The organism is Trinickia sp., from assembly GCF_036503415.1.
Lineage (GTDB): Bacteria > Pseudomonadota > Gammaproteobacteria > Burkholderiales > Burkholderiaceae > Trinickia.
The window spans coordinates 1-42,349 of the sequence record NZ_DASXWY010000085.1 but is presented as its reverse complement, the minus strand read 5'-3'; the positions used below and the strand labels follow the sequence as shown (position 1 = coordinate 42,349).

The following is a 42,349-nucleotide window of genomic DNA, read 5'->3' as shown; positions in this document are numbered from 1 at the left end:
ACGAAGACATGTTGCGCGAGCTGGCCGACGCCATCGCCGAGAGCGGCGGCACCGCCCACCTGCTGCGCGCGCCGAGCCTCGATGCGTCTCAGGAACAGGCGTTCCGCGCGTTGTTCGACCGCGAAAGCGACTACGACGCGTTCATCCGGTCGCTGGCGGAGGCGCGCAGAACCATCGAGGGTCAGTCGGCGACTGAATTGACGCGTTTGCTGCGACGCATGCGCAAAGATTACGAGACCATTCGGGCAATCGATTACTTCCCGGACGATGCCGCCACCCGCGCCGAAGTCGCGTGGCAGGACCTCGTCGCGCTCGTCGATACCGTGCTCTCGCCCGGTGAGCCACATCCTGCCGAACACCCCATCCGCCTCCTGTCACGCGATCAGTACCGGAGCCGTATCTGGGCCACGCGCCGACGAATGTGGGTGGATCGCGTGGCCAGTGCCTGGCTCATTCGGCGCTTCATCGATTCCGATGCGCGCTTCGTATGGCTGACATCGCCGGACGAATGCCCGGCCGATGCACTCGGTTTCGACTTCGACGGCGCGGCGTTCACGCATGTGGGCGAGCGGGTCACCTTCGAGGTCCTGCTCGCGAGTTTCGGCTTGGACCAGGATCCGGCCCTGCTGCGACTGGGCGAAATCGTGCATGCGCTCGACGTGGGCGGGCCGGCCGCCCCCGAAGCAGTCGGATTCGAGGCGGTGATGTCGGGCACCCGCCAGCGCGTGGACGACGACAATCAATTGCTCGAGCAGATGGGGGCGGTATTGGACGCGCTCTATACGCATTTCGCGGCGAGCGCCGAAAAAGACATTGGGAGAGGTTCGTGAGCACGGTGGCCACTGCAGCACCGACCTATACATTGGTCCAACTCGTCAGATACATGTTGCGGCTCGGCACGCTCGGCTTCGGCGGCCCGGTGGCGCTGGCCGGTTACATGCGCCGCGACCTCGTCGAACGGCTCGGCTGGATCACCGAATCGGACTACAAGGAGGGCCTGGCACTCGCGCAGCTCGCGCCTGGGCCGCTCGCCGCGCAACTGGCCATTTATCTCGGTTATGTGCATTACCGAATTCTCGGCGCAACGCTCGTGGGGTTTGCATTCGTCCTACCCTCGTTTTTGATGGTGGTGGCGCTGGGCTGGGCCTACGCGCACTTTGGCGGCCTATCGTGGATGCAGGCGGTGTTCTATGGCGTGGGTGCCGCCGTCGTCGGCATCATCGCCATGAGCGCCTATAAGCTCACGATCAAGACGGTCGGCAACGACAAGCTCCTGTGGGCGATCTTTCTGACGCTCGCCATCGTCACGTTCGTCACGGAATCCGAGATCGCGTGGCTGTTCATCGCCGGCGGACTGATTGGTTGGCTCTGGCGCGCTCCGCCGAAATGGTTGCATAAGGGCGGTATCCATGCGATCGCAGCGGCGAATCTCCCTGCGGGGGCCAGCGTCGTTTCCGGCTTCGATTGGCCACTGCTTGCGCAGCTCGGGGGCTTTTTCATGAAGGCCGGCGCGTTCGTGTTCGGATCGGGCCTTGCGATCGTGCCGTTCCTTTACGGTGGTGTCGTGACCGAGCACCATTGGCTCAACGACAAGCAGTTCGTCGATGCAGTCGCCGTCGCGATGATCACACCGGGGCCGGTCGTCATTACGGTCGGCTTTATCGGTTATCTCGTCGCCGGCCTGCCCGGCGCTTTCGTCGCGGCATTCGGCACGTTCCTGCCGTGCTATTTGTTCACGGTGATCCCGGCGCCGTACTTCAAGAAGTACGGCCACCTGCCAGGCGTGAAAGCGTTCGTGGACGGTATTACGGCAGCGGCGGTCGGCGCCATTACGGGCTCCGTGATCGTGATTGCCAAACGTTCGATCGTCGATGTGCCTACCCTCCTCATTGGCCTCGCGACGATCGCCCTGCTATGGCGCTTCAAGAAACTTCAGGAACCGGTCGTGGTCGGTGCGGCCGCCCTCGTGGGTCTTGTGGTTTATCCGCTCGTTCATTCCCACGCCTTCTGATGCCGCCCCTTGCGCGAACGAACAGGCTGGCTGGCTCGCGCCGGTGCCTCGTGCTGCTTTTTGGCCTATGCGTGACGCTGGTCGGCGCAGGCCTGCCGGCAGGGAGCGCCTCGGCCGCGGCAGACAAACCGCCGATGGGCGATCTGCCGCTCGAGCACGTCGTTGACATTCGACTACCCGGTCGGACGACCCGTCTCGATTATGAAAGTTACGATCCCACCCGCCGCCAGCTATTTATCGCGCACCTCGGCGATGGAGAGGTGATCGTCTTCGACGTCGCTTCATCGCGCGTACTCGGGCGCGTTGGCGACGTCTCGTCGGTACACGGTGTGCTTGTCGTTCCCGAGCAGTCTCGCGTGTACGCTTCGGCCACCGGAACGAACGAAATCGTCGCAATCGACGAAGCCACGCTAAAGATCGTCGCGCGTATACCGGGCGGTCGCTACCCCGACGGCATGGCCTATGCCACTGACGCGCACAAGCTTTACGTGTCGGACGAGACTGGCGAAACGGAGACGGCGATCGACACTCGGACCGAACGGCGTGTGGCGACGATCGCGCTCGGCGGCGAAGCCGGCAACAGCCAGTATGACCCGATATCGCGTCATGTCTTCGTCAATGTGCAGACACGCAATGAGCTCGTCGAAATCGATCCAGCGACGGATCGCGTGATCTCCCGCGTCCCTCTGACGGGCGCAAAAGGCAACCACGGATTATTGATCGACGCCCAGGATCGCATCGCGTTCATCGCGTGCGAGGGAAATGACAAGCTTTTGGTCTTCGACATGGGTTCGAAGCGCGTTCTCCGATCGTTCGACGTCGGCAGCGCCCCAGACGTGCTGGCGTTCGACACGGCATCGAGGACGTTGTACGTCGCGGGAGAGGCAGGCGTCGTCTCGATGTTCAGCGTGAAAGGCGCCGATGTGAGAAAAATCGGCGAAGGGCGGGTCGGACCGAATGCACATGTCGTCGCGGTGGATCCGGCGACCCACCGCGCCTATTTCCCGCTCAAGAATGTCGACGGACACCCCGTGTTGCGGGTCATGGAGGCGCGGTAAGCGACGGGGGCGGATCGTATCCGCCCGAGTCGAAATTCAACGCCCGTAAAAGGCTGAGCACTCCGGTCCGACGGCGCAAGCCCGCCGCGCGGTCATGCCGGCATCCGCTGGCGAGCCCGCTTCCGATTTCCCGGCAGCAACACCGCCCATGGATTCGCTGCTCTGATCAGACGTTGCCGCGTTTGTCGGCGTATCCCCGCTCATCGCTTTCATCGGAGCATCCGACTGCGCGAGGGTCGTATGCCGCTGATCGACGACGCGCTGCGCCGCCTGCAAATTGTCGGGATAGTGGTACCAGTCGCGCGGGTTGTAGCCCGCGCCGACAAGCTCCTCGAGCTGTGCTCTGACGCTCGCGCGGGTAATCTGCGCGTGCGACGCGTCGTTACTCTGGGCGACGGCAGGTAGTGCGAAGACGGCTGCACCGAGCGCGAACATAGGCGCGACGAGCGCAGAACGCAGCGACGCAGTGCGAAATGAAGGTTTCATGGTGGGACTCCGGTCGTCGTGGTAACGACGACATGATGTTTGGATCATCGCGGTCCTTCGATCGGACTGCGACCCGCAGCGTTCGGGCTCTGGGAGATGCACGCCAGCCACGATCGGCTGGCGTCATGGGCTTGACTGCGCTGCTTGCTTGTTAATTCGCCGGCCTATGCGCCGCGGTTACAGTCACGCCGTGAAATTCTCAAAGCGCAACCCGCGCTCGGCATTCGTGCCATCGCCGTAGTAGAGCCAAGTCGACATATCGCTGCGTTGCATCGGCCAGCGGCTCGGGCACGGGGTCGTCCGGTTCGCCGAGATGCGAAACCACCGCCAATGCGTCGACGAAACGATGCTGGCGCGTGTAGGTTGTCGGTGTGATCACCGTGGGTATGCCAGCCGCCGCGGCCGCTCGGGCACCGTTTTCGGAATCCTCGAACGCGATACAGCGGCCGCCATCCAATCCGAGCGCATCGAGCACCCCGAAATAAACATCGGGAGCAGGCTTTTTCACCGGCGTAGTCGACCCATCGCAAATGACAGCGAAGCGTTCGCGCCAATTCGCCCCGAACGGCGCGACGAGCAAGGCATCGATATTCGCAGGTGTGGTCGTCGTGGCAATGGCGACAGGCACACCTGCCGCATTCGCCTCGGCGATCAGCCGCGCGATACCCGGGCGCAGCGGCAATGCTCCCCGGCCGACGCGCTCGGCGTAGTGCTTCGTCTTGAGCGCATGCAAAGCTGCCACGGTTTCCGCGGCTTTGGCGCCGTTCGCCTCTTCAGGCTCGATGCAGCGCCAATAACGAAGGATGCGTTCCTTGCCGCCCGCCACATCGAGCAGCCGCGTGTACAGCGCGTCGTCCCAGTACCAATCGAGCCCAGCCTCGGCGAACGCCACGTTGAACGCATCGCGGTGAGCGCTCTCCGTGTCGGCAAGCGTCCCGTCGACATCGAAAATCAAGGCGTCCATGCGCGTCTCCTGTCGTGGCCCGGCCCGAGTAAACGCCACCAAGCATAGACAGCCACGCGCTCATAGGGAATTCACGATTTCTTTGGGCATCGTTAAGCAACCCTGAATGTATCGGCGGACGCGGGGCCGGATCGAGCGTACTAACGATCGATCTTCGCGAGCACGGCCTCGACGATACGGTCGCAGCGGGCGCCTCCGAACGAGAACACCTCCCCCTCGGCAAGATCGAGCGCTCTCGCCAGCGATTCGCGCAGCATGCTGCGCGCGCGGAAATGGCGCGAACGGACGGTCGCTTCCGGAATATCCAGGTACTGGGCGGTCTCCTCGACGCTGAGCTCCTCCACGCAGCGCAGCACGAAAACGACGCGATATGCCTGTGGCAAAGCGTCCAGCTTGCGTTCGAGCAGTGCGCGGATTTCACTGCGTTGCAATGCTTCGTCAGGGGCATCCGCGCCCTCCGTGTCGGCCATGTCATGCTCCGTTCCGTCGCTGTCCGTCATGCTGAACATCGGCGCCACGTTGTTCCGGCGCGCCTGGCGCCGTTGCCGCCCCATGCACTCGTTGAGCACGAGGCGCGACAGCCAGGTTGCAAGCGATGCCTGCGCACGATATCCGCCGATAGCCTTGTAGGCGGCCAGATAGGCTTCCTGCAGCGCATCCTCGGCCTCGGCGTCGTCGCGCAAGACGGCTCGCGCGAGACGGTAGAGCCGCCGGTTGTGGTGTCGCATCATCTGAACGAACGCTGTGCGATCGCCGGCGGCGATCAGCCGCGCGAGCGCGGCATCGTGCTGCCGCCCGAGCGCCGACATCAATACCGTTTCGGCGTCACTTCGTGTTGCGCCGTTCATGTCCTTTCTCCACGATGAGGGTCGCTTTCATTGTCGGATGAAGTGTGCACCTGTAAGAATAGGTGCCAGGAGCCCGCGCGACATAGCGCCACCGATGGCCCGGTTCGATCGTTCGGGAATCGAAACGGCCCGTGGCGGTGGCGGTATGCGCGACGAGATCCTTGTTGACCCATACGATTTCGTCGCCCGCCTCGGCGGTGACCGACGCAGGCGAAAATTGCATCCCCTCGATCGTCACGATATGTTCCGCTGCCAGGGCTGAGTGCGCGCCGAGCAACACCCACGCCGAAACAGCGGCACATATTGCGGCGCGAGCGAGCCGTGCATTCGAGGACATGTCATTCCCCGTTGTTCGCCAGCTCGGTCTGAAGCTGCCGCGCGTGCTCGAGATGAGCGACGAAGGCTGGCCGAACCTTGACGAGCAACGCCTTCAGGTCGGCATTTTGCGCGTCGGGAATCAGTGTCTTGTCGATCGCGTCGAGCACCGCCTCGTGATAGGCCACTTCGTGATCGACATAAGCTTTGTCGAATGCGGCGCCTTTGAGCTTCTTCAGCTTCGTGAGGTTTTCGTCGCCGCCTTGCTTCAACGCGCGGCTGGTGGAATTGTCCTCCGGCGTCACGTTGAGCCGGTGGACGAGATCGACCGCCGATTTATTGACGCTGCTGTGGTCGGTCACCATCAGATGCGCAAAGCTTTTGACGTCCTTGTTATGGCTTCGCGCGCCGGCGAGCTTTCCGGCATCGATATCGACCTGGTTTGCCGTCACGACGATCGCGGCGATTTGCGGATCCGTCGGAGCGGCGGCGGCTTGCTGGGCGTGCGCGTCGATCGCCAGCAGCGAGAAAACAGCGAGTGCCACGGCGCATGGGATGTGCTTCATCTTGGGTCTCCGGGTGAGCGGACAGCGACATTGGGCTCGATGAGCCGATTCGCCGTCCATGCGCCGATAGATGTCCTATCCGATCGGCGCGTTCCCATTTTTTTTGAGGACGACCCGTCCCGCGCGCCAGCGGCACGCGCGCGTCAGGGTTTGGCGATATGCCAGACGCCTTTGACGCCGTCGCCGTTCTTGTCGCCGGGCTTGGCGTCTTTCGTGAAGCGATACAGCCGGTGCCCGTTGTAGGCCCATTGTTGCTTGCCGTCCGCGGTCTTTACAAGCGTCCAGTTGCCGCTCGCTTTGTCGTAGTCGTCCGCTTTCGCTGCGGGCCAGATGGTCGCGCATTGGTCTTTGCATGCGCTCGCACCGTCCGCCGCCTTCGCGTCCGCGTCGAAGGTATAAAGGGTCATGCCGTCTTCGTCCACGAGCATGCCGTTGGCTGTTTTCGGTTGTTCGGCAAGTGCTGCAACAGGAATGGCGCATGCCACGGCGGCAACGCAGGCGAGGGATTTGATCATGTTGTTCTCCGTTCGATTGCAAAGCTCATGAGTGGAATCGGCGAATGCCGGCTGCATATCATCTGCATCCGATGTTCGCAATCCATGCGATAAACGGATTCGATAGCGCCGCTATTCCATGCGCCGTCAATTTATCTGGTCATTGCCACGATTCGGGCTTGCCGCCGAGCGCGCTGCAAACTTCGATCGCGATCGCGCGCAGCTTCGCCTCGGATATCGGGCCGGACAATGCGTACCCGAGGTGATCGCTGACCCAATAGAACGTGCGGCGATCGCCGTCGCGCAACAGCCTGAACGCCGTTTCATCAGTGGGAATGCGCGTGACATAAAGCGTGAGGCGCGCACCCGAGGCACTCTCGTACATGAACTGTGCGGCCGGCCCCGCTTCGCCCGGCAACAGACGTCCGCCGACGAGCGAGTAGCCATACTCCCGGAGCGACGGCACGGACAACTGCTTGCCGAGCCGTTTCGACAGCCAGCTCATCAGATGCGCCTCGTCGCCCGCCCCGACTTCGACCGGATGACGGACTTCCGGCGCATAGACGGCATACGCGATATCGGCACGACGCGCGAACGTCGCCGGCTCCTGATGCCGTCGCAGCTCGGGCATCAATGTACTGGCCATGACACCGATGGCGATCCCAGCGGCCAGCCAGCCCGCGGCAAGTGCCATACGCCGCGGCCACGCGGTGCGCGCGCGCAGCACGATTACCGGAGCGGCGCCCTCTTCCGGCGCGTTGCACAGGGCGCGGAGCGCCGCTTTTTGGGCTCGCCATGCGGCCACGCGTGCCTTTGCTTCGGGATCGCGCTCGAGTGCCGACAGCACCGCTGCACGATGCGTTTCGTTCAGCTCCCCGTCGACGAACGCGCCGAGCATCTGCGAATCGATGCCCGCTTCACCTGCTTTGTCCGCTTTGCCCGCTTCCGGCCCGGAGTCGCGATGGTCGTCGTTCATGGCTTGTTTCTCACAACTTTGAGGGGCGCCGGCTTATGCGCCGGCCCCACGTCGAGCAGCATCCGCATGTGCTCCCGCGCACGCGAAAGCCGGGACATGACGGTGCCGATCGGTATATCCAATACGTTCGACGCTTCCTGATACGTCAGTTCTTCGACACCGACGAGCAGGATCACTTCTCTTTGCTCCATCGACAGGTGATAGAGCGCCTGCTGGACATCGCGCAGGACCAGACCGTCGACCTCGCCGCGCGGCGCCTCGAGGTTGCGCCAGGGCGCGCTTTCGTCGTCCACCGCGATCTCGCGCCGCGCACGCAACTGGTCGATGTACAGGTTTCGAAGGATCGTGAAGAGCCACGCGCGCAAGTTGCTCCCCGGCTCGAACGCCTTGCGGCGAAGGAGCGCGCGTTCGGCCGCGTCTTGCACCAGATCGTCGGCCCATGCGGCATCGCCCGTCAACGCGCGCGCGTAGCGGCGCAGTTGCGGCAGCTTGCCGATGACGTCGGCTTCGAAGCTCACGCGTGCGTCACCGCGTGTCGCGCGGTCTTCATGGCGTACACCGGCGATCAATAACCGCCGCTACCGCTGCCGCCCGAGCTCGACGCGCCGGTCGAGCCCATCGAACCGTCGGTGGTCGAGCACGCGGTGGCCGACAAGGATGCCAGCGCCAGAACGAGCATCGTGAAGACTGCGGGGAGAAATTGACGGATTTTCATCTTCGGCTCCAGTTGAGGTAGTAATGGCCGCGCCTGGCTGACACCGGCGCCCCGGCCATCGAACGGCAAGCGACCGAGACGGCGTTCACCGCACCCATGCGACTCGATCACCTTTCCTTAACGGGCTGGGGTACCCGATTATTCCCTGATGGCGTCATTATTTCGATAATTCGTGCGTTGGCCCATGCTATGCTGCGAACACCCTCCGCGGCTACGCAGCCCGCGTGAGTTCGCTTCGCGCGGTCAGCGCACCGCATTGAACAGACCATGGACTATCGGCATCTCAAGAATCGCAAGAGCATGCACGCTCGGATCGTGCAGGAACTCGGCATCGAGATCGTCAGCGGCAAATTTGCGCCCGGCGAACGCCTGCCCCCCGAGCCGAGCCTTTGCGAAGCCTACGGCGTGAGCCGGCCGGTTCTGCGCGAAGCCACCCGTGTGCTGGTCGCCAAGGGGCTCGTGGTATCGAAGCCGCGCGTGGGGAGCGTCGTGCGCCCACGGGAAGAATGGCACATGCTCGATCCCGACGTGCTGTTCTGGACCATCAGCAGTACGCCCGAGGGCGATTTCTTTCGCTCGCTGCTCACGGTGCGCCGCATCATCGAGCCGGCCGCGGCCGCGCTGGCGGCCTCCGAAAGCACAGAAGCCGATCTGACGCGCATTCGCCGGGCCTTCGAACAAATGGCGAACGCGGAAACGGCGTCGGCATTGCTCGATCCCGATCTGGAGTTCCATCGCGCGATCATGGCGGCTACGCACAACGACATGCTTGCCTTCATCGGCAACATGATGTCGCTGGCGCTCTCCGAATCGATCAAGCTGACGAGCCGCCACCCGGACACGCATGCGCTGTCGCTGCCGCGTCACAAGGCCATTTTGACGGCAATAGAAAACCGCGATCCGCTCGGCGCACGTCAGGCAAGCCTCGTGCAACTCGAGAACGCTCGCGCTGACGCCGAGACGATTCTCGAAGTGGCGGCTCGCAACTCGCGGTGAGGGTAAAAGCCGCCCGCGGCTACTCGAACGAATCCGTCGTGCGCCGAGCGTGGAGATCTTCCAGCGCCCCGGCAAGGCAGGTGGCAAATGCCTCGCAGGTTCCGCTGATCGGATAGGCCTCGAGGGAGGCGATCCCCGTCTCGAAGCTGATCGCCGGTACGAACGGCCTCATCACGAACTGCTCCGTGTCGCAACATTGCGCGATCAACCGGTTGACGATCGCCGCGCCGGCCCCGCGGGCTGCCATCGCGCACGCCACGCTCACCGAATGCACCTCGGCGATGACGTTAGGCGTCACCCTCGCGCTGCGGAACGCCGCGTCGATTTCCTGACGAAGCGCGCTCTGGCGCCATAGCAGCACGAGCGGCACGCCATCCAGATCGCGCGCAGAGACGGTCCTGTTCCGGACCAGCGGATGCGAGCGCGGCATCACGCACACCGATTCACTGTTGAACCGCCATTTGACCGAAAAACCGGACAGGCGCGTCGGTAGTCGCACGAATGCAAGATCGACCTCCCGGCTCAACAATGCGCGTTCCGAAGCGTCATAGGTACCCGAAAACACCTCCAAGACCGCATCACGGTGCGTTTCATAGAAATGCTGCATCACAGCAGGCAGCAGAAACTGAGCGAATGTATTCGGAACCATGATGCGCACCAGTTTGCGCTGCGTGCCGGCCAGTCGCAGTTGCTGGGCATGCCGTTCAAGGCACCGCGCCGCCTCGACGATCGTCTCCACCTCCTGCACTAGCGCATCTCCCTCGCGCGTGGGCGTAAGCCGCCCCTGTTCGCGCACGAACAGGCTCAAGCCAAGATCCTCCTCCAACTGGCTCAGCAGACGACTCACCGCGGACTGCGAGCATCCCATCCGCTGCGCAGCCGCCGTGGTCGTATGCAGCGTCGAAATCGCCACAAAAGCTTCGAGTTGCTTCAGGTTCATTTCGGGATTCGCATACGGCTATGTTGATTCGACATAAGGTTGCGGACGGTTTTTTGCCGTCGAATGATCGGGGCGTTGCACGAGTCGGTGCCTTTTGCTGTACCGGCAGCCCCCGCATTTTCATCATTTGAGGTTCCGCACGCAATGATCGCCTTCATCATCCGGCGGCTAACGCAGAGCATCGGTGTGTTGCTGCTTACGTCAGTGCTCGTTTTCTGCGGCGTGTTCGCCATCGGCGATCCGATCGCGATTCTGGTTCCAGCCGACGCGACACCGGCCGAAATCGCGCAGGCCGTGCAATCGCTCGGGCTGAATCAACCGCTCTGGCAACAGTATCTGCATTTCGTCGGGCGAGCATTGCATGGCGATCTCGGCCGCTCCTTCGTATTCAATCAACCGTCGATCCAGCTGATTCTCGAACGTCTGCCTGCAACGCTGGAACTGGCGGTCGTAGCGCTGCTGCTCGCACTGATGGTCGGTCTGCCGCTGGGTCTCATCGCCGGCCTGAGGGCGGGGTCCGTGCTCGATCGCACGGTCATGACGGGCTCGATCCTCGGCTTTAGCCTGCCGAACTTCTGGCAAGGCATCATGCTCGTGCTGATCTTTTCGGTGACGCTCGGCTGGCTACCGTCGGCCGGCCGTGGCCAACCCGGGACGCTGTTCGGTATCCACACCAGCCTCGCGACGTGGGACGGCCTGCGGCACCTGCTGCTGCCGGCACTCAATCTGTCGCTCTTCAAGATGTCGCTCGTCACGCGCCTCACGCGCGCCGGCGTGCGCGAAACGCTGCCGCTCGACTACGTGAAGTTCGCCCGGGCCAAAGGCTTGCGCGAGCGGCGAGTGATCTTCGTCCATGTCCTGAAGAACATCCTCATTCCCATCGTCACCGTCGTGGGCATGGAGTTCGGTTCGTTGATCGCATTCGCTACGGTGACGGAAACGATCTTCGCATGGCCGGGGGTCGGCAAACTGATCATCGACAGCATCACGAAGCTCGATCGTCCGGTCATCGTTGCCTATTTGCTGATCGTGGTCGCAATGTTCACGGTACTGAACCTCGTCGTCGACATCATCTATTCGCTGCTCGATCCCCGCGCGCGGCTGGAGGCGGTATGAGAGGCAGCGCGACTCTTCCTTCGTGGCGTATCGATCGCAATACGACGCTCGGCATCGTGCTGCGCAGTCTGTTCGGCAAGCCGGCCGTCGCTGTCGCGACCTGCATTTGTCTTGCGCTCGTTGCCATCGCTGTACTTGCTCCTTGGATCGCGCCGCAGAATCCGTACGATCTTGCCTCGCTCGATATCGTCGATGGCCGCCTCGCGCCCGGTACGCGTGGCGCGAGTGGCCATCTGTACCTGCTCGGCAGCGATGCGCTTGGGCGCGACATGTTCGCCGCAATGATGTATGGGCTACGCATCAGCCTTGGAGTCGGTCTGCTGAGCGGCGTTTTCGCGATGACGCTCGGCACGACGCTGGGCCTCGTCGCCGCGTACTTCGGCCGTCACGTCGATACCCTCGTGATGCGAGCCGTCGATCTCACGCTCGGTTTTCCGACGATTCTCGTCGCGCTGATGATGCTTGCCATTCTCGGCCAGGGTGTCGACAAGGTGATCCTCGCGCTAGTCGCCGTGCAATGGGCCTATTTCGCCCGCACCGTGCGAGCAGTCGCCGCCGTCGAACGCCGCAAGGAATATATGGAGGCCGCGCTGTGCCTCGGTTTGAGCCACAGGCGCGCATTGTTCAGCCAGTTGCTGCCGAACTGCCTTCCGCCCGTCATCGTCATTGCCCTCGTACAGATTGCCGCCGCCATTTCGGCTGAAGCCACATTGAGCTTTCTCGGCATCGGCCTGCCCGTCACGCAGCCCTCGCTAGGTCTGCTGATCGCGAACGGCTATCAGCAATTGATCGCCGGGTTCTACTGGATCAGCGTTTTCCCCGGCCTGCTGCTGCTCGTGCTCGTTTTCAGCATGAACATCGTCGGCGACAGCCTGCGCGAAGCATTGAACCCGCGTCTTCAGAAATAGGATTTCGCATGTCACCCCCCACCCTGTCCGTTCAGAATCTGCGCACCTATTTCTTCACGGGGGCCGGTATCGCGAAAGCCGTCGACGACGCGAGTTTCGACGTCGCGCCGGGCGAGATCGTCGGGCTCGTCGGCGAATCCGGTTCCGGCAAATCGATTACGGGCTTTTCCGTACTCGGCTTGATCGACGCACCTGGGCGAATTGTCGACGGGCGCGTGCTGTTCAAAGGCGAAGATCTGACCACGCTCACGCCTGCCGCGCTTCGCCATTTGCGTGGCAATCGCATAGCGATGATCTTTCAGGATCCGATGATGACCCTGAACCCGGTTCTGCGCATCGACACACAGATGATCGAGGCGGTGCAGGCCCACACGCGCCTATCGAAGCATGCAGCGCGGCAACGTGCCCAGGACGCGCTCGCGTCGGTCGGCATACCGTCGCCGGGCGAGCGACTGCGTGCGTATCCGCATCAATTGTCAGGCGGCATGCGACAACGTGTGGCGATCGCCATCGCGCTGCTGCACGACCCGGAGCTGATCATTGCCGATGAGCCCACCACGGCGCTCGACGTCACCATCCAGGCGCAGATTCTGGCCGAAATGCAGAAGCTGTGCGCCCGCTCGCACACGGCGATGGTATGGATAAGCCACGATCTCGCGGTGGTCGCCGGACTCGCCGATCGCATTTGCGTGATGTACGCCGGCCGCGTCGTCGAGACCGGCAGCGTCGACGAGATTCTCGAACGACCGCGCCATCCGTACACGATCGGGCTGATCGATTCGCTACCCGAAAAAGCGCGCCGCGGCGAGATGCTGAGACAAATTCCGGGTATCGCACCCAGTGCGCTCCATCTGCCGGTGGGCTGCGCGTTCGCACCGCGTTGCGCCCATGCCACCGCGCTGTGCCGCAGCGCGGTGCCCCCGGTCAGCGGGGAAGCCGTTCATCGATACCGTTGTTTCCATCCACGTTCCGGAGCGCGCGCATGAACGCACCCCACGTCATGGTGCCGATGGTCGAGGCCGACCACGTGTCGCGCCGCTTCGTTCGTCGTCTGAATTACGCGGAGCGAATCGCCGGCTGGCTCGGCGCGCGCGCCGCGGAACACGTCGTCCACGCAGTCGACGACGTCAGCCTGACGATCCATCGCGGCGAAGTGCTCGGCCTCGTCGGCGAGTCCGGCTGTGGAAAATCGACGCTAGGCCGGCTGCTGGCCGGAATCGGTGCACCGTCGAGCGGCTCGATCCGCACAATCGAGAAAACTGCCGAGCCGTCCGCGCTCAGCAGTGCGCCCGACGGCGTTCGCGCTGGCCGCCCCACTGGCCGCCCCACTGCGCGGCACCGGCTGGCCACGCAGATGATTTTCCAGGACCCGCTGTCATCGCTGAATCCCCGTAAGCGCGTACGCGACATCATTGGCGAGGCGCCACTCGTACACGGATTCGTGGAGCGAAAACACCTCGATGCCTATGTCGTGGACGTGATGGAACGCGTCGGACTGAATCCCGAGTTCCGCGATCGTTTCCCGCATCAGTTTTCCGGAGGCCAGCGTCAGCGCATCGGTATCGGCCGGGCCTTGGCGGTGAAGCCCGATTTTCTGATCTGCGATGAGTCGATTGCGGCACTCGACGTGTCGATCCAGGCGCAGATCATCAATCTCTTCGTGCAACTGCGCCGCGATCTCGGCCTCACGTATCTGTTCATCAGCCATGACCTGGGCGTGGTCGAGCACATCAGCGATCGCGTTGCGATCATGTATCTCGGCCGCATCGTCGAAACCGCGCCGACCGTCGAACTGTTTGCCCATCCGCAACATCCGTACACGATCGCGCTGCTGGCGCAAGTGCCGCGTCTGTCGAATCGCAAGCGGCAATTCGAGTCGATTCAAGGCGAAGTTCCATCGCCGCTCGCCCCGCCCGACGGCTGTCATTTCCACCCACGCTGTCCCCATGCAACGCAGCGTTGCCGCACCGAGCGTCCGCTGCTGCGTTCGAGCGGCCGCGCTCATGAGGTCGCATGTCATCTGGTGGAGGTGCAATGAACGCAGTGATTTCATTCATGCGCCGACGCGAAGTGAGGCGATCGGCCACGATCGCATTGGTGTGGGCGCTGATGTTTTCCGGTTCGTCCGCCATTGCACAGGCTCGTTCGCTGACGATGGCCCTCGCTTCCGAGCCGTCGTCGCTCGACCCGCTGTTCTCGCGCACGCAGAACAATATGCAGACCGCCGAAAACATGTTCGAGAGGCTGATCGAGCAGGACGAGAATCTGCGGATCCGGCCGGGACTTGCGGTGTCGTGGCGCGCCGTCGATCCGCTTACGTGGGAATTCCATCTGCGCCCGAACGTACGATTCTCCGACGGTTCGCCGATGACTGCGGACGACGTCGCGTATTCGCTGCGCCGCGCGCGATCGGTGCCCAATAGTCCCGCGCCTTTTTCCGGGGCCGTGGCCAACATACAGCGCATCGAGATCGTCGACCCGCTGACGCTGCGCATCCTGACGAAGACGCCGTCACCCGCGTTCGTGGAGCAGATAGGGCTCGTGTATATCGTGTCGCGGCATGCAACCGCGGGGCACGCGAGCGAAGACTACCGCCTGCCCGCGGTCGCGGTCGGCACCGGTCCCTATCGACTCGCCCGCTGGATTCCGGGCGATCGTCTGGAGCTCGTACGTAACGATTATTACTGGGGCAAGCGGCCGGATTTCGATACCTGCACGATCCGTTTCATGTCGAACGACGCGGCCCGACTGTCGGCTTTGCTCTCCGGCTCCGTCAGCCTGATCGACAACGTCCCCCCGGTCACGATCGATCGCCTGCGCCGGGAACGAAACGTGACGCTCTTTTCCGGTCCATCCGCGCGGCTCATCTATCTCGCGCTCGATTCGTCGCGCGATGCCTCGCCGTTCGTCACTGCCGCCAACGGGGCAAGCGTCGCTCGCAATCCTCTGCGCGACGTCCGCGTGCGCCAGGCGATCTCGAAGATGATCGATCGCGACGCGATCACTCAGCATCTGCTCAACGGCGCGGGGCTGCCGGCCGCGCAAATAGTGCCGCCGGGCATGGGCGGTCATGACCCGCAACTCAGGCCGGACCGATACGACCCCGCGGGCGCGCGGCGCCTGCTTGCCGAGGCCGGCTATCCCGAGGGTTTCGGGCTGACGATCCATTCGTCGAACGATCGGTTCGCAAGCGATGGCGATCTTGGGCAAGCACTGGGACAAATGCTCGCACGCGGCGGTATCACGGTGAACGATGTGGTCACACGGCCCTACAACGTGTATGCCGGCGCTGCCGCGCGACGTAGCTATAGCGCATTCATCTTTAGTTTCGGCAATACGACGAGCGATTCCGCGATCGGGCTGACCAATGTGCTGGCGAGCTACTCGCGCGAAGCGGGCACCGGTGCCTTCAACCGCACTCGCTATTCGAATCCGACGCTCGACAGGCTGCTGCGCGAAGCCGCCGCGACCTTCGATCCCGCGAGGCGCGAGCAACTGCTGCAAAACGCCGCGCAGGCGGGCTTCGGGGACTACGGCATCGTGCCGCTTTATTTTCCCGCGGACTATTGGGCGGCACGCGACGGCGTCATTTTTCATCCAAACAAAGCTGAACGCACTTCGCTGCTCTTCATCGAGACTCGACATGACTGATGCTTCATTGCGTAACGGAGCGCTTCCCGCCGATTCGACGCTCGCCACCCTTCGCGACATCATGGTGCCCATGCGCGATGGCGTGCGGCTTGCCACCGATGTGTACTTCCCCCTGGGTTACCGCCTCGGCAAGGATGCGCCATTGCCCACGATTCTCGAACGCACGCCCTATGGGAAATCCGAAATCTCCCGCTCGGAAGTCCATCACGGTCGGCCGCCCGCGAATCGCGCCGATGTAGCACGCTACTTCGCCGCGCGCGGCTACGTTGTCGTCCTGCAGGATTGTCGAGGGCGCTACCGCTCCGAGGGCACATTCACGAAGTATGTTGCCGAAGGGCCGGACGGCTTCGACACGATCGAATGGATCGCGCGACAGCCCTGGTCGGACGGCAAGGTCGGCACGATGGGACTGTCGTACGCGGCGCATACGCAACTCGCCGCGGCCTGCCTGAATCCGCCGGGGCTCGCGTGCATGGTGCTGGACTCGGGCGGCTTCGCGAACGGCTATCGGTGCGGTATCCGCCAGGGCGGCGCCTTCGAGTTGAAGCAGGCGACGTGGGCGTTCAACCGGGCGAAGAACAGCGTGGCCGCTGAGAATCCGCTCGTCGCGGCGGCGCTGAACGCGAGCGATCTGCGTGAATGGTTTGGGCGGATTCCTTGGCGGCCGGGGCACTCGCCGCTGGCGGTGGTGCCGGAATACGAGCGCTATCTGTTCGAGCAGTGGACGCGCGACGTTTTCGACGACTACTGGAAACAGCCGGGCATTTATGCCGAAGGCTATTACGGGACGATGACGCGCGTGCCAACGGTGCTGATGTCGAGCTGGTACGACGCCTATGTGCGCAGCACGCTCGAGAACTTCGCCGCGCTTTCCGGGACCGCCGGCGCCCCGACCTATCTGATCATGGGGCCATGGCTGCACGGCGACCGCAACGTTTCGTACAGCGGCGACGTCGAATTCGGGCCCGAGGCGGTTGTCGAAGGCCAGATCGCGGAAGACTGGCTGAGGTTTCGCGCCGACTGGTTCGACCGCTGGCTGAAGCCGCAGGATACGCCGCATGAATCCTCCGATGCTGTCGCGCGTATTTTCGTGATGGGCGGCGGTAGCGGCACGCGCAATCCGCAGGGCCGCATGGAGCACGGCGGGCGGTGGATCGGCTCGCCGCAGTGGCCGCTCCCGGGCACGCGTTTCACGCCGTTTTACCTGACGCCCGACGGTTCGCTTTGCGAGTCGAACGACGCATTGCATGCTCAGCCGTCCGAGACCTCGTACGCCTTCGACCCGTCCAATCCGGTGCCCACGATCGGCGGTGCCTTGACGTCGGGCGCGCCGGTGTTCGAGGGCGGCGCGTTCGATCAGCGCGAGGACCCGCGCTTTTTCGGCACGCGGCACCCGGGCATGCCGCTCTCGGCACGCTCCGACGTGCTCGTCTTTCAGACCGGGCCGCTCGAAGAAGACGTCGCGGTGGTCGGACCCATCGTCGTCAAGCTATGGATTTCCTCCGATGCGCCCGATACCGACTTCACTGCCAAGTTGATCGACGTCTATCCGCCCAATGCGGATTACCCGCACGGCTACGCGATGAACCTGACCGATGGAATTTTCCGTTGCCGCTTTCACGCGTCATGGGAAGCGCCGCGCCCCCTCGAAAAAGGGCGCATCTACGCGATCGAAATCGAACCGTTCTCCACGGCGAATCTGTTCAGACGCGGGCATCGGATCCGGCTCGACGTTTCAAGCAGCAATTTCCCGCACTTCGACGTCAACCCGAATAGCGGCGAACCGCCCGCGCTGGCGCGTACGCCACGCGTCGCGGTGAATAGCGTGCATTTCGGCGCGGGCCAGGCGTCGCACGTCGTGCTGCCGCTCGTTCCGGTTGCATCGCTCCAAGCAATGCCGCCGCACCGGCGGACGAGCCGCAATACCACCTAGCAAACCCCCGGCACCGCTTCCTTTCAGGCATCGAGGCGCCGCGTTCAGCGCGGCGTCGGAGGGCGCTTTTTGCCCGCGTTTTCCGCGATGGTCAGCGCATCCGGGCCGATACGACGATTCGCGGCTCGCCGCACCCCGATTTTCAACAGCAAGTCCAATACCAAGAGGAAAAGCACCATGCGCAAACAGACAGTTCCGGCGGCACTGCTCGCCATCGTCGGTTTCGGCCTGGCGGCCGGCGGGGCACATGCCCAGTCGAGCGTCACGCTGTACGGCATCGTCGACGGCGGTTTCACCTACACCAGCAATCAGGGCGGCAAGCGGAACTATCAGGCCACGGCCGGCAACGAACAAGGCTCGCGTTGGGGCCTGCTTGGCACGGAAGATCTCGGTGGCGGCAACCGCGCGGTGTTCCGCCTGGAGAACGGCTTCAATTTAATGAACGGCACGGCCAGCGCCAACGGGCGCATTTTCGGACGCCAGGCGTGGGTGGGCCTGGCGAGCGATCGCTACGGCACATTGACGCTCGGCCGACAGTACAACGCGGCGCAAGACTCCCTGGAGCCCCTGCAAGTTGCCGGCGATACCGTTCAATACGCAACGCATCCCTTCGACGTCGACGATATCAACAACACGTTTCGCACCGACAACTCGATCAAATACGTGACGCCGAACTTCCGCGGTTTGCAGATCAACGCGATGTATGCGCTGTCGGGCAATGCGGGCAACTTCGCGACGAATCGCTCCTACAGCGTCGGCGCAACTTATGCGAATGGACCGTGGCATTTGGGTGCGGCCTACGTGATGCTCGATCATCCGGCCACCGATACGACGGGCGCCATTCCGTCCGATAACTACTTTACGTTTCTCAAAGGGATCAGCCGGCAGCGCATTTACGGCGCGGGAGGTTTGTACGACATCGGCGACGCAAGCGTCGGTTTGATGTACACGAACACACGCTTCGTGCTGACGCCCGCGAACCAGTACCGGACCTACCAGAACGCTGAAGCGAGCCTGCGCTACCGGATCACTCCCGCGTTGCACGCGGCGCTCGGCGAAACGTACACGAATGTATCGACGAACGGAAAGGTGGATTCTTGGCACTACTGGCAGACGACGGCCGGTCTGCAATACTTCCTCTCGAAATCGACGGACGTCTACGCCGACTTGCTGTATCAGCGCGCCACGAACGCCGTCGCGCAGATCGAGGGAGCCTCGGGCCCCTCGAGCAGCCATACGCAATGGATGGCGGTGACGGGCATCCGTCACAAGTTCTGACCCCTGGATGCCCGTAGATCGTCGATGCTTTCGATGCCGCCGTGAATTTCAATGCGAATGCGGCGGCACTTCAGCACCCCGGCAGCCAACCAGGAAATCGAAGTCGCATCCTTCATCCGCCTGCAATACGTGGTCGACATAGAGGTTGCGATAACCGCTCGCATCGGCAGGCGCCGCGCGAAGCGTTTCGCTCCATTCGGCGAGACGCGCCGTCATCTCCGCCGCCGAGATATCGAGGTGCAGTCGGCCGGCCTCGCAATCGAGTTCGATCCAGTCGCCGTTGCGTACGATGGCGAGCGGGCCGCCCGCGCGTGCCTCGGGCGCCACGTGCAAAACTACGGTGCCATAGGCGGTGCCGCTCATGCGCGCATCGGATATCCGCACCATATCGGTCACACCCTGCGCGAGGATCTTCGGCGGCAGCCCCATATTGCCGACTTCGGCCATACCGGGATAACCCTTCGGTCCGCAGTTCTTCATCACCAGAATCGAATCGGCCGTGACATCGAGATCGGGGTCGGCGATGCGCGCCTTGTAATCGTCGAAGTTCTCGAAGACGACGGCGCGGCCGCGATGGTTCAACAGTGAAGGCGTGGCGGCGGACGGCTTGAGTACCGCGCCGCGCGGAGCGAGGTTGCCGCGCAACACACAGAGACCGCCGTCCGCGACGAGCGGATTGTCGAGCGGCCGGATCACCTCGGCGTTGTAGAGCGGCGCTTCCTGACAGTTCTCCCAGATCGAGCGGCCATTGGCCGTCAGCGCATCCGGGTGCGGCAGCAGGCCCGCATCGCCGAGCCGGCGCAGCACGGCAGGCAAGCCGCCCGCGTAATAGAACTCCTCCATCAGAAAGCGCCCCGACGGTTGCAGATCGACGATCGTCGGCGTGCCACGCCCGATGCGCGTCCAGTCATCGAGCTCGAACGGCACGCCGATGCGCCCCGCAATGGCCTTCAGATGGATGGCGGCATTGGTCGAGCCCCCGATCGCGGCGTTCGCGCGCACGGCGTTTTCGAATGCCTCGCGTGTGAGCAGCTTGGACAGGCGCAGATCTTCGAGCGCCATTTCGACGATCCGCATGCCCGATAGATGGGCCAGGACATAGCGGCGCGAGTCGACAGCCGGGATCGCTGCGTTGTGCGGCAACGTCACTCCGAGCGCTTCGGCCATACAGGCCATCGTCGAGGCGGTACCCATCGTGTTGCAGGTACCGGCCGAACGCGACATGCCGGCCTCGGCCGACATGAATTCGTGAAGCGATATCTTTCCGGCCTTGACCTGCTCGCTCAATTGCCAAACGACCGTACCGGAACCGATGTCCCGCCCTTCGTGCTTGCCGTTGAGCATCGGGCCGCCGCTCACGAGAATGGCGGGCACATCGCAGCTCGCCGCCCCCATCAACAGCGCCGGTGTAGTCTTGTCGCAGCCGGCCAGCAATACCACGGCGTCGATCGGATTACCGCGGATCGATTCCTCGACATCCATGCTCGCAAGGTTGCGCGTGAACATCGCCGTGGGGCGAAGGTTGGACTCGCCGTTCGAGAAGACGGGAAATTCCACCGGAAATCCGCCCGCCTCGAAGACGCCGCGCTTCACATGCTCCGCCAGCTTGCGAAAGTGCGCGTTGCAGGGCGTCAGCTCCGACCACGTGTTGCAGATGCCGATGATCGGCTTGCCCTGGAATTCATGATCGGGAATGCCCTGGTTCTTCATCCAGCTGCGGTACATGAAGCCGTTCTTGTCGGCCGTGCCGAACCACTGGGCGGAACGGAGCTTAGCGCGTTTGTCGGTCATAGCTTGTTCGATAAAATTCGGTAAGTAGTAATACTATATCGGGACTGCCGAGCGCTGACCACTATTTGAGAAACCCAAACTTTTGGTCGAGCCGTCAATGCCCCTCGGTCTGCGATTTACGCGAGAATGCACCGTTTGGCGCGCCAACTTCTCGCAACGACCACACAGAAATAGCATGACTATTGGGTTTCGTGATCTGGGGAAAACGCTAATCGCGCCCGCATGACTCGATGCCTATAGTTTGGCTATTTCCGGGTCGGCGCAAGCGAGCCGGGGATAGGCGCAAGCAACAAAGACAAACGAAGAGAAACCGGAGACACAGATGAGACGCACCGTACGCCAGACGCTTAAGGCCTTGTTTACCGTCACGCTTCTCACGGCCGCCGTTGCGGGCCATGCCGAAGACAAGAAAATCACGCTGGGCTTCGCGCAGGTCGGCGCGGAAAGCGCCTGGCGCACAGCGAACACCGTCTCGGTCAAGCAGGCCGCGAAGGATGCCGGCATCAATCTGAAGTTCTCCGATGCGCAGCAAAAGCAGGAGAACCAGATCAAGGCGATCCGTTCCTATATTGCGCAGAAAGTCGATGTGATCGCGTTTTCGCCGGTCGTCGAATCGGGCTGGGAGCCCGTGCTGCAAGAAGCGAAGCGCGCCCATATCCCGGTCGTGCTGACGGACCGCAACATCGACGTGAAGGACAAGGATCTGTACGTGACGATGATCGGTTCGGACTTCCTCGAAGAAGGCCGTCGCGCAGGCCGTTGGCTCGAGGAAACGTACAAGGACAACCCGGGCCCGATCAACATCGCCGAGCTGCAAGGCACGGTGGGCTCCGCCCCCGCGAACGATCGCCACGCCGGCCTGATGGAAATCATCCAGAAGGATCCGAAGTTCAAGATCATCGCGTCGCAAAGCGGCGACTTCACGCTCGCGGGCGGCAAGCAGGTCATGGAAGCGTTCGCCAAGACCTATGGCAAGAAGATCAACGTCGTCTATGCGCACAACGACGATATGGCGCTCGGCGCGATCCAGGCCATGGAGGAAGCCGGCATCAAACCCGGCAGCGACGTGAAGGTCGTGTCGTTCGATGCCACCAAGGGCGGCTTCCAGGCGATGATCGCCGGCAAGATCAATGTCGACGTGGAGTGCAGCCCGCTGCTCGGACCGCAGTTGATGTCGGCCGTCAAAGACATTGTTGCGGGCAAGCAACTGCCCAAGCGCATCGTGACGAACGAAACGGTGTTCCCGATGAACGTCGCGGCGCAGGTCCTGCCGCAGCGTAAATACTGATCCGGCGCGCCGCAAGGCCCTGAGAACCCAAGCTTGAGCGAATGCCCATGACCGGCCCTCTCGTGCTCGAAACCGTCGGCCTTTCCAAGTCGTTTCCTGGCGTACAGGCGTTGCGCAATGTCGATCTGCATCTGTACGCAGGCGAGATTCATACGCTGATGGGCCAGAACGGCGCCGGCAAATCGACGCTGATCAACGTGCTCACGGGCGTGCATCCGCACGATGCCGGCGAAATTCGCATCGAGGGGCGTCCCGTGGACTTCGCGGCGCCGCTCGAAGCGGAGGCCGCCGGCATCCGGACGCTCTACCAGGAGGTCAATCTCTGTCCGAATCTGTCGGTCGCGGAGAACATCTTCGCGGGCCGCCAGCCGATGCGCCGCGGCGCCATCGACTGGAAAGCGATTCGCAAAGGAGCCGAAGCGGCGCTGGCACAGCTGAACGTGTCGCTCGACGTCACCAAGTCGCTCGACACGTACCCGATCGCCGTGCAACAGATGGTGGCGATCGCACGCGCAGTATCGGTCGATGCGCGCGTGCTGATTCTCGACGAGCCGACGTCGAGCCTCGACGACAGCGAAGTCGCACGGCTGTTCGACGTGCTACGCAAGCTCAAGCGTTCCGGCATGGCCATTCTGTTCGTCACGCATTTTCTCGAACAGACCTACGCTGTGTCGGACCGTATCACCGTCATGCGCAACGGCGAGCGCGAAGGGGAATATCTGGCGAAGGATCTGCCCGTCGATACGCTCGTCGAAAAGATGGTCGGCGACACGCGCATGGCTGAGCGGCAGGCCAACGCCGCCGCCCGCCAGGCAACGCAGGCGCCCGCCGACAGCGCCGACGTGGCGCGCTTTCAGATGAAGGGCGTAGGACGCCGCGGACTGTTGCATCCCGTCGATCTGTCGATCGAGCCGGGACGGATCGTCGGTCTCGCGGGCCTGCTCGGCTCGGGCCGCACCGAAACGGCGCAATTGCTGTTCGGCGCCGAGCGCGCCGATACGGGCACCGTGACTGTCGACGGCAAACCCGTCAAGCTGGGCTCGCCGCGGCATGCGGTGCGCCACGGCATCGGCTACTGCCCCGAGGATCGCAAGAAGGAAGGCATCGTCGCCGCGCTCTCGATCCGCGAAAACATCGTGCTGGCGCTGCAGGCGCGGCGCGGCTGGTGGCGCCCGCTCGGGCGCGCGAAAGAGCGGCGCATCGCCAATGAATACATCGCGTCGCTCGGGATCCGCGCGCGCGATGCCGAACAACCGATCGAACTGCTCTCGGGCGGCAACCAGCAAAAAGCGCTGCTGGCCCGGTGGCTCGCCATCGAGCCGCGCATGCTGATTCTCGACGAACCCACGCGCGGCATCGACGTCGCCGCCAAATTCGACATCATGGACCGTGTTCTTGCCCTGTGCGCGAAAGGCCTCGGCATCCTGCTGATCTCATCCGAACTCAGCGAGGTGTTGCGCGTAAGCCATAGCGTCGCTGTGCTGCGCGACCGGCGCAAGGTCGCCGAGCTCGCGGGCGAAAAGCTCGACGAAGACGAAGTCTATCGGCTCATCGCCGGAGGCAACGCGTCATGACAGCACGCATCGGTACTGCCCTTCGGGCCGCTTTGCGGCACCCCCTACTGTGGCCCGTGCTCACGCTCGTGCTGCTGTTCGCGCTCGACGTCGCGCATCGCGCCGATTTCCTCGCGATCACGATGCTCGACGGACATCTGTTCGGCGCACCCATCGACATTCTCAACCGTGCGGCCCCGTTGGCCATCGTGTCGCTCGGGATGACACTCGTCATCGCCACACGCGGCGTCGACATTTCCGTCGGGACCGTCGTCGCCATCGCCGGCGCCACAGCGGCCATGTTGCTGGCCGACGATCCGACGCATGTCGGCCGTGCCGTGGCGGCCGCGCTGGGCGTCGGGCTCGTGGCCGGCGCATGGAACGGCTTGCTCGTCGCGTTCGTCGGCATGCAGCCGATCATCGCGACGCTGATCCTGATGGTCGCCGGCCGCGGCATCGCCCAGTTGTTGACGGGCGGGCAGATCATTCCGATCTCGGCGCACAGCTATCTGACGCTCGGCGGCGGCTATCTCGCCGCGGTGCCCTGCTCCGTCTGGATCGCGGCCGGCGCGACGGCGGCCACCGCACTGCTCATCAATCGCACGGCGTTGGGGCTCTTCATTCGTGCGATCGGCATCAATCCGGTGGCAACGCGCCTCGTCGGATTGCGCGCGAGCGCGATCGTCTTCGGCGTCTATGTGTTTTGCGGACTGGCCGCCGCGCTCGCCGGCGTCATCACGAGTTCGAACGTGCGCAGCGCCGACGGCAACAACGCGGGCCTGTTGCTCGAACTCGATGCGATCCTCGCCGTCACGCTGGGCGGAACCTCGCTGCTCGGCGGCCGGTTCTCGCTTGCCGGCACCGTGCTCGGCGCGCTCATCATTCAAACGCTCACCTACACGACCTATTCCATCGGCGTGCCGCCCGAAGCGACGCTCGTCGTCAAAGCGATCGTCGTGCTGCTCGTGAGCATCATTCAATCGGCAAGCGCGCGCGAAACGATCGTCCGGCTCATCGGACGTGCGGTCGTGCTGGCGCGCGTCAAACCTGTCAACGAGGCGGCCAAATGAGAGCCGTATTGCAGCGACTCATCGATCCGCGCACGCTGCCGATCGCCGTTACCGTCATCCTCTTTGCCGCGCTGTTCGGCTTTGGCTCGGCGATGTACACCGGCTTCGGTTCGCTACAGGTCCTCGTCGGACTGCTCGTCGACAACGCGTTCCTGCTGATCGTGGCGATCGGCACGACGTTCGTCATCGTCTCGGGCGGCATAGACTTGTCCGTCGGGGCCGTGGTGGCCTTCACGACGATTCTTTGCGCGATCCTCTCCGAACGGCTGCATTGGCCGGTCTGGGCCATTGCGCCGCTCGTGCTCGTGCTCGGTGCCGCATACGGTGCCGCGATGGGCGCGTTGATCCATTTTTTCAAGCTGCAAGCGTTCATCGTCACGCTGGCGGGCATGTTCCTCGCCCGCGGCGCGTGCTTTCTGATCACCACACAGTCGATCGAAATCCATGAAGCATCGTTTCATGCGTTGGCGAGCTTTCATGTACCGGTCGGCAGCGGCGATCTCAACGCGGGTGCGTTGATCGCGCTCGCCATGCTGGCAGTGGCGATCTACGTGGCGCACTTTACGCGCTTCGGCCGCAACGTCTATGCGATCGGCGGCAACGAAAAGTCGGCACTGCTGATGGGTTTGCCCGTCGCGCGCACGAAGATCGGCGTCTATGCTTTCGGCGGACTGTGTTCCGCGCTCGGCGGTCTCGTCTTCACGCTTTACGTGCTGTCGGGCTATGGCCTGCAGGCGCAAGGCATGGAACTCGACGCCATTGCCGCGGCCGTCATCGGCGGCACGCTGCTTACCGGCGGCGTCGGCTATGTCATCGGTTCGGTGTTCGGTGTCGGCGTGCTCGGCACCATTCAAACGCTGATCACGTTCGACGGTACGCTCAGTTCGTGGTGGACCCGCATCGTCATCGGCGCGCTGCTCTGCGTGTTCTGCCTGCTGCAGCGCGTAATCGAGCGGCAGGCCGCGCGCCGCAAGGCAAACGGCTCGGGATTGGGCGGCCATGCGGCCGCCGTCGACGAAACCCGCCCCTCGGACGAAGGCGCCCTGCCCTTGAGTCTGAACGAGCGCGCGCTACCCGCTCAGGCGAACATCCGATAGCTTTCAACCAGGAGTCGAATTGTGGTGACCTTTTCCCGACCGTTCTCGGGTCTCTTTCCTGTCGCACCGACGCCGTTCACCGAATCGGGCGACCTCGATCTCGACGGCCAGCGCCGTGTGATCGACTGCATGGTCGACCAGCGTGTCGACGGCATCTGCATTCTGGCCAACTACTCCGAGCAATATGCGCTGACCGACGCCGAGCGCGATACGCTGATCGACGTTTGTCTCGAGCAGACGGCTGACCGCGTGCCCGTGATGGTCACCTGCAGCCACTTCACGACGCGCATCGCGGCCGACCGTGCGCGGCGTGCCGCAGCGGCGGGCGCGAGCCTCATCATGGTCATGCCGCCCTACCATGGCGCGACGATGCGCGTGGACGAAGCGGCGATGTTCGAGCATTTCGCGCGTGTCGCCGAAGCGGCAGGCGTGCCGGTCATGATTCAGGACGCGCCGCTCTCGGGCGTGGCGCTCAGCGTGCCGTTCCTCGCGCGTATCGCGCGCGAGCTGCCGCTCGTGCGCTACTTCAAGATCGAAGTGCCGCAAGCGGCGGCCAAGCTGCGCGCATTGATCGCCGCGGGCGGCGACGTCATCGAAGGGCCGTTCGACGGCGAAGAGGCCATCACGCTGATGCCCGACCTCGATGCCGGCGCAACCGGCACGATGTCGAGCGCGTTGCTGCCCGACCTGATCCGGGAAGTCTTCGACGATTTCCGGGCCGGGCGACGCGAAGAAGCGCGCCAAGGCTACGCGCGCATCCTGCCGCTCATCAACTACGAAAACCGCCAGTGCGGCTTGCGCGCCACCAAAACCGTGATGATGGAAGGCGGCGTGATCAAGAGCGACGCCGTGCGCCATCCGCTCGAAGCGTTGGCGGGCGCGACACGCGCCGAGCTGCTCGAGCTGGCGCGCGAAGCGAACCCGCTTGCACTGCGCTGGGGCCGGTAAGAAGCAAACAGGCGAGACGATTCATGAGTCACACACTGAAGTTGGGCCTCGTCGGCATCGGAAAGATCGCGCGCGACCAGCATCTGCCGGCGATTGCCGCGGATGCCGGCTTCGAGCTCGTGGCCTGCGCGAGCCGCCATGCCGAAGTCGAAGGCGTACACAACTATTCGACCATCGAGGAGATGCTGGCCCACGAGCCGCATCTCGATGCGGTTTCACTGTGCGCGCCGCCGCAGGTGCGCTTTGCGCAGGCACGCGCGGCGCTCGAAGCCGGCAAGCACGTCATGCTCGAAAAACCGCCCGGCGCGAGCCTGCACGAGATCGAGGTGCTGCGCCAGCTGGCGCGCAAGGCCCGCCGCACGCTGTTCGCGAGCTGGCATTCGCGCCACGCGCCGGCCGTGGAGCCTGCGCGCGCGTGGCTCGCCTCGCGCGAGATCCAGGCTGTCGTTGTGAACTGGAAAGAGGACGTACGCAAATGGCACCCTGGACAAAAATGGATCTGGCAACCCGGCGGCCTCGGCGTATTCGACCCGGGCATCAACGCGTTGTCGATCGTAACGCGCATCTTGCCGCGCGAAATCGTGCTCAACGCCGCGACGCTGCACTTTCCGTCAAACACACAAACGCCCATCGCGGCGAGCCTTGTCTTCGCCGACGAGCACGGTGCGCCCGTGCGTGCTGAGTTCGACTGGCGCTATGGCGCGACCGAGCAATGGCAGATTGCGGTGACCACGAACGTCAGCCGATTGCGCATCGACGCGGGCGGCAAAACGCTCGAGATCGACGGCAAGCCTGTCGATGTCGGCCCTGAACGCGAATACCCGTCGCTTTACGCACATTGGCGGCAATTGATCGAGCGTGGCGAAGAGGATGTCGATGTGCGTCCGCTACGCCATGTCGCCGACGCGTTCTTGCTCGGCACGCGGCGCGAGGTCGAACCGTTCGTCGACTGAATAAACGAACGCCAACCCGAATCCCAAACCAACGAACCGAGTTGAGGAAAGCCGCAACAAGCGGCGTTGATCGACGTATTACCACACCACCGGTCTATCGAGACCGACACCCAGGAGACAAGTATGACCAGCAAGCTTCGCCGCTTCACGTTGTGCGCCGCCGTGGCGATGACGTTCGCCGCACCGTTCGCCATGCAAAGCGCAGTCAAGGCGGAAGAGCCGCTCAAGATCGGTTTTCTCGTGAAGATGCCCGAGCAGGCATGGTTCATCAACGAACAAAAGGCTGCCACGGCGCTCGGCAAGCAAGACGGCTTTTCGGTGGTGAACATCGGCACGCCCGATGGTGAAAAAGTACTGGCCGCCATCGACAACCTCGGCGCACAAGGCGCGAAGGGTTTCGTGATCTGCGCGCCCGACGTTCGCCTCGGCACGGCCATCAAGGCCCGCGCCAAGAAGTACGGCATGAAGTTCGTGACCGTCGACGATCAGCTCGTCGACTCGGCCGGCAAGCCGCTCGCGGATGTGCCCCACCTCGGCATGTCGGCGTTCAAGATCGGCAATCAGGTCGGCCAGGCAATTTCGGACGAGATGAAAAAGCGCGGCTGGAAGCCCGAGGAAGTCGGCGCGATCCGCATCACCGACTATGAACTGCCGACGGCCAAGCTGCGCACGGATGGCGCAACGAAGACGCTGCTCGACAACGGCTTCAAGAAGGAAAACATCTTCGACGCCCCGCAAAAGACGACCGACGACGAAGGCGGCTTCAACGCGGCATCGCCGGTGCTGTCCAAGCATCCGAACATCAAGAAGTGGGTCATCTACGCGCTGAACGAAGAGACGGTGCTGGGCGGCGTGCGCGCCACCGAGCAGGTGCACATTCCGTCGAAGGACGTGATCGGCGTGGGCATCAACGGTGCGGGCGAAGCGTTCGCCGAGTTCCAGAAGAAGGAACCGACGGGCTTTTACGGCACGATTGCCGTCAGCTCGACGAACCACGGCAAGGACAGCACCGAAAACCTCGTGAACTGGATCAAGAACGGCAAGCAGCCGCCGGCCGACACCCAGACGACGGGCAAGCTGATGACGCGCGACAACTGGCAAGACGTGCGCAAGGAACTCGGGATCTAAAGGCATGCATAACGCGAACGACATCGCCGAAGCCGCGGCGCCCGCACGGGCGCCCGGCGACGCCGCCTCCCCTTATCTGGAGCTCGACGGCATCACGGTCAGCTTCCCTGGCGTACTCGCGCTCGACCGCGTTTCGTTGAACGTGCGCTCGGGCGAAGTTCACGGGCTCATGGGGGAAAACGGCGCGGGCAAATCGACTCTGCTCAAGGTTCTTTCGGGTGTGAACGATCCGCAGGCCGGGACGTTACGCTTGGGCGGTGTCGAGCAGCGTTTCTCGGGCACGAAGGCGGCCATCGATGCCGGCATCGCCATCATCTACCAGGAACTGCATCTGGTGCCCGAACTGACGGTGGCGGAAAACCTGATGCTCGGGCAGTTGCCGAGCCGGCTGGGCGTGCTCGACGAGCGTGCGCTCATGGCACGCGCCACCGACACGCTCGCGCGGCTCGGCGAACGGATCGATCCGAACACGCAGGTCAAGCATTTGTCGATCGGTCAGCGTCAGATGATCGAGATCGGCAAGGCACTGATGCGCGACGCGCGCGTGATCGCGTTCGACGAACCGACGAGCTCGCTTTCCTCGCGCGAAACCAAACAGCTCTTTCAGATCATCGACGGGCTGCGCGCGGAGGGTCGCGCCATCATCTATGTGACGCATCGCATGGACGAAGTCTACGAGCTGTGCGATCGCGTCACCGTTTTCCGCGACGGCCATTCGATCGAGACGTTCGATGCCGTCGAAGGCCTCGATCGCGACCGGCTGATCAGCTGCATGATCGGCCGCTCGATTCGCGACGTCTACGGCTACCGGCCGCGCCCGAGCGGCGACGTGATGATCGAAGCCAAGGGGTTGATGGGGCCGGGTCTTTCCGAGCCCGCTTCGTTCTCGGCGCGCCGCGGCGAGATCGTCGGCTTTTTCGGTCTCGTCGGCGCCGGGCGCTCCGAACTCATGAAGCTCGTGTGCGGGGCCGTCAAGCCGAGCGGCGGTCATGTCGAATTGAATGGCAAGGCCGTTTCGTTTTCGACGCCGCGCGATGCGGTGCGCGCGGGCATTGCGCTGTGCCCCGAGGATCGCAAGCAGGAAGGGATCGTGGCGATCGCCTCCGTGGCGGACAACCTGAACATCAGCGCGCGCCGGCACTTCAACATCGCCCGGTTCATGCTGAACGAGCGGCGCGAGCGCGAGCTCACCGACGATTACATCGCCAAGCTGTCGATCAAGACACGTGACGGCGATACCCCGATCGGCAAGCTCTCGGGCGGCAATCAGCAAAAGGTCATCCTGTCGCGCTGGCTGGCCGAGAAGATCGACGTGTTCGTCATGGACGAGCCGACGCGCGGTATCGACGTCGGTGCCCGCGCGCAGATCTACGAGTTGCTCTATGAACTGGCCGAGACCGGCCGCACGGTGCTCATGGTTTCGAGCGACCTGGCCGAGGTCATCGGTGTAGCCGATCGCGTGATCGTAATGAAGGAAGGCCGCGTGGTCGGCGATCTGCCGAAGGCGGACGCTACCCCCGATCAGCTGATCAAGCTCGCTTTGCCGCAATAACCCGCAATAACCGTACAGCAATCGCTTCGAACCGGCGTGCGCCCGAGCATCCAGCCCGGGCGGCACCCACGAATGAGAGACATCATGCAACAACCACCGAGCATCCGCCCCGCCGCCGAGCCGGCCCTGTCGTCGCAAGCCGCCCCGCACGAGTCGCCTTCTTTCGGGACGAGAGCCTGGCGTCTGGCCAACAAGTCCGGCATCGTCATGGTCTTCGTCATCCTGTTCGCGGTGCTGGCGTTGGCGGTACCGGACTTCCTGACGAGCCGCAACATGCAGGGGCTGCTGCTTTCGGTCACCCTCATCGGCTCCATCGCAGTCACGATGATGTTCGTACTGGCGCTCGGCGAAGTGGACCTCTCGGTCGCCTCGATCGTCGCGTTCTCCGGGGTCGTCGCCTCGATGCTGATCACGGCCACGCATAGTGTCGTATTCGGCGTCACGGCCGGCGTGCTGGCGGGCGGCGCGGTCGGTCTCGTCAACGGCGTGCTCGTGGCGCGCTACAAGATCAATTCGCTCATCGTCACGCTGGCCATGATGGAAGTCGTGCGCGGGTTGGCTTATATCGTTTCGAACGGCGATGCGGTCATGATTTCCGAAGAAAGCTTCTTCAATCTTGGCGGCGGCTCGTTTCTGGGCATTTCCTATCCGATCTGGAGCAATATCGTCGGCTTCATCGTGTTCGGCTTTTTGCTGAGAAAGACGGTATTCGGCAAGAACGTGCTGGCCGTGGGCGGCAACTCAGAGGCGGCGGCGCTCGCGGGCCTGCCCGTCACGCGCATCAAGGTCGCGGTGTTCGTGCTGCAAGGACTCGTCACGGGCTTTGCCGGTGTCATGCTGGCCTCCCGGATGAGTCTTGGCGATCCGAAGACTTCGGTGGGTCTCGAACTCGGTGTCATCTCCGCTTGCGTGCTCGGCGGCGTTTCGCTGACGGGCGGCGTGGCGACGATCTCCGGTGTGCTGGTCGGCGTGTTGATCATGGGCTCGGTGCAAAACGCGATGAGCCTCATGAACGTGCCGACGTTCTACCAGTATCTGATTCGCGGCGGTATCCTGCTGCTCGCCGTGCTGTTCGACCACTACCGCCGTACGCGGCGCGTGCGTTAAGCGCACGGTGCGGCGCGCGGAGAGTCGTCAGCTCTCGCGCGCCCGAATCGCCCGCTCCATGCGTCGGTCGGGAATGAACCACATGAGCGCGACCGCGACGTAGAGAAGCGCCCCCACGCGCGGAAAATCGGCCGCCGCCAACGCGATTCCGAACGCGTAGAGCACAACCGACGCCTTGCCCTTCATGTCCCGCCCGATCACCTGCGCCAATCGGCTCTCGGCGCCGTGGTGCCGCACGAGCCGCGTTTGCAGGATGTGATAGGCCGACGCGCAGGCAAAAAGGTCGACTCCGTAGCAGACGGTCGGCCAACGGGCGAAGTGGTTCTCTCCCATCCAGCCGGTTGCGAAAGGCAGCAGCGACAGCCAGAACAGCAGATGCAGATTCGACCAGAGCACGCTGGCATCGACGCTGCGGCTGGCCTGAAACATATGGTGGTGGTTGTTCCAGTAAATGCCGACATAGATGAAGCTGAGGACGTAGCTTGCCACCGTCGGCCATAGCGGAGCCAGCGCGGCAAGCTCGGCGCTATGCGGTACCTTGAGCTCGAGCACCATGATCGTGATGATGATGGCGAGCACGCCATCGCTGAATGCTTCGAGCCGGTTCTTTTCCATAGATTCGACGATATCTTTGTCCTGACGGGCCTTTCAGGCCGATGCGATATTACGCGAATACGGCGCGGGCCTGAAATGCCCTCCTCCGTCGCGCAAACCCCTACCGCGGGCGATTCCCGCTTTGGCAGTGCCCGAGCCAAGCAGGCAGAATCGCGTAACATTGCACATTGAGCTCGATGAAGCCCTATTCTCGATCCGATATCGGCCAACTCGCCATGCAGCCGATACCGCCGCCGTAAGGAACGAATTCGCCATGACCGAAGTACCGGCCTTTTTCAACCTCTATCGCCACAACTTCGCGCGGCTCGCGGTCGCGGTCCCGCCCGTGCGCGTCGCGGACCCCGCCGTCAACGCGCGCGAGACGATCGCACTGATGCAAGAGGCCGATGCCCGCCATGCGCTCGTCACGCTGTTCCCCGAACTCGGCTTGTCCGGTTACGCCTGCGACGACCTGTTCCACCAACAGGCGCTGCTCGAAGCCTGCCTGAGCGCGCTGAGCGATATCGTCGCCGCGTCGCGTCAATTATCGACGACGGCGATCGTCGGTCTGCCGCTCGTGATCGATGGCCTTCTGTTCAACTGCGGCGCCGTCGTGCATCGGGGCCGTCTGCTCGGCATCGTACCGAAAAACTACCTGCCGAATTACCGCGAATTCTACGAAGGACGGCAGTTCGCCGAGGCCTCCTGCCTGCACCGCGAGTCGATCGATCTCATCGGACAAACCGGGATTCCTTGCTCGCCCGATCTGCTCTTCCGGATCGAAGGGCAGCCGCTTTTCACGTTTCACATCGAAATCTGCGAGGACCTCTGGGTACCGATCCCGCCCTCCTCGTTCGCCGCGCTGGCAGGTGCAACGGTACTGCTCAATCTTTCGGCGTCGAACGTGACGGTCGGCAAGGCCGATTACCGGCGCTTGCTCGCGAGCGGGCAATCGGCTCGCTGCCTGGCAGCGTACGCCTATAGCGCCGCGGGCGTCGGCGAATCCACGACGGATCTGGCGTGGGACGGCCACGGAATGATCTACGAAAACGGCAACGCACTGGCCGAAACCGAGCGCTTCGCCGACAAGGCACAACTGATCTGCGCCGATATCGACCTCGATCGACTCGTCGAGGAACGGATGCGGCAAACGACGTTCGGCGATTCGGTCCGTCTGCATCGCGACACCACAGCGCGATTCCGCACCGTCGACGTGCCGGCTGCCGTGCCGACCGGCATCCATCTGCCGCTCGCTCGCCGCTACGAACGTTTCCCGTATGTGCCGGCCGATCCGGCACGGCGCGGCGAACGGTGCCGCGAGATCTACGATATCCAGGTACAAGGTCTCGTCACGCGCATGCGTGCCGCTAAAACGAAGACCCTCGTCATCGGCATATCGGGCGGCCTCGATTCGACACTCGCTTTGCTCGTGTGCGTGCGCGCCGTCGATCGGCTGCAGTTGCCGCGCAGCGCGATCATCGCCTGTATTCTTCCCGGCTTCGGCACCGGCGAACGTACGCTCGGCCAGGCTCGTCGCCTCGTCGCCGCGTTCGGCTGCCGAACGAACGAAATCGATATTCGCCCGAGCTGCATGCAGATGCTTCAAGACCTCGGGCACCCGTTCGCTCTCGGCGAAGCGGTTCATGACATTACGTTCGAGAACGTGCAGGCGGGCGAGCGAACGAGTCACCTCTTTCGCATCGCCAACATGCATGGCGGTCTCGTAGTTGGCACCGGCGATCTCAGCGAACTCGCGCTGGGCTGGTGCACCTACGGTGTCGGCGATCACATGTCGCACTATGGCGTCAACGCGAGCGTGCCGAAAACGCTGATCCAATATCTGATTCGGTGGACCGCCGATGAAAGCGGACTCGATGCGCCCGCCGCCGCGGTCTTGCGCGATGTGCTCGAGACCGATATCAGCCCCGAGCTGATTCCGCCGGGCGAGGACGGGACGATTCAGCTCACCGAAGCAGCGGTCGGCCCGTACGAGTTGCAGGACTTCAACCTCTACTATCTGCTGCGTTTCGGCTACCGCCCCTCGAAAGTGGCGTTTCTCGCCTGGACCGCCTGGCGCGACCGTACGCAAGGGGCATGGCCGGACCTGCCGGACGAAAAGCGGCACGAGTACGACATCGCGGACATCAAACGCTGGCTCGCCGTATTCCTGCGGCGCTTTTTCGAGCAACAGCAGTTCAAGCGCAGTTGCCTGCCGAACGGACCGAAGGTCGGCTCGGGCGGTTCGCTTTCGCCGCGCGGCGACTACCGCGCGCCGAGCGACGCGAGTGCAAACGCATGGCTGACCGACCTCGATACCGTACCGGACACCGAGGACGGCAAGCGCGCCTGACGCAAGCTCGTCAAACCTCTCCCGTGTACTCGCCGCGCGCCGGATATGCATGCTCGATCGTGAAATCGACGGCTTTCAGCAATTCGGCGAAGCTTGGCCGGACGAACGGCATCGATTGAACCGACACGTAGTAAATCGTCCTGTCGGGCTTGATCAGAAACACGCCCGGCTCGGAAAAGAGCGCGGGCTCTTCGATGCCGATCGACGTCTTTCCGCGCGATGAGGAAATGTAGAGGCCCCATTCGCGCGCTTTTTCGAGCGGCAAGCCATATCCCACCGTCAATCGATCGGCGCCGATCTTCGTCGCCATCTCTCGGGCCCGCGCTTCGTCGTCCGAGCTGATGGCGATAGTCGTCACCCCGCGCTGAGCGAATTCGGGTGTCAGCCGCTCGAGCTCCCGGAGATACATCGCGCAAATCGGGCAATGCAAGCCCCGATAAAAGCAAATCAAGGTCAGATAATCGGGCGTTTGGTGCGCGAGATCGAATCTGCCGCCGCCGAGCGTGGCGACACTGAGTTCCGGTGCGGCCTGTCTGGGTATCAACATCTGTCTTTCCTCCTTGGTCATCGATGTGCCGGGCAATCCGTGATTGACGGCATGCATGAAGATTTCCATACTCTCGATCATGAGGAGTCCGAATTGCATGATTAAAAATCCGATATCCCCGAAGCCCGACCGACTTTCCGCGTTTTTTCGCGCGTTCGACTTCACCGCGAGGGCGTTCTCGCCCGACGACCGCGCAAGCGACGCGACGCTGACGGTCAAAGGATCCGCGAATGCGGCGCGCAGCCTCGTTCTGACGATCGGTCCACCCGTCGCCGCGGCCGATAGCGAGGGGCTCGCCGCTGTTTCGTTATGCTTCGGCGGTCCGCTGAACCCGCTTTTGAGCGCGCTGCCCGAGCATATCGAGATCGGGCTCGAAGACGCGCCCGATCTGCGCGCGCTCGCTAGCGTACTCACCGCCGAGGCGCTCGATGTGCGGTGCGGAAAGCAGACGGCGCTGGAGCGGCTTGCCGAAGTCATCGTCCTGATGGTGCTGCGGCGCACGATCGACGCCGGTGCAACGCGGCCGGGGCTGCTCGCCGGCCTGTCCCACCCCGCCCTGCATCGCGCGCTCGCTGCGATGCACGACCAGCCGTCGCGGGCATGGCGAATCGAGGATCTCGCCGCGATTGCCGGCGTTTCGCGCAGTCGGTTCATGGAGCTGTTCCGCGAAGTCGTGGGAACCACACCGAGCAGTTACTTGACGGAATGGCGCCTTGCGCTCGCGCGCCGGGCGCTCGTCCGTGGCGACCGTGTCAAATCGATTGCCGCGCATGTGGGTTTCGGCAGCGCAGCCGCGTTTTCGCGCGCGTACACGCGCCGATTCGGACACCCGCCTGTCCAGGCACGCCTGAACTGAGGAGAGAAGTTACCGTTTGTTGCAAAGAGAGAAAGAGTTTGCACCGACTCATGCATATGCTTCGCGCACCAGTAACGAAGAAGAGGTGGTGACCATGAGCCCTAATCTACAAAAACTGCTCTCAGGTGCGGCGCTCGCCTGCACGGCGATCCTACTTGGCGCCTGCGGCGGCGGAGGCGGCGGCGGCACGCCAACGGGCACGTTGGCCGTTCACATGACCGATGCACCGGCATGCGGCTTCGATCATGTCTATGTGACCGTGAATCAGGTCCGCGTCAATATGAGTTCGGCGGCGGGCGATAACGACGGAGGCTGGAGCGACATCACGCTTGCGACGCCGCAGAAGATCGATCTGCTGACGCTCACGAACGGCGTGTTGACGACGCTTGGCCAAACCACGTTGCCGGCTGGCCGATATCAGCAAGTGCGCCTCGTGCTCGCTTCGAATCAGGGCAACGCATTGGCCAACTCGGTTGTCGTTTCGGGCACGACGACCGAAATCGCGCTCGCCACGCCGAGCGCGACGCAAAGCGGGTTGAAGATCATTCGCCCGTTTACCGTTGACCCCGACAGCACGGTGGACCTCGTGCTCGACTTCAACGCGTGCAAGTCCGTGGTCCAGCAGGGCAACGGTGGCTATGCGCTCAAGCCGGTCATTACGGCCACCCCCACGACGGTAAGCGGTACGATCGACGGCTTTGTCGCACCGGCCGAAGCCGGCGCGACGGTCTATGCGGAGCAAAACGGCAAAGTCATCAGCGGCACCGTTGCCGACAGCACCGGGCATTTCACTTTCGCCCCGCTCGTCGCGAGCGCAAGCAACGGCAGCTACGACGTCGTGATCGCGCAAAGCGGCGTGTCGAGCGGCGTCATTACGTCGGTGCCGGTCGTCGTTGGCGCGACGACGCACGTATCGACTGCCGCTCAGCCCATCTCCTTGCCGGCGTCCACGATGAACACGGTCAGCGGCACGGTCACCGCGTCTGCGGACGCGAGCCTGCGCGCGCTGCAAACGACGACCTCCGGCACTTACGAAATCGCCTCGGCCAACGCCAATCTGACGACGGGTGCGTACACCATGACGTTGCCGGTCAATCCGCCGTTGGTCGGCGCTTACAGCAACGCGTTGCCGATCTCCCTGACTGCCGCGACCACGTCGGCCGGTCAATATACGATCGAGGCGGATGCTGCCTCGGGTGCGACGCAGTCGAGCGCCGTCAATGTCTCGAGCGGCAGCCAGACCGTCAATTTCAGCTTCTGACACATTGCATTCAAACACCGGAGGGGCGAATGCCCCTCCCTATGCTCATAGCGGGGATTCTCGGATGAAAAAAATGATGGTGGTCCTGACTATTGCTGCCGGCGTACTCAGCGGATGCGCTGTCTATGTACCCGATCAGCCCGGCGTCGTAGTGCGCCCGCAAGGCGGCCCCGGCAATGGTTTCTGCCCACCGGGCCAGGCGAAGAAAGGCAATTGTTGATCGGCAACGATCGGACGAAAACGGGCGCGGCAAACGCCCGTTTTTTTTACCGCGCGATCTGAAACTCCGCCGCTTTGTAATGATCTGTAATTCCTGTTTCCGCCCCGGATAGGCTCGGCGCCCTGGCCGAACGAAGCTGGCGCTCCGGCCGGCTGGCCGAGCATCACATCATCCGTCGCAATACGTTGTCCTTGAACACGAAGCGATGCAAGAGCGCGGCGCCGACGTGCATGCCGATAAGCACGAGCAACACCCAGGCGAGCGCGCTGTGGATGTCACCCATCGCATGCCCCACGGTCGAACCTGAAGCTGCGAGCGCCGGCAATGGCAGCGCCCCGACGACCTTCACGGACCAGCCTCGCGACGACGCGTTGGCCCAGCCAAGCACGGGAACTGCGATCAGCGCAGCGTAAAGCACGAAGTGTGTGACCCGCGAAACGGTACTGAGCAGCGGTGGCAGGTCGCTCGGGGGCGGCCGGTGCGTAAGCCGCCAGAGAATGCGCACCGCCATGGCCGCGATCAATGCCGCACCGAGCGCGAGATGCCACGCAATGAGGCCGACCGGTTGCGTATCCCGGTGCACTTCGGGCATCGTCCAGCCCAGAACGAATTGCGCAGCGACCAGAGCGACCACCAGCCAGTGAAGAAGGCGCGCGACGAGCCCGTAAGTCTCGTCGCCATGTTGCTCGATGGCGGACATCGTTACCCCTTGAAAGGCCTGGAACGAATGCATCTTGCCAAGCGGACCTTAGCCGGGGCTTAGAGGTGCGCATCGCCAGTTGGATCGCATCTTGCGAAACAATCGTGATACGTTATATCATCTCACTCCACGATGATACGTTATATCGTTTCACCGATTAACGATGGGCGCTGGCAGCTTACGAGGAACGCCGTCAATTCGCCGCTGTTCCGTGCTGATCCGTGTGAAGACGCTTCCGGCAAGCGGATTCCGCTTTCGAACGAGAAAAATGACGAAACACAGAAACCTGATCAGGCGTGCGGGCTGTCTGCACATTGCCTTGAGCATTCCGCTCTCCGCACTTGCCGTCCCCGATGCTCCGGCTTTGCGCGGCGTCGTCACGGACCGGCACGGCCACGCGCTGGAACATGCCGACGTGCTTGTTCAGGACGCCGGCGGCAATACCATCGCTCACGCGCAAACAGGTCCTGACGGGCGGTTCGAAGTGGGTGGCCTCGCGTCCGGTACCTACGCGCTGAACATCGATGCGAAAAATTTCAGCAGCAACACGCGCATCGAAACGATCGAAGCGGGCAAGCCGCTCGAGATCGATGTCGCGCTCGAAAAGGGCAGCGCGCTCGACGTGAATATCGATGCGCAGCGCCTCGATCGCGCGCGCAACGGCTTTCAGCCCGATATCGGCGCGAGCGTCTACCGCGTGACGCAGGCAGACATCGACGCCATGCCGCAAGGCCAGAACACGCCACTCAATGAGGTTCTGCTGCAAATGCCCGGTGTCGCCAACGATTCCTACGGGCAGCTTCACGTGCGCGGCGATCACGCGGATCTGCAGTACCGTATCAACGGCATCCTCATTCCGGAGCCGATCAGCGGCTTCGGCCAGTCGTTCGATTCGCGCATCGTCGGCCAGCTCAATCTGGTGACGGGCGCGTTGCCCGCGGAGTACGGCTATCGAACGGCGGGTATCGTCGACATCAAGACGAAGGCGGGCGACCTCGGGCAAGGCGGATCGATCGACGTCTATGGCGGCAGCCACCAGACGCTCCAGCAAAGCGCCGACGTGTTCGGCTCGCAGGGACCGCTCACCTACTACTTTTCCGGCTCCCACGGCGTGAATAACCTCGGCATCGAGTCGCCGACCGCGAGCGGCAGTCCGCCACACGATCACACGCAACGAAGCAACGGTTTCGGGTACATGTCGTACATCGTCAATCCGCTCACACGCGTGAGCGTGATGTTCGGCACGTCGACCAACTGGTTCCAACTGCCGAACACGGCTGGCCTGCCGATTCAGTACTCGCTGCAAGGTGTCTCGTCGTTTGACTCCACGAACCTGAACGAGACGCAGTCGGAGCTCAACAACTTCGCGGTAATAGCGTTGCAGGGCACGAATGGCGGCAAGCTCGACTATCAGATCGCGCTTTCCACGCGCTATTCGCGCACGCAGTTCAACCCCGATCCGATCGGCGATCTGTCGTTCAACGGCGTAGCGTCATCGGACTTCCATAGCGATCAGACGAACGGCCTGCAGACCGATTTCGTCTATCGGCTCAACGACAAACATACTGTGCGCGCGGGCGTGATGGTCCAGCAGGAGCATGCGGACTTCAACCACAGCGTATCGGTCTTTCCGGTCGACGCGAACGGCAACCAGACCTCGGATGTACCGTTCGGCATCAACGATTCGAGCAGCAAAAGCGGATACCTGTATAGCGCCTATCTGCAAGACGAGTGGAAGCTCACCGACAAGCTGACGCTGAATTACGGCATGCGCTACGACAAGCTGAACCAGTACGTTGACGCGAGCCAATTGAGCCCGCGCATCGGCCTGGTCTATCAACCCACCAACGCGACGACGCTGCACGCCGGCTACGCACGCTACTTCACGCCGCCGTCGTTCGAGCTGGTATCTCCATCGACGATCGACCTCTTCAACGGCACGACCAATCAGAGCGCCGGGACGCAAAACGATCCGGTGAAACCCGAGCGCGCTCATTATTTCGACGCCGGTATCGAGCAGAAGCTCACCCAAAATCTGACGATCGGTCTCGATGCGTACTACAAGATCGCACACAACTTGCTCGACGAGGGTCAGTTCGGTACCGCACTGATCTTCACGCCGTTCAATTATCGGTACGGCCGCGTGTACGGTGCCGAAGTCACGGCGAGCTACAAGAAGGACAACGTCTCGGCCTATCTGAACATCGCCTACAGCCGCGCGCAGGGCAAGAATGTTCAATCGGCGCAGTTCAATTTCGGACCCGACGAACTCGGTTATATCGCCGGCAACTGGGTGTTTCTCGACCACGATCAGCGCTTGACGGCCTCGTTCGGCGGCGCTTACACGTTCGGCAACACAACGCTGAGCGCCGACGGGATCGTCGGCAGCGGCTTGCGCAGCGGCTTCGCGAACACGGACAAAGAGCCGTTTTACGCACAGCTCGATCTCGGCGCGATCAAGCGCTTCAACGAGCCGTACATCGGCAAATTCTCTGCGCGTCTCGTACTCGTCAATGCGTTCAATCGTGTCTATCAATTGCGCAGCGGCTCGGGCATCGGCGTGCAGGCGCCGCAGTTCGGCCCGCAGCGCGCGATCTACGCAGGCCTGTCGAAGATGTTTTGACGCTCGGCGCACATCGATGGAAAGGAGAACAGCTTGAACGAATGGATCAATTTGGCCGAGGCCGTACGGCTGGGCGGCTGGGCCGTGTATCCGCTGACGGTGTTGGCCGTTGCGGCGCTGGCAATCGTGCTCGATCGCGCATACGCCTTCTGGCGCTTCGCTCGCGTGCCGGTTGGATTGGCCGATGCGAACGGGCAAGCCGGGTATGACGCCGGTGAAGTCGCGGCGCAGGAACGCTTTGCGGCGCTCGAGCGATTACCGTCGCAACACGCGTTCCACCGCGTGGGGCGCCTATTCGACGAGCGCAGCGCGCCGCTGTGGCGGATCGAAACGAAGATCGATGCCGTGGCCGTGCAAATCCAGCGCGACATCGGCCGCGGACTGTGGCTGCTCGAAACGATCGTAACGGCGGCTCCTCTCGTCGGACTCCTCGGCACGATCGTCGGAATGATGCAGTCGTTCAAGCTGATCGGCACCGGACTCTTGAACCCGGCCGGCATCACCGGTGGCGTTGCGCAAGCGCTCATCGCGACGGCGATTGGAATCGTGATCGCCCTCGTCGCGTTGTTTGCGTTCAACTTCTTCTCGCGTCGTATCGATGCGCTGATGGACGAACTCGAATCGTTCGCGAACGGGTGGCTGGCAGACCTGCGCATCGAGCAGGACGGCACCGCATCATGAAGCTTCGCCGTGCTTGCCCGGCCCGGCGTGGCCGCATCGAAATCATCCCGATGATCGACGTGATGTTCTTCCTGCTCGCGACATTCATGCTGACGTCGCTTGCGATGCAGCGGCTCGACGCGGTGCGTGTGAGTCTGCCCCAAGGCATGGCCGAACGCGTGGACCGCGACGAACCGTTGACGCTCAGCGTCACGCGTACGAATCAGATTTTCATCGACCGGCAGTCCGTGCGGCTCGATCAAGTGACGCAAGCGGTAGCGCGTCACTTGCCGCGCGACGGGAACATCCTAATAGCCGCCGATGACGGCGCCGCACACGGCGTCGTCGTGCAGGCAATGCTCGCGGCTCGGCGCGCGGGTGCCGCGCACTTCCTGGTGGCTGTACATCGTGAGTAGCGGTTGGCAGCGCCTGTTGACTGCGGCGGATGCTCCGAAAGTTCGCTTCGCGTTCGCGTGCGTGGTCGCAACGATGGCATGGGCAGGGGTGCTCGCGCATTTCGCACGGCTTTTCGCACAGGACGACCGGCCCCGGCCCGTGCCGAAAACGATCGACATGAAGCTGGTCGAGATTACGGCGCGCGCGCCTGCAGCTCAGATTGCCCCACGAGCGCAGCCGGAGCCGATGCGGCATGCCATATCGGAACGGCGAAGCCGAGCAGCGCAGCCGCTTATCCGCCATGAAGCGGTCAAGCCCACGCAGCGACAGAGCGTGCAGCAACGAAGCGCACCGCCGCCCCGCGTCGAGCCGTCCGCCGAGCCGGCCCGCGAGGCACCCT

The 42,349-nt window shown here is 63.2% G+C and carries 41 protein-coding genes; 27 read left to right on the top strand and 14 right to left on the bottom strand.

What is annotated here, in order from left to right; all coding sequences use genetic code 11:
* The 3 genes from VGL01_RS11885 to VGL01_RS11875 all read left to right on the top strand — a co-directional run.
* Window positions 1-830 (top strand): chromate resistance protein ChrB domain-containing protein (locus VGL01_RS11885; RefSeq protein ID WP_331569476.1); only part of this gene is annotated, 830 nt, incomplete at its 5' end.
* On the top strand, window positions 827-2,011 hold the full coding sequence (locus VGL01_RS11880; protein WP_331569474.1) for a chromate transporter: 1,185 nt from the start codon (window positions 827-829) through the stop codon (window positions 2,009-2,011). The genes VGL01_RS11885 and VGL01_RS11880, both read left to right, overlap by 4 nt.
* Window positions 2,012-2,145: 134 nt before the next feature.
* Window positions 2,146-3,069, top strand: a complete 924-nt coding sequence (locus tag VGL01_RS11875) for a YncE family protein (protein WP_331569480.1) — start codon at window positions 2,146-2,148, stop codon at window positions 3,067-3,069.
* 36 nt (window positions 3,070-3,105) lie between these two features.
* Here VGL01_RS11875 and VGL01_RS11870 read toward each other — a convergent pair whose 3' ends face one another.
* The 9 genes from VGL01_RS11870 to VGL01_RS11830 all read right to left on the bottom strand — a co-directional run bounded on the left by VGL01_RS11870 (window position 3,106) and on the right by VGL01_RS11830 (window position 8,433).
* Window positions 3,106-3,555, bottom strand: coding sequence for a DUF4148 domain-containing protein (locus VGL01_RS11870; RefSeq protein ID WP_331569472.1), 450 nt, complete (start codon window positions 3,553-3,555; stop codon window positions 3,106-3,108).
* Window positions 3,556-3,754: 199 nt separating this feature from the next.
* Window positions 3,755-4,519, bottom strand: a complete 765-nt coding sequence (locus VGL01_RS11865; protein WP_331569470.1) for an HAD family hydrolase — start codon at window positions 4,517-4,519, stop codon at window positions 3,755-3,757.
* Between the two features lie 140 nt (window positions 4,520-4,659).
* Entirely contained in the window at window positions 4,660-5,328 is a 669-nt protein-coding gene (locus VGL01_RS11860; RefSeq protein WP_331569478.1) for an RNA polymerase sigma factor, read from the bottom strand.
* Between the two features lie 16 nt (window positions 5,329-5,344).
* Complete coding sequence (locus tag VGL01_RS11855; protein ID WP_331569468.1) at window positions 5,345-5,704, bottom strand: cupredoxin family copper-binding protein; 360 nt, start codon at window positions 5,702-5,704, stop codon at window positions 5,345-5,347.
* A gap of 1 nt (window position 5,705) precedes the next feature.
* Window positions 5,706-6,248 (bottom strand): DUF4142 domain-containing protein, encoded by a 543-nt coding sequence (locus tag VGL01_RS11850; RefSeq protein WP_331569466.1) that lies wholly within the window; start codon window positions 6,246-6,248, stop codon window positions 5,706-5,708.
* A 143-nt stretch (window positions 6,249-6,391) separates the two neighbouring features.
* The gene (locus VGL01_RS11845) at window positions 6,392-6,763 is read right to left on the bottom strand and encodes a hypothetical protein (protein WP_331569464.1); all 372 of its coding nucleotides are present in this window, start codon (window positions 6,761-6,763) and stop codon (window positions 6,392-6,394) included.
* Between the two features lie 139 nt (window positions 6,764-6,902).
* Complete coding sequence (locus tag VGL01_RS11840) at window positions 6,903-7,718, bottom strand: anti-sigma factor (protein WP_331569462.1); 816 nt, start codon at window positions 7,716-7,718, stop codon at window positions 6,903-6,905.
* Complete coding sequence (locus tag VGL01_RS11835; RefSeq protein WP_331569460.1) at window positions 7,715-8,236, bottom strand: sigma-70 family RNA polymerase sigma factor; 522 nt, start codon at window positions 8,234-8,236, stop codon at window positions 7,715-7,717. The genes VGL01_RS11840 and VGL01_RS11835 overlap by 4 nt, the downstream gene beginning before the upstream one ends.
* A 47-nt stretch (window positions 8,237-8,283) precedes the next feature.
* Entirely contained in the window at window positions 8,284-8,433 is a 150-nt protein-coding gene (locus VGL01_RS11830; RefSeq protein ID WP_173259980.1) for a hypothetical protein, read from the bottom strand.
* Window positions 8,434-8,700: 267 nt separating this feature from the next.
* On the opposite strand from VGL01_RS11830, the gene VGL01_RS11825 reads away from it, so the two are divergent.
* Window positions 8,701-9,429 carry a FadR/GntR family transcriptional regulator gene (locus VGL01_RS11825; RefSeq protein ID WP_331569458.1) on the top strand — a complete coding sequence of 243 codons (729 nt, stop codon included), beginning with the start codon at window positions 8,701-8,703 and terminating at the stop codon, window positions 9,427-9,429.
* A gap of 19 nt (window positions 9,430-9,448) precedes the next feature.
* Here VGL01_RS11825 and VGL01_RS11820 read toward each other — a convergent pair whose 3' ends face one another.
* Window positions 9,449-10,369: a LysR family transcriptional regulator gene (locus tag VGL01_RS11820; RefSeq protein WP_331569456.1), complete on the bottom strand. Its 921-nt coding sequence runs from the start codon at window positions 10,367-10,369 to the stop codon at window positions 9,449-9,451.
* A 144-nt stretch (window positions 10,370-10,513) separates the two neighbouring features.
* On the opposite strand from VGL01_RS11820, the gene VGL01_RS11815 reads away from it, so the two are divergent.
* The 7 genes from VGL01_RS11815 to VGL01_RS11785 all read left to right on the top strand — a co-directional run bounded on the left by VGL01_RS11815 (window position 10,514) and on the right by VGL01_RS11785 (window position 19,255).
* A complete protein-coding gene (locus tag VGL01_RS11815) occupies window positions 10,514-11,485 on the top strand; it encodes an ABC transporter permease (RefSeq protein WP_331569454.1) in 972 nt (323 codons plus the stop codon).
* Entirely contained in the window at window positions 11,482-12,393 is a 912-nt protein-coding gene (locus VGL01_RS11810; protein ID WP_331569452.1) for an ABC transporter permease, read from the top strand. Before VGL01_RS11815 ends, VGL01_RS11810 begins: the two co-directional genes overlap by 4 nt.
* Before the next feature lie 8 nt (window positions 12,394-12,401).
* Window positions 12,402-13,379 carry an ABC transporter ATP-binding protein gene (locus VGL01_RS11805; protein WP_331569450.1) on the top strand — a complete coding sequence of 326 codons (978 nt, stop codon included), beginning with the start codon at window positions 12,402-12,404 and terminating at the stop codon, window positions 13,377-13,379.
* A complete protein-coding gene (locus VGL01_RS11800) occupies window positions 13,376-14,431 on the top strand; it encodes an oligopeptide/dipeptide ABC transporter ATP-binding protein (RefSeq protein WP_331569448.1) in 1,056 nt (351 codons plus the stop codon). Before VGL01_RS11805 ends, VGL01_RS11800 begins: the two co-directional genes overlap by 4 nt.
* Window positions 14,428-16,044 carry an ABC transporter substrate-binding protein gene (locus tag VGL01_RS11795; protein ID WP_331569446.1) on the top strand — a complete coding sequence of 539 codons (1,617 nt, stop codon included), beginning with the start codon at window positions 14,428-14,430 and terminating at the stop codon, window positions 16,042-16,044. The genes VGL01_RS11800 and VGL01_RS11795 overlap by 4 nt, the downstream gene beginning before the upstream one ends.
* Window positions 16,037-17,977, top strand: coding sequence for a CocE/NonD family hydrolase (locus tag VGL01_RS11790; RefSeq protein ID WP_331569444.1), 1,941 nt, complete (start codon window positions 16,037-16,039; stop codon window positions 17,975-17,977). The genes VGL01_RS11795 and VGL01_RS11790 overlap by 8 nt, the downstream gene beginning before the upstream one ends.
* Before the next feature lie 177 nt (window positions 17,978-18,154).
* Window positions 18,155-19,255 carry a porin gene (locus tag VGL01_RS11785; RefSeq protein ID WP_331569442.1) on the top strand — a complete coding sequence of 367 codons (1,101 nt, stop codon included), beginning with the start codon at window positions 18,155-18,157 and terminating at the stop codon, window positions 19,253-19,255.
* Window positions 19,256-19,303: 48 nt separating this feature from the next.
* Here the strand turns inward: VGL01_RS11785 and VGL01_RS11780 are convergent, their stop codons facing one another.
* On the bottom strand, window positions 19,304-21,046 hold the full coding sequence (locus VGL01_RS11780; protein ID WP_331569440.1) for an IlvD/Edd family dehydratase: 1,743 nt from the start codon (window positions 21,044-21,046) through the stop codon (window positions 19,304-19,306).
* 322 nt (window positions 21,047-21,368) lie between these two features.
* Between VGL01_RS11780 and VGL01_RS11775 the strand changes: the two genes are divergently transcribed.
* The 9 genes from VGL01_RS11775 (at window position 21,369) to araH (ending at window position 31,742) form a co-directional block, all read left to right on the top strand.
* On the top strand, window positions 21,369-22,334 hold the full coding sequence (locus VGL01_RS11775) for an ABC transporter substrate-binding protein (protein WP_173259983.1): 966 nt from the start codon (window positions 21,369-21,371) through the stop codon (window positions 22,332-22,334).
* Window positions 22,335-22,381: 47 nt separating this feature from the next.
* Window positions 22,382-23,908 carry a sugar ABC transporter ATP-binding protein gene (locus VGL01_RS11770; protein ID WP_331569438.1) on the top strand — a complete coding sequence of 509 codons (1,527 nt, stop codon included), beginning with the start codon at window positions 22,382-22,384 and terminating at the stop codon, window positions 23,906-23,908.
* Entirely contained in the window at window positions 23,905-24,957 is a 1,053-nt protein-coding gene (locus tag VGL01_RS11765; protein WP_331569436.1) for an ABC transporter permease, read from the top strand. Before VGL01_RS11770 ends, VGL01_RS11765 begins: the two co-directional genes overlap by 4 nt.
* Window positions 24,954-26,054, top strand: coding sequence for a galactofuranose ABC transporter, permease protein YjfF (gene yjfF, locus VGL01_RS11760; RefSeq protein WP_331569434.1), 1,101 nt, complete (start codon window positions 24,954-24,956; stop codon window positions 26,052-26,054). The genes VGL01_RS11765 and yjfF overlap by 4 nt, the downstream gene beginning before the upstream one ends.
* Before the next feature lie 21 nt (window positions 26,055-26,075).
* The gene (locus tag VGL01_RS11755; RefSeq protein ID WP_331569432.1) at window positions 26,076-27,002 is read left to right on the top strand and encodes a dihydrodipicolinate synthase family protein; all 927 of its coding nucleotides are present in this window, start codon (window positions 26,076-26,078) and stop codon (window positions 27,000-27,002) included.
* Window positions 27,003-27,025: 23 nt separating this feature from the next.
* Window positions 27,026-27,955, top strand: coding sequence for a Gfo/Idh/MocA family oxidoreductase (locus VGL01_RS11750; protein WP_331569431.1), 930 nt, complete (start codon window positions 27,026-27,028; stop codon window positions 27,953-27,955).
* 123 nt (window positions 27,956-28,078) lie between these two features.
* Window positions 28,079-29,083 carry an arabinose ABC transporter substrate-binding protein gene (locus VGL01_RS11745; protein ID WP_331569430.1) on the top strand — a complete coding sequence of 335 codons (1,005 nt, stop codon included), beginning with the start codon at window positions 28,079-28,081 and terminating at the stop codon, window positions 29,081-29,083.
* 4 nt (window positions 29,084-29,087) lie between these two features.
* Window positions 29,088-30,635, top strand: a complete 1,548-nt coding sequence (gene araG / locus VGL01_RS11740; protein WP_331569429.1) for an L-arabinose ABC transporter ATP-binding protein AraG — start codon at window positions 29,088-29,090, stop codon at window positions 30,633-30,635.
* 84 nt (window positions 30,636-30,719) lie between these two features.
* Window positions 30,720-31,742: an L-arabinose ABC transporter permease AraH gene (araH, locus tag VGL01_RS11735; protein WP_331569427.1), complete on the top strand. Its 1,023-nt coding sequence runs from the start codon at window positions 30,720-30,722 to the stop codon at window positions 31,740-31,742.
* Between the two features lie 27 nt (window positions 31,743-31,769).
* On the opposite strand, the gene VGL01_RS11730 is transcribed toward araH, so the two are convergent.
* Entirely contained in the window at window positions 31,770-32,357 is a 588-nt protein-coding gene (locus tag VGL01_RS11730; protein WP_331569425.1) for a TMEM175 family protein, read from the bottom strand.
* Window positions 32,358-32,610: 253 nt separating this feature from the next.
* Here VGL01_RS11730 and VGL01_RS11725 point away from each other — a divergent pair, with 253 nt between their 5' ends.
* Entirely contained in the window at window positions 32,611-34,686 is a 2,076-nt protein-coding gene (locus tag VGL01_RS11725; protein WP_331569423.1) for an NAD(+) synthase, read from the top strand.
* Window positions 34,687-34,696: 10 nt separating this feature from the next.
* Here VGL01_RS11725 and VGL01_RS11720 read toward each other — a convergent pair whose 3' ends face one another.
* A complete protein-coding gene (locus VGL01_RS11720) occupies window positions 34,697-35,332 on the bottom strand; it encodes a peroxiredoxin-like family protein (protein WP_331569422.1) in 636 nt (211 codons plus the stop codon).
* Between VGL01_RS11720 and VGL01_RS11715 the strand changes: the two genes are divergently transcribed.
* Both VGL01_RS11715 and VGL01_RS11710 read left to right on the top strand, forming a co-directional pair.
* Complete coding sequence (locus VGL01_RS11715; protein WP_331569420.1) at window positions 35,331-36,089, top strand: AraC family transcriptional regulator; 759 nt, start codon at window positions 35,331-35,333, stop codon at window positions 36,087-36,089. The two genes, VGL01_RS11720 and VGL01_RS11715, sit on opposite strands and share 2 nt — an antisense overlap.
* Window positions 36,090-36,183: 94 nt before the next feature.
* Window positions 36,184-37,350, top strand: a complete 1,167-nt coding sequence (locus VGL01_RS11710) for a DUF4382 domain-containing protein (RefSeq protein WP_331569418.1) — start codon at window positions 36,184-36,186, stop codon at window positions 37,348-37,350.
* Between the two features lie 383 nt (window positions 37,351-37,733).
* On the opposite strand, the gene VGL01_RS11705 is transcribed toward VGL01_RS11710, so the two are convergent.
* Window positions 37,734-38,270, bottom strand: a complete 537-nt coding sequence (locus VGL01_RS11705) for a cytochrome b (protein ID WP_331569416.1) — start codon at window positions 38,268-38,270, stop codon at window positions 37,734-37,736.
* Window positions 38,271-38,538: 268 nt separating this feature from the next.
* Here VGL01_RS11705 and VGL01_RS11700 point away from each other — a divergent pair, with 268 nt between their 5' ends.
* The 4 genes from VGL01_RS11700 to VGL01_RS11685 all read left to right on the top strand — a co-directional run.
* Window positions 38,539-40,893, top strand: a complete 2,355-nt coding sequence (locus tag VGL01_RS11700) for a TonB-dependent receptor (RefSeq protein ID WP_331569415.1) — start codon at window positions 38,539-38,541, stop codon at window positions 40,891-40,893.
* Between the two features lie 33 nt (window positions 40,894-40,926).
* The gene (locus VGL01_RS11695) at window positions 40,927-41,574 is read left to right on the top strand and encodes a MotA/TolQ/ExbB proton channel family protein (protein WP_331569413.1); all 648 of its coding nucleotides are present in this window, start codon (window positions 40,927-40,929) and stop codon (window positions 41,572-41,574) included.
* Window positions 41,571-41,969, top strand: coding sequence for a biopolymer transporter ExbD (locus VGL01_RS11690; protein ID WP_331569411.1), 399 nt, complete (start codon window positions 41,571-41,573; stop codon window positions 41,967-41,969). The genes VGL01_RS11695 and VGL01_RS11690 overlap by 4 nt, the downstream gene beginning before the upstream one ends.
* The coding region (locus VGL01_RS11685; protein WP_331569409.1) for a hypothetical protein at window positions 41,962-42,349 on the top strand (388 nt) is incomplete at its 3' end. The genes VGL01_RS11690 and VGL01_RS11685, both read left to right, overlap by 8 nt.

Excerpts from the sequence above, each read along its gene's own strand:
- VGL01_RS11745 (WP_331569430.1), top strand. The coding sequence starts at position 28,079 with ATGACCAGCAAGCTTCGCCGCTTCACGTTGTGCGCCGCCGTGGCGATG.
- VGL01_RS11845 (WP_331569464.1), bottom strand. The coding sequence starts at position 6,763 with ATGATCAAATCCCTCGCCTGCGTTGCCGCCGTGGCATGCGCCATTCCT.
- VGL01_RS11785 (WP_331569442.1), top strand. The coding sequence starts at position 18,155 with ATGCGCAAACAGACAGTTCCGGCGGCACTGCTCGCCATCGTCGGTTTC.
- VGL01_RS11820 (WP_331569456.1), bottom strand. The coding sequence starts at position 10,369 with ATGAACCTGAAGCAACTCGAAGCTTTTGTGGCGATTTCGACGCTGCAT.
- VGL01_RS11805 (WP_331569450.1), top strand. The coding sequence starts at position 12,402 with ATGTCACCCCCCACCCTGTCCGTTCAGAATCTGCGCACCTATTTCTTC.
- VGL01_RS11815 (WP_331569454.1), top strand. The coding sequence starts at position 10,514 with ATGATCGCCTTCATCATCCGGCGGCTAACGCAGAGCATCGGTGTGTTG.
- VGL01_RS11870 (WP_331569472.1), bottom strand. The coding sequence starts at position 3,555 with ATGAAACCTTCATTTCGCACTGCGTCGCTGCGTTCTGCGCTCGTCGCG.
- VGL01_RS11865 (WP_331569470.1), bottom strand. The coding sequence starts at position 4,519 with ATGGACGCCTTGATTTTCGATGTCGACGGGACGCTTGCCGACACGGAG.
- araH (WP_331569427.1), top strand. The coding sequence starts at position 30,720 with ATGCAACAACCACCGAGCATCCGCCCCGCCGCCGAGCCGGCCCTGTCG.
- VGL01_RS11770 (WP_331569438.1), top strand. The coding sequence starts at position 22,382 with ATGACCGGCCCTCTCGTGCTCGAAACCGTCGGCCTTTCCAAGTCGTTT.
- VGL01_RS11720 (WP_331569422.1), bottom strand. The coding sequence starts at position 35,332 with ATGCAATTCGGACTCCTCATGATCGAGAGTATGGAAATCTTCATGCAT.
- VGL01_RS11840 (WP_331569462.1), bottom strand. The coding sequence starts at position 7,718 with ATGAACGACGACCATCGCGACTCCGGGCCGGAAGCGGGCAAAGCGGAC.
- VGL01_RS11875 (WP_331569480.1), top strand. The coding sequence starts at position 2,146 with ATGGGCGATCTGCCGCTCGAGCACGTCGTTGACATTCGACTACCCGGT.
- VGL01_RS11780 (WP_331569440.1), bottom strand. The coding sequence starts at position 21,046 with ATGACCGACAAACGCGCTAAGCTCCGTTCCGCCCAGTGGTTCGGCACG.
- VGL01_RS11850 (WP_331569466.1), bottom strand. The coding sequence starts at position 6,248 with ATGAAGCACATCCCATGCGCCGTGGCACTCGCTGTTTTCTCGCTGCTG.
- VGL01_RS11825 (WP_331569458.1), top strand. The coding sequence starts at position 8,701 with ATGGACTATCGGCATCTCAAGAATCGCAAGAGCATGCACGCTCGGATC.
- VGL01_RS11765 (WP_331569436.1), top strand. The coding sequence starts at position 23,905 with ATGACAGCACGCATCGGTACTGCCCTTCGGGCCGCTTTGCGGCACCCC.
- VGL01_RS11800 (WP_331569448.1), top strand. The coding sequence starts at position 13,376 with ATGAACGCACCCCACGTCATGGTGCCGATGGTCGAGGCCGACCACGTG.
- VGL01_RS11855 (WP_331569468.1), bottom strand. The coding sequence starts at position 5,704 with ATGTCCTCGAATGCACGGCTCGCTCGCGCCGCAATATGTGCCGCTGTT.
- VGL01_RS11750 (WP_331569431.1), top strand. The coding sequence starts at position 27,026 with ATGAGTCACACACTGAAGTTGGGCCTCGTCGGCATCGGAAAGATCGCG.
- VGL01_RS11795 (WP_331569446.1), top strand. The coding sequence starts at position 14,428 with ATGAACGCAGTGATTTCATTCATGCGCCGACGCGAAGTGAGGCGATCG.
- yjfF (WP_331569434.1), top strand. The coding sequence starts at position 24,954 with ATGAGAGCCGTATTGCAGCGACTCATCGATCCGCGCACGCTGCCGATC.
- VGL01_RS11700 (WP_331569415.1), top strand. The coding sequence starts at position 38,539 with ATGACGAAACACAGAAACCTGATCAGGCGTGCGGGCTGTCTGCACATT.
- VGL01_RS11725 (WP_331569423.1), top strand. The coding sequence starts at position 32,611 with ATGACCGAAGTACCGGCCTTTTTCAACCTCTATCGCCACAACTTCGCG.
- VGL01_RS11715 (WP_331569420.1), top strand. The coding sequence starts at position 35,331 with ATGATTAAAAATCCGATATCCCCGAAGCCCGACCGACTTTCCGCGTTT.
- VGL01_RS11790 (WP_331569444.1), top strand. The coding sequence starts at position 16,037 with ATGACTGATGCTTCATTGCGTAACGGAGCGCTTCCCGCCGATTCGACG.
- VGL01_RS11830 (WP_173259980.1), bottom strand. The coding sequence starts at position 8,433 with ATGAAAATCCGTCAATTTCTCCCCGCAGTCTTCACGATGCTCGTTCTG.
- VGL01_RS11705 (WP_331569416.1), bottom strand. The coding sequence starts at position 38,270 with ATGTCCGCCATCGAGCAACATGGCGACGAGACTTACGGGCTCGTCGCG.
- VGL01_RS11775 (WP_173259983.1), top strand. The coding sequence starts at position 21,369 with ATGAGACGCACCGTACGCCAGACGCTTAAGGCCTTGTTTACCGTCACG.
- VGL01_RS11730 (WP_331569425.1), bottom strand. The coding sequence starts at position 32,357 with ATGGAAAAGAACCGGCTCGAAGCATTCAGCGATGGCGTGCTCGCCATC.
- VGL01_RS11810 (WP_331569452.1), top strand. The coding sequence starts at position 11,482 with ATGAGAGGCAGCGCGACTCTTCCTTCGTGGCGTATCGATCGCAATACG.
- araG (WP_331569429.1), top strand. The coding sequence starts at position 29,088 with ATGCATAACGCGAACGACATCGCCGAAGCCGCGGCGCCCGCACGGGCG.
- VGL01_RS11690 (WP_331569411.1), top strand. The coding sequence starts at position 41,571 with ATGAAGCTTCGCCGTGCTTGCCCGGCCCGGCGTGGCCGCATCGAAATC.
- VGL01_RS11860 (WP_331569478.1), bottom strand. The coding sequence starts at position 5,328 with ATGTCGGCGCTCGGGCGGCAGCACGATGCCGCGCTCGCGCGGCTGATC.
- VGL01_RS11710 (WP_331569418.1), top strand. The coding sequence starts at position 36,184 with ATGAGCCCTAATCTACAAAAACTGCTCTCAGGTGCGGCGCTCGCCTGC.